Raw genomic sequence first — 57,671 nt, 5'->3', positions numbered from 1 at the left:
AAAAGAATATGTCACAGAAGGTGATTTACGTAGAGAAGTTTCATTAAACATCAAACGTTTAATGGAAGTTAAATGCTACCGTGGAATTAGACACCGTAAAGGTCTACCTGTTAGAGGCCAAAGCACCAAAAGTAATGCTAGAACTAGAAAAGGTCCTAGAAAGACTGTTGCTGGTAAGAAATCAACTAAATAGTTAATTTAGGAGAATAAATTATGGCTAATAAAGTTGTTAAGAAAACAAAAAAGAAAAACATTACTAAAGGTGTCGCACACATCCACTCAACTAACCAAAACACAATTGTGACATTTGCTGATGAATTAGGTAACGTTATAGCGTGAAGTAGCTCAGGTGCTATTGGCTATAAAGGAACCAAAAAGAAAACCCCTTATGCAGCTGGTTTAGCTGCCCAAGCAGCATCAGAAGCTGCTAAAGAGCATGGTATTAAAAGCGTAAGAGTTGAACTTAAAGGTATAGGTGCTGGTAAAGATGCTGCTAGAAAGCAAATTGAAGTATCAGGCATCACTGTTACTGAAATTAAAGACGTAACTCCAGTGCCACACAATGGTACTAGACCTCCAAAACGTATTCTTAAACGTGAAAAAATGAGAAAATAACAAAGGAGAGTAACACTTATGGAAAGAATGTCTAAATTAGATTACTTACAAGTAAGTAACTCTGCTATCAATAACAATTTAAATGAAGTTACATTTTCACTTAAACCACTTGAAAGAGGCTTTGCTAACACTGTTGCAGTTGCACTAAGAAGAGTTTTATTATCTAATATTACTTCTTTAGCATTATTTGCAATCAAGATCTCAGGCGTTAGCCACGAGTTTCAAACAATTCCAGGAATTGTTGAAGACGTTACAGCTATCATAATGAATTTAAGAAAAGTAAAGTTCAAATACAATCCTGAATTTGTTAAAGATGGTGAAATCATTAAAGCAACAATTAAAGCTGAACAACCTGGAGTTGTTACATCTAAGAGCATTGAAATTAGCAATCCTTCAGTTGAAATAATTAACAAAAGCCAAGAAATTGCTAATATCCAAAAAGGTTCATTAGTAATTGAGTTATTCTTAAGACCTGGCAGAGGTTTTATTTCAAATGAAAGCAACAAAAAGTTCATCCAAAACGATTCATTATTTGCTTCAAAAATTGAATCAAACATCAAAAAAGGCTTATTTATAGCTGTAGACAGCAATTTTAGTCCTGTTGAAAAATGCAGTTACACTGTTAAAGAACTAAATACATCAAGCAACAAAATTGAAGAAGAATTACTTTTTACAATCAAAACTGATGGTACAGTTGATGCTAAAAGCGCTATAAACCAAGCTTGCAAGATTTTAGTAGCACACTTTATGACTGTTGGCGATGTTGATGCAATGAAAATTGATGTATTTGAAGAAGAAAAAGTTAATAATGATGAACCAATTGAAAATGATGTTGATATTAACCAACTAGGTCTTTCAGTTCGTTCATTAAATGCTCTTAAGAGAATTGGTAAAACAAAGGCTTCTGAAGTAGCAGCTATGACCTGAGAAGAATTAGAACAAACTAAGAACTTAGGTAGAAAATCATTAGATGAAATTCAAGAATGTTTAAAACTAAATGGCTTCACTCTTAATAAAGGAGATGAATAATGGCTAATCCAACCCAAATTTACAGCCGTGATGCTAAATGAAGAAAAGGTGTTATGAGAACATTAGTTAGTGAATTATTTGCTAATGGTCGTATAACAACTACACTTACACGTGCAAAAGAATTACGTAGACATGCAGAAAAATTAATTACTAAAGCAAAAAACCCAACTCTTGCAAACCGTAGAATTTGTGCAAGTTTCTTGCGTCCAACATTAGTTGAAGAAGGCAAGAAAGATGTACTTAAACACTTATTTGACACAATCGCTCCATCATATGCAAAACGTAATGGTGGCTACACAAGAATTTACAAGTTAGTAAACCGTCAAGGTGACAATGCACCTATGGCTATTATTGAATTAGTTTAAAACTCTCCATCTTTCTTAAAATTATTAATATTCAAGTATTAAAAACGATTGCTAAATTCCTTTTATTTAATGACGTGAAACCACGTCATTTTATTTTTCCTTTTTGCCTTTAAAATAGTTTAAAAAGCTAAAGTAACAATTCTATTTTGGTAGTATAATAAACACATTATGATCAAAGTCACTGATTTAATGTTTAAATACCCTAGCGCACAAGCTAATGCTATTGAAAATCTTAATTTAGAAATAGAAAGCGGCAAATATGTTGCTATTTTAGGACACAATGGTTCTGGTAAGAGTACATTTTCTAAACTACTTGTAGCTCTTTATAAGCCTGCTGATGGCAAAATTGAATTAGACGGCACAACCATAAGTAAAGAAACACTTAGAGAAATAAGAGGCAAAATAGGAATTATTTTTCAAAATCCAGATAACCAATTCATTGGTGCATCAGTTGAAGATGATGTTGCTTTTGGACTGGAAAACAAATGCATTCCACGTAAGGAAATGAAGCCTATTATTGACGAATTAGCGCACAAAGTTGGAATGGGTAATTATTTAGAAAAAAGCCCACAGTCACTTTCTGGTGGCCAAAAACAACGTGTAGCTATTGCTTCAGTACTAGCGCTAGATCCTGATATTATCATCTTCGACGAAGTAACAAGCATGCTTGATCCATTAGGCAAGAGAAAAGTGCTTGATATTATCAGTACAGTGCAAAAAGAAAGAAAGAAAACTCTTATCTCAATCACTCACGATATGGACGAAGCGATCTTAGCTGATTATTGTTTAGTTTTTTCTGAAGGCAAAGTAATAGCTTCAGGCTCTCCTAGTGAAATTTTAAACAACAAAGAAATCCTAAGCTTAGCAAAAATTGACTCTCCTTTTATTTACAAGCTAAGTGAAAAAATTAATGGTATTAAGCCAACATATAATGAAAAGGAGTTATTAGATCAAATATGCAAATAACTGTTAAAGACTTAGTGCACACATTTTTAGCTAAAACTCCTTATGAGCTTAATGCAATTGACAATGTCAATGTTTCAATAAAGCAAGGCGAATTTGTGGGTATAATTGGACAAACTGGTAGCGGTAAAACTACTTTCATTGAGCATCTCAATGCATTATTATTACCTAGCGTAGGAAGCGTTGAATGAGTTTTTGAAAATGACAAAATAAACCATACAACAGGCGAAAAAGAAAAATTTATGGAAAGTTTTGTTATTAAACCAACCAGAAGAAAAAAAGTTAAAAAAGCTAAGGATCTTCGTAAAAGAGTTGGTGTTGTGTTTCAGTTTGCTGAATATCAGTTGTTTGAAGAAACAATTGAAAAAGATATAGCTTTTGGCCCAAGAAGCTTTGGAGTTAGCAAACAAGAAGCGCTTGAAAGAGCTGCAAAATATATTAAATTAGTTGGACTAGATGAATCATTTCTAAAACGTTCACCTTTTGAGCTTTCTGGTGGGCAAAAAAGAAGAGTAGCCTTAGCTGGAATATTAGCAATGGAACCTGATTTTATAATAGCTGATGAGCCTACAGCTGGGCTAGATCCTGTTGGTGTAATTGAAATACTAAATATTTTCAAAGAGCTCCATAAACAAGGCAAAACAGTTATTATTGTTACTCACGATCTAGATAATGTCTTAGAGTACACACAAAGAGTTTTAGCTTTCAAAGACGGCAAAATTGTCAAAGACGGCGACACTCATGATGTTTTAAGAGATACTGAATTTTTAAAAAATAATTATATGGAACCACCTAAACTTTTAGATTTTGTATCTAAATTAGAAGAAAAAGGAATAAGTGTTCCTAGAGTTACTTCAATTGATGAATTAGCAAGCTTTATTAACAAGTATATGAATAAAAAAAGTAAAAAAGGTGGGGTCAAAGATGAACAGTAATTATGGTCGTTATATGATGAATGACACTGTGGTTCATAAAATGGATCCTAGGTTCAAGATTATATTCATCATAATTTACATTGTTTTAACATTTGTGGCAAAAGATTTTCTTACACTTGGAATTATTCTTTTACCACTATGAATTTTATACTTAATCGAAACAAAAAGCCCTACAGCTTTCTTAAGACTATGAATAATGCCGCTGATTATAGGTTTCTTTCTTTTCTGAGTTAATATTTACACAATGGGCTTAAAGCCATATGATGCTTCTGGTGTATGGACTGAGAATTTTAGAAAATTGAAAGATTGATACCCACTTCCAATTCACTTAGGAAAAAGTTATTTTATTTCTTGAGAAGTTATTGCCAGAACCTTAGGTTTAGTTGTGCGTGTTTATATTATGATAATGGCAACCAGTTTAATGATTAATACAACTAAGCCAATGCTTTTATCAAAAGCAATTGATGACTTATTAATGCCACTTAAATTATTATTTATCCCAACACACGTGATTGTAATGATTATTTACATTGCTTTAAGATTTATTCCTACATTATTAGAAGAAGCCCAAAGAATTACTAAAGCGCAAGCTAGCAGGGGTGTTGACTTTAAAAACGGTAAGTTTAAAGACAAAGTTAAATCATTTACAACCTTAATAATTCCATTATTTGTTACAGCCTTTTCAAAAGCTGAAGATTTATCAAACGCAATGGAAACAAGAGGATATAATCCTTATGCAAAAAGAACTAAATATAGATTAATTATTCCTACATGAAGAGATATATTCTTAGTGCTTATTGCGGCCTGAGCAATTACTTATGTAGTATTAGTTGATAAGCAAATTATACCAACAAACAATGCTGCTTGATATGCCAACACGTTCTTTGCATTCTAATTAACTTAGCATTAAAAAAACATCAGCAAATAAAGTGCGGGTGTTTTTATTTTTAACTAACTTTAAGCAGGCAATATTTTATTTACAGTGCCACTATCTAACTTTAATGAATCAGCTATTCTTTTTAAAGCGATCCTAATGTCATTTAATAATTTAAATGCTTCTCTAGCTTTATCATAAAGCGGATTAAGTAATCTTAACTCTGAATTTTTTACCAATAAGTCTGTTTTACTAGTTAATTGGTCAAATATCTTTAGTAATTCAGGCTTGCTTTTTAATTCATTTTTAATCTTGCTAACACTTTGAGCATAATTTAATTTAGTAGCTATTTCATGAAAAGCATTTAAGTAGTTCATAAACTCTCAAATCATGCTATATGTAGCATGTGAATGATTATGGTTTGAATTAGCACCTGTGTTTGAATCATAGATTTTTATTAAGTCAGACTTAAATTGTGAAGGCTCAATTAAGGTTGATTTATCATAGTTTATTAATGAGCTATACACAAGTCTAAAATCATCTTGAATTCATTCACTTCATTCTTTGTTTGTTAAAAAGGCTGCTGACTGGCTAATTTGTGGATAAGCATAGTAAATAATTTTTGAATTATCCTTAGATTCTTTATTATTGAAGTCATCAAAAAACTTATTAGAGTTATTTAACACTTGCACATTTAAATCATTTACAATAGCTACAAGTGCTTTAGTGATCTTAGCTGATTGTGAATTTTGTTCATAGTCAAAAAAGCTGTCTTTGACTGTTTTATAGGCCTGTTCGTCTTTTTTTACCAAGTCATAGAACTCTTGCATTTTCTTGTCCATATTATAAGATGAATCAGCATCAGCCACATTATTAACTAAGTTCTCATATAAAGTTGTGTTGAAGAAATTTTTTGTTTCAGAATTATCCGAATGAAAGGAATTATTAACTCTTTTAGCTAAAAAATCACTTTCAACTTTATCAATTTTTTCTTTATATTGCTTAATTAGTTCACTTACAGACTTAGTATTATTCTCCCCTTGATTATTAGATTCTCCATTGCATTTAGCTGATAAAACTAATGGCACACTTAATAAAGGAGCACATAGCAAATATTTTTTTAATTTATTTTTCATAATATCTTTCTACATATTGAAGATTATTCAATAATATGTTTTAATATAATAATTATAAAGTAAAAAATGTGCCAAACTAATATGCTTTAATTCACAAATACATAGCATTTTGTTGAATAAGTTTCCTAAATTAAGGAGAAGTAATGAAACAATTTATAATAATTGGAAATTGAAAAATGTATAAAACATTTACTGAGACATTAAACTTTTTTGATGAATTTGCAATAGAGTACAAAAAATTTAGAAAAGCCAATCCACAATTAATTCCTTATATTGATAATAACGTTTTTGGTGTTGCGCCCTCGCAATGTAATCTAACTGCCTATTTTACAAACAAAGTTCCTGAATTAAAATTATGTAGCCAAAATATGTCAAAAAACGAAGAAGGTGCTTTTACTGGTGAAGTTAGTGCAAGAATGCTACAAGATATCAATGTCTCGTATGCTTTATGTGGGCACTCTGAAAGAAGAAGATATCATACAAATCATGAAAATGATGAATCTACTCACTTAAAAATTAAGCAATCAGTTAAATATGACATTACTCCAATTATATGTATTGGTGAATCTAAGGAAGACAGAGATGCTGGCAGAACTGAAGCAGCTATTCATAAGCAGTTACAAATTTTGCTAGACGAAGTTAATATTCATAAAGTTATTATTGCCTATGAACCAGTTTGATCAATAGGTACTGGCATTACTCCAACTCCTGAAGAAGTTGAAAATGTGAGTGCATTAATTCATAAATTAACTAGTCCAGAAGTGCCTGTTTTATATGGCGGAAGTGTTAATGAAAACAATATTAATGATTTTACCAATTTGCCTAATTTAAACGGATTTTTGGTTGGTTCAGCAAGCTTAAAAATTGATAAATTTTTAAAACTTATTTCTGTTAATTCTGATGGCATTATGCCTAAATAAAGAAAACAAAAAACCGAGTAGCAACAGCAGTTTGCTTACTCAGTTTTTTATTTTAGTGTATTTTAGTAGCCACCATGTGATTCATTGCCTTCAACTATAGCAACTGATCTACTTGTGCCAAATCTTGTTGCACCAGCTTCATGCATTTTTACCATATCATCTTTATTTGATATTCCACCAGCAGCTTTAATTAATAGCTTGTCACCGCAAATTGATTTCATGATTTTAACATCTTCTAAACTAGCACCACGGGTTGAGAAGCCAGTTGAGGTTTTGATAAATTCAGCTCCTGATTGCATAACTATTTCGGTAACTTTTTCTATTTCTTCTTTTGTTAAAAGTGCTGTTTCAATAATAACTTTTAGCACATGGTCACCACAAGCGTGTTTTACCACCATAATGTCTTTAAGCACATAGTCGTAATCTTTGTCTTTTAGCTTGCCAATGTTAATGACCATATCAATTTCATCAGCACCAGCTTTGATTGCTTCGGCTGCTTCATAAGCTTTGCAATTTGTAAGCATTGCACCTAGTGGAAAACCTATAACTGATGTTATACCAACATTAGAACCCATTAATTGTTCTTTAACATATGGAACATATGATGAATTAACACATACAGTCTTAAAGCCATATTGCTTAGCTTCAGCTATCAATTTATCAATATCAGCCTTTGTAGCTTCTGCTTTTAAAAATGTGTGGTCAATCATTTTATTGTAATCAATTTTCATTTTATTCCTTTGTTTTAGCTATTTTAACCTATCAATAATAATTTTATTTTCTACTTTTTCTGAGCCTATTTTGTATGCACTTGATAGTTCTTTTTCTAATTCAGGATTAATTTCTTTTGAAGAGTAAAGTGTAAATAGTTTATCACCTTTTTTGACTGTTTCATTGGTCTTTTTGTGTAATGTAATACCCGCTTCAAAATCAATTTTATCTTCTTTAGTAGCTCTGCCAGCACCTAGTTTCATAGCTACAATTCCAAATGCTAATGCATCAAAAATTTCTAAATAGCCATCTTTATCAGCATAAATATCATATGAAAATTTTGGACTTCAGAAAGATGGACTTTTTAGTGCTTCAACATCACCACCTTGTAAGGCGATAAATTCATAGAATTTCTCTAAAGCTTTGCCATTTTTAATAACTTCGTCAACAAGCTTTAAACCTTCTTCATGCGACTTAGCAATTTTAGATTGTTCCATAATTGTTGCACATGATGAGTAGACTAATTCATTAAAATCAGCTGGTCCATTACCTTGAAGAGTTTTAATAGCTTCTAAAACTTCATTTTTGTTTCCTATTTCTCTACCAATTGGTCTAGACATATTAGTTATTTCAGCTCTAACATCAACCCCTAGTTCTTTGCCAATTGAGATCATTGTTTTAGAAAGTTCTTTAGCTAGTTCAGGTGTTTTCATAAAAGCGCCATTGCCGCATTTAACATCTAGCAAAATTGCATCGCTTCCAGTTGCAAGTTTTTTAGACATAATGCTTGAAGCAATAAGCGGTATTGATTGAACACATGAAGTAACATCTCTTAATGCATAAATCTTTTTATCAGCAGGCACAAGCGAACTACTTTGCCCTATTACAGCAACTTTGTGTTCTTTGACTTGTTTTTTAAATTGTGCTTCAGTAAGCTCAACTGTAAAACCTGGAATTGATTCTAACTTATCAATAGTTCCACCAGTGTGTCCTAGTCCTCTACCTGACATTTTAGCAACAGGAGCACCTAGTGCTGCGCAAATAGGTGCAACTGCTAGAGTGGTTTTATCACCAACTCCACCGGTTGAGTGTTTGTCAACTTTTATTCCTGGGATATCCGAAAGATCAATAACATCGCCAGAGTGCATCATGAATTTAGTAAAGTAAGCTAGCTCAGCTGATTCCATACCTTGAAACATAACTGCCATTAAAAATGCAGCCATTTGATAATCAGGAGTTGAACCATTAACATATGAGCCTAATAAAAAGTCAATTTCTTCATTACTTAATGGCTTACCTAGTCTCTTTTTTTCAATTAAATCAACAATACGCATTTAAAATCCTATGGTTTAATTAAGCTAATTCTAAAGCGATTTTCATCATATTGTTAAATGATGTTTGACGCTCTTCAGGTGTTGTTTCTTCGTGAGTAATTAAGTTATCGCTAACTGTTAGTAAACATGCAGCTTGTTTACCTAGTTTTTCAGCATTAGTAAATAATGCATAGCTTTCCATTTCCACGCAAGCAGCACTTGATTCAGCTATTCTTTGGCTAAGAGGAACTGATGAATAAAATACGTCAGATGAGTGAGTTCTAACTGTCTTGAGCTCAATGTTTAAATTTTGTGCAGATTTTTTGATTTCTTCATTTAATGAAGCACTTGGATATGCAACATATGAGTGATCGTTTAAAACTAATTTTCTAAAAGCATTTGAATCAGCATATGCTGAATCAACTAACACTGTGTCATATAATTTTAAATCTTCTACATATGCACCTGTAGAACCAACTCTAATGATTTTGTCTACATCATAGAATTTAAATAATTCATAACTATATATACCAATTGATGGGCAACCCATTCCACTAGCAGCTATTGAAACTTTTTTACCTTTGTATGTGCCTGTGTACATAAAAACATTTCTAACTGTATTAACTAATTCATAGCCTTCATCTAAAAATGTTTCGGCAATATACTTAGCTCTTAATGGATCTCCAGGCATTAAAACTAGTTTAGCAATTGATCCTTTTGGCGCGTTTATGTGTGGTGTCATATCTTCTCCTTAATGCAATATTTAAATTTCCGAATCTAATAAAAATCTGATTATATGTGCGATTTGTATTTTATTAGAATGAGTTTGTAATAAGTCTTATTTTATTAATAAAACCATCATATATATTTTAACATATCAAAGGGTGAATTGGGCTACATATGATGCCAAAAGTGTCCTAAAAATGTCTGAAAATTTTGCTCATTTTTCTATCATTTTTTTCATATTTCTATATTATTTAATGACATTTATTAATATATATTTTTCACATTAATGATAAGGAGGGCATATGCTTAAAAAAGGCATTGTTTTTAGTGACGTCGATGGCACAATTTACTCACGTGATAACTACGTATCTAACTTCAATTTAGATATTATTAAGTCATATCAAATAAGCTTCAATATAGCAACAGGGAATCCTATTTGCCCTAGAATGCTAAAATTAGCAAAACTTACCGACGCTGACTATATTATAGGCTCATCGGGCGCACAAATTTATGATTACAAGAGTGCTAAATTTGTAAAGGAAGACTACATTGATGCTGATGTAGTTAAGCAAATTTTTAAATTTTTTTATGAACAAAACATTCCAGCAGCTGCTTGATCAAGTCATATTTTTTATGCTTTTAGAGAAAATGAAAAAGAGTTTTTAAACAAAATTTATTACAGATATGAAAGCTTTGATCAATTCACAATGTACAAAGGTGAAGAAGATATAAAACCTATTGCAAAAATGGAAGTGTACTTTGAGGATTTTGACAAAGTTGATGAACTAATGGCTGAGTTGTCTAAGTTTAAGTGCAAGCTAATTAAAACACATATGAATTTAGAAATATTGCCAGTAAAAGAATCTAAAGGAAATGCCATTGTCTGAATGCTTGAAAATGTATTAAAGGGATATAGCAAAGATGAAGTTATGGTAATAGGTGATAGTGAAAACGACTTTAGTATGTTTAAAAAATTCAACTATTCATATGTTATGGATAATGCAAATGATGAGGTTAAGAAAAGAGCAAACTTTATCACAAAAGATGTGCAAGAGCACGGCTTAGGGCATGCAATTTTAGACTATGTTGAAAAATTTCACGAAAGCTTAAGTAAAAAAGGCGAACAGTAAGATGCCATTTTTGCCTTATTTATAAAGCAAAATGGCTTTTTTATAATTTTCAAAATATTAATATCAATAATATTTTGCTAAAATTTTGAAAGTAATAAGGTGGTATTTATGGCTAAATTTATTGATGAAATTAAATTAACACTAGTAGCTGGCAAAGGAGGCGATGGTATTATTTCCTTCAGAAGAGAGGCTCATGTCGACAAAGGTGGGCCTGATGGCGGAGATGGCGGAAAAGGCGGAAACATCTATTTTGTAGGCGATAAAGGCAAAAATACTTTACTATCTTTATATGGAAATAAGCAAATTAGTGCCGAAGATGGCATCAATGGCGGCCCTAAAAATCTTTATGGAGCTACTGGCAAAAGTACTTATGTTAAAGTGCCTATTGGTACAATGGTGTTTAAAAATGATAAATTAGTTGCAGATATCATTGAAGAAAAAGAATACTTAGTAGCACAAGGTGGAATTGGTGGCAGGGGAAATGCTAAATTTAAAAGCAGTAGAAACACTGCACCTAGAATTTGCGAAAATGGTACTCCTGGCGAAAAATATTTAGCTCATATAGTGCTTAAAGTTATGTCTGATGTTGGAATTATTGGTAAGCCTAGTGCTGGAAAAAGCACTTTGCTAAGTGCAATTTCGAATGCTAAAGCTAAGATTGCTGAATATGAATTTACCACTTTAGTGCCACAATTAGGACTAGTAAAATACCACGATCACTCTTTTACAGTTGCTGACTTACCTGGATTAATTAAGGGAGCTTCAGAAGGAAAAGGGTTGGGAATTCAATTTTTAAGACACATTGAAAGATGTAGAGTTGTTGTTCAAATAATTGACTTTGGTTCTGATGAAAAAAATCCTATTGATGACTTTGAAATAATTAATAAAGAGCTTGAAGAATATAGCAAGAAATTAGCAAGCAAGCCTAAAGTTGTTGTTGCCAATAAGTCTGATTTACAGGGCTTTAAGGAAAGAGTAAATAATTTTAAAGCTAAATATCCTGATGTTGAAATTGTTGAAATAAGTGCAATTGAAAGACATAATTTAGACGAGCTAAAAGGTAAAATTTGAAAAATACTTGAAGAAGCTAAATCGCTTCCAGCCGAGAAAGAGGAAGAGGCAGAAGAAATTGTTGAAATTAAACTTGAAGATGATTACAAGATAAGTAATCCTTATGCAGGTTTTTTTGAAATAACTGGGCCAAAAATTGAGCAAATATATCACAAAATACCACTAGTAAGTTATGACAACTTGATTCGTTTTAACACAATGCTTAAAAAAATAGGTGTTTGAGATGATTTGCTTAAATATGACATAAAACCAGGTGATACAGTTAGAATATTAGAATACGAATTCGAATGGGACGGAGAGTTCTAATTGAGCAATATGCTTGTTTTATAGGCATAAAAGAAAAAAAGCAACAAGAGAAATCCTTGTTGCTTTTGTTTGCTAATTTTTAGCTTAATTTAGCAATTTTTTGACCTAAATTCATGTGTTCTAAGAATTTTTTAACTACTTCTAGCTGATTAGCTTTTTCTTTATCAAAAGCTTCTTGAGCACTTTTTTGAGAATCTTCTTTTTCTTTAATTTTAGCTTGTAATTCTTTTTTGCTTGCTTCATCTGAAGCCGATTCTAATTGTTTTTTAAGTTCAGCAATTTCAGTTTTTTGATCACTAATTTTTGTAACCAATGGTTTTAATCTATCATAATCAGTCACTTCTTCATAGTTAGAAATATCTTCAAGATTTTTAATTTCATCTACTCATTTATCAGATTGAGTTGGCAAGTATGATTCTTGTGGTCTAACTGTTACTTTTTTATCAGGGTTATCTAAGTCAAGATCCTTGATAATGTCATAAGTTTTATAACTTTCTTTTTTATTAGGTTCAGCCGGGTTTTCTAACACTTCTAAAAAGTATTTAAAATCATACTTTTTAGTTTGCTCATTTTTTACCAATCTAGCTGAAATATAGGCAGGAAAGCGTCAGCCGTTAATGAATAAGATGTCTTGAACTAGTTTAACAATTTGAATTGATGTAGTGCCATAATTTTTCATTGTGTTATAGTACTTTTCAAATCTTTCTTTGTCATTATCTAGTCTAAAGTCATCTTCATTCATTTCTGATAATAAATCTTGATTTTTTTCTAAAAATTCAGAAGTGTTAGCAATAAATTCTTTTCACTTTTCACTATCTTGCTTAATTTCGTGTTTAAATAAAGGCACAGGGGTTGATATTTTTTCATTATATGAAAGGTCATAGTTGCTTAAAAAATTAACAGGTGGAAGAGCTAAAAGGTAGCCATATTCATAGTTTTCTTTGTTAATTCTTATTTTATTATCTTTGTAGAATTGAAGCACATGTTGAATAACTTCAGCAGGTTTAGTTTTATTCTTTTCAGCTTCCTCTACATATGATAAGAATTTTTCAGAATAATAGTTTGATGTTTGCGAATAAGGCTTAACTCAAGAGTTGTATTCTGAAAGTGAGCTACCATAAGCATTAGCACTGTTTTTTCTAACTAATTTATCTTCCATTGCTAAGAATGTTGATAAATATGGCGTGCCATCAAAATAGCCTCTAAGAATAGCTTTTAAATCTTCATGGTGTACTTTAGAGCCAACAATAGAAGAGAGTTTTTTAAAGGTAATAGTTATAGCTTTAAGGTCATTAGCAAAATATAAATATTTAGTTTCTGTAATTTCTTTATGTAATTTGTCCTTAACACTTTCAATGTTGGCAGCTCTAGTTTGATATTCAGTCTTCTTGTTTGAATCGCTTTCTTTAGAAGCTAATTCTTTTAAGTGAGCAATGCGTAAGTCTATGTTCTTTTTATTATCGTCTTTAGATACAGGGTTATTTTTTAAAAACTCCTTAGCAAGCAGGATGCTAGGGCTTAGTTTATGAATGCAGCTAGCTGAAACAATAGGCAAGGCTAAGGCTGTAAATGAAGATGAAATTAGCAGCGTTTTTTTAATATTTTTTTTCATTATTCTCCTATAAAATAGCCTTGTAGTTTCAACTTTTGATGCCAGCATATGCAATAAAAATTCCAATTAAGAAAATGATTACTGAGATAGAAATGCCAGCGATTGAGTAAGCCATTTGGTATCTAGCTTGGCTTATAACGGTAGTATCTAAAGAGACAAAATCATTAATATCAATTATAAATAAAGCATTATGAATAATTATTGAGCAATAAATAATGAGCACCAAAGCAATTAATGCAAGAATTGATCATACAATTGTAAGGCTTTTAATCTTAACTTTTTTCATGACTGTATCCTTCCATTAACCCTTAATAGCACTACCTTGTCTAGAAATAGATGACATAATTCTCTTTCTAAAGATAAAGTAGAACACAAACATTGGCAGAATAACTAGGACAGCACCAGCCATTTTTACATTTTGGTGAATTCTAGTAACATTATCAATAGTTTCACGTCCAACTTCGAATAATCAAACTGACATAATTTCATAACCTTTGCCCGTGAAAAGCAATGCAGGTCATAAATATGAGTTCCATGAAGCAAGAGTTGTTAGAATAACAATTGTTAAAGTTGTAGGTTGAACCATTGGCATAGCTATTTTGAATAAATATTTAGCCCCAACAGCACCATCAACCATGGCAACTTCTTTAATTCTGCCAGGAATTGCTTCAAAAGCATTTCTAAACATTAACGCATTAAAGATTGAAGCCACAAATGGCAAGGCAATCATGGAAATAGCACCCATAAAGCTTTTAAGCACATCAAATTGGTTATCTAAAGAAATAACGACTTTATATTGACCAAATAATAAAGCCACTTCAGGGAGCACAAGCAGTGAGATGAAAAAGCCTCACATAATTTCCTTGCCTCTTCATTTTTTAAGTGAGAAGGCATATCCACAAAGCATCGTGACAAATATTTTTAAAACTATTGAGAAGATAACATTGGCAAATGTTAGTCAGAAAGCATATCAGTAACCTTTGCTGTCTTTGCTTCCTTGTGCAGCTTCAATATAGTTTTGTCACTCTCAAGACTTAGGTCAGAAACTAAAGTGACTTTGTAACTCTTCAGCTTGCGACTTAGGCATAACTGAGATAGTTAACATATAGAAAAATGGGAAGAGGACAATTGCAGCGAATAATACTAGAATAGCAATTTTAAGAAATGACCAAGTAGCTAAAGATACAATTGAGTTGTCTCTAACTTGATTGGCAGTAGTTTCTTTATTCTTTCTTAGCTTGATATTCGATCATCACTGGCGAATTTTTAATCTTGTTCCAAACATTAGATTCTCCTAAATTAATTGATGCGTGTATTACTGCATTAAATCCTCTTCTAATAATTAATGAGTATGTAAAACCAATTACAAAAAGCATAACAGCTGAAGCAGAAGCTAAAGCATCATTACCTTCTTTAGTCATGTGGTATACATAAAGCATTAGTGTTGAAGCACCATTAACAATAGCGTCATTAGGCCTGTTGTTAAACAATGCTAGTGGGAAAACTTTAATACCATTAATAATTCCAAGTGTAATTAAAAATGTTGTAGTTGACTTAATTGATGGAAGGGTGATTGTAAAGAATTGTTTAATGCCACCAATTCCGTCGATTGAAGCTGATTTATAGAGGTTTTTGTCAACAGAAAGCATTGCTGTTGTAAAGATTAAAACATTAAATGCAAGTCCTGATCATATACCATGAATTAATAATGGGAATAAAGCTTCAAAGGCAAAGATATCACCTTTTTCTAATCATGGAGTATTGATCTTGAAAATGGTGTTGAACATACCATTTGGTGCAAAGAATTGAATAAATGATAATGAGACAGCAACAGCATTAGTCATGTATGGTAAGAAGAAGATACTTTGTCATATTCCTCTTGCTCACTTACGATAAACGCTGGCTATACATGATGATATAAGCAGTGATATGGCCATAACAAATGGTAAGACTATAAGCCCATACATCAAGGCATTTCTTACACCGACAGCATATTTTTCATCAGATAATAAATCTGCAAAGTTTTTAAAAGTAAAGCGACTTACTCCATCATCATCTTTAATAAAGAAAGCTGATTCTAAGTTAATAATAAAAGGAACAATAGTAAAAGTCAATAATATTATGATTGTTGGAAGCAGCATTGAAAAAGGTTTTCAAGCAGGCGTTCTTTTATCAACTACAGATTCAGAAAGAGACTGTAGTTTTTTATTTGCTTGCTTATTCATAGCCACTTTGGACAAGGCAGGAGACTTGTGTGAGAGTTTAGCTCAAAAACTATTTTTTAACTTCATACTCTACTCTTTCGTCATTTGCCTTGTCAAATATGTGAAGGTGGTTAGCAGGGAGATTGAAGTAAATTTTATCGCCAATGTTGTAGTCAAAGTTGTTAGAAACTAAGAAGTTAACATCGCCAGCTTCGGCAACTTCGACAATTAGCTTGCTTTCTTTTCCAAAGTTTTCAACAGCTTTAACTAGTCCAGTGTAATTAGCTTCAGATTCTGAAGACTTAATATCAAAGTCCTCTGCTCTTACCCCTACATTACAGCTAAATTGGTCATAATTACTAAAAGTAATGCCTTTAACAGTTTTGCCTAAAACATTAAGCTTGCCATTTTCATATTGACCAGGGAATAGTCCCATTTCTGGCATACCTAAGAAACGAGCAACAAATTTATTTTTAGGCCTGTTATATAGCTCTAAAGGTGAACCTAGTTGTTGAACTTTTGAAGTTGACATACATACAACAATGTCACTGATTGACATAGCTTCTTCTTGGTCGTGAGTAACAAAGACTGTTGTGATGCCAAGGTTTCTTTGAATTTGGCGAATTCATTGTCTTGTTGAAATACGCAATTTAGCATCAAGGTTTGAAAGTGGCTCATCCATTAGTAAAATATCTGGTTTTTTAACAATAGCACGTGCTATAGCAACACGTTGTTGTTGACCACCAGAAAGCCTTGTTGGTTTTTTCTGCAAGATTGGTAATATTTCAACTCTTTTAGCAACTTCCATAACTTCATTAAAAATAGCTTTTTTAATTGAAATTATGTCTTTTGAAAGTTCATAAATTTCTTCTCTTTGCGCATCTGATAAATTAGCACTTTTGTGCTCATTATCATCTTTCATAACAGCTTCAAGGTTGTATTTAGCATAAATTTCGTCAGCATAAGTTTTAAAGACTTTGTAAGCGATAAAACGCATGTGCTTAAAGTTGTATTTTAGTTTTTTAAGCTCTGATTTGCTTGAAGTTTTTAATTCTTTATCAGCATTTTTAGCTTCTTTAAGCTTTGCTTTAGACTCAGCTACTGCTTTTTCGCCATTTTCAATAGCTTTAAGTGAGTTCATGCAGTATTTGTAGTATAAACTTGCCTTAAGTAGCTTATTTTCAGTATTTAAAAGCTCATATTGATCTTTTTCTGAATAATCTTTTCACTCGATGTTTGATATTTCTGAAATAACTTGTTGAAGTTCATTGTACTTCATTGTAGCTTCATCGATGTTTGAAACTTTTTTAAATGAAAGAAGTGACTTATCAAGATTATTTAAAAATTGGCAAGCTGGATATTCCGATTCATCTTTAAGTGCATTATTGAGTTTAAGAAGATTAAAGTGCTTTTTGATTTTATCTTTCTTAAGCTTGTATGACTTTTTCAAACTATTAAATGCTTTTAAAATTGTTTTTGAAATTGTAGCTAATTCGCCTTCATAATGAATTTTAGCTAGCTTATAATCAGTCTTAGCTTTTTCAATAATTTTATTGTTCTTAACCATAAAATTATTAAGTTCATAGTCAACTTCTTTTTCAATGTTTAAGTAAACATTTCATAAATTGTTGATTGTGCTAATTTCTTCATCTGAAGCACCAAGAGTTTTTAAATAAAGGTTTTTGATTTTGATAATTGCACTATTTTTCTTGTCAATAGCTTTATTTTGTCACTTAACGTCATTTTTAAGAGGGAAAGCAATGTTATCAAAAACACTCATGTGTGGATAAAGAGCATAGTTTTGGAAAACAAAACCAAGTTTTCTTTGTTGTGGTGATAAACTAGTAACATCTTTACCGTTAAAGTAAACATTACCACTAGTAATTGTTAATAGTCCACTTATTGCATTTAAAGTTGTTGTCTTACCACTACCTGATGGGCCCAAAAGAGTAACTAATTTACCATTAGGAATTTTGAAACTAACATCATCAACAGCTAGTGTTTCACCAAAGTCGATAATTACATTTTTTAATTCAATTGCAGGAACTTCTTCAGAATCTGTGTTTGAATTAAGAATTTTATCTGACAGTCTATTGTATTCAGCTAGATCACTCTCAGAGACTTTAGCTGTTGATAATTTAATATTATCAATAAGTTTTCGTAGTCAAATCATATGGTTCCTTATTTATTTTTGTATGAATCATTGATTAAGTTAATGCCTTCAATGTTAAATAAATTTCTTTCAGATTTTTTATCTAGTAAAGTTCATTTACCATTAGGCTTCATTCTATAAATATTTGATTGAATTCAGTATGGCAAAGCAAAAGTTTTGAAAAATCCTTTTTTGTTTGTTATAGCAAATTCAAATGCATTAGCTAGTTGTAAAAGTGCATAGTGTTCTCAGTAAAGAGGGTTTTTAGCAAAATTTAATGCTTGAGAAACTTCACTAAAGTAAGGTAGGGTTAAGCCTGAGCGTGTTATTTCAACTGAATATAAGTATTTGTAATTTTCGCCAAAGAACACGTCACCTACTCATCTTCCAAAAGCATCTTTTTGATCGGCATAAACTCTAACTTTTGAGCCTTTAGGTACTGTTTCTTCAGCGAATCTTGAAGATAATTTTGCATAATTGTGCTCAAAGTCTCTACTTTTGTTATTGCCAACAAACTTTTCAGGCGTATCTATTCCTGAAATTCTAATTTTTGTTTCTTCTCCGACTTTAACAGTTGTATTAGATGGATCAACAGCAGTAACTTTTACTTTAGGTGTATCGCCATCGCTTCATTCTACAATCTCAGCATCAAAATATTTAGCTTTTAGCTTATCTCAGTCAATATTTTTAAACTCAAAAGCATTAGCTTTGATGCTTTCAAAACTGTTGTAAACTGAATTAAGTGAATGAAGCACAAATTTGTCATTTTTTATGCTTAATTTTCTCTCTCAGCCATCAACTAATTCAACACTGTTTTCATTAGGATCTTTGTAAACTATTCTAAATACTAAATTAATTTCAGTACTTACTTCTATATCCTTATCTGCTGGAACAACTGTATTTTCATCAATTGCAGGAGGTGTTATTGAATATATTTTCAAAAAGAAATCTTTTTCATCTGGCAATTCAAAAGTAGTGTTTTTAGTATAGTCAATACTGTTTAAGTTTATAGAATCAGCTTTATTGAAAATTTTCTTTTTCTCAAAGTATCCTAGTTCCTTAATGTCGAAATTATCTGGTAGATATATATCAGCAACTTCCTTAGCTTTAACTGTGCCTTTATTACCGCATGATGCTGAAATAACTGGTGATATAACAGAAATTCCAGCAGAAATAATCAGCATATTTTTTAATTGTTTTTTCATTATTTAATTTGTCCATTTCATTAAATAAACCAGTTGAACTGGTTTATTTTGTGTAGCTAAAGTTTTAGTGCTATTTATTTGATAAATGAGCTACTTAAAGTAATAACTTGTCCTTTGATTTCTGTATCAAAGTCTTTAAGCGTTTCATTATTCTTAGCTTTTTGATATGCTGATCTAAATGCTGACCCTAAGTTTTCTCTAAATGATGATGAGTAGAAACCTGCAGGTTCTTCATAAATTACCACATCTTTATTTTTAACAGTTTCTTTTAATTCATTGTATGTGTGAACAATGTATTTGTTTGTATATTTAGATGTGTCAGTGTTTTCAAAGCCCTTAACAGGGAACACGTATGAAGCAGCATCACTAATAAAGAATGCAGGAGTAACACCAGTGTATTCCTTTATTTTTTTAGTTAATTGCCTGTCTTTATTATAGTTTCCAAAAGTAATGTTAATTTTGTCTGATGATGTAAGGAATTTAGTAAAGTTTTTAGCAGCTCTGTCAGGTTTTGCACCTCAACTTACACCAATAAGTGATGGACCTTGAACATAAACTGTTTTCCTCTTGCTAGTTTCATCTCATTTACCAGGCACAGGAAAGGCGATTAATTCATTTTCTTGCAATGTTCCAGTTGACGATAGTTCTTTCTTGTCTAATTGCGTTTCGTCCTTAAAGAAGAATACCTTATACTTAGCAGGATCCTTTGATTTAGTTTCTATTACTGTACCAATTTCAGTTCCCTTATTTTTTACAGTCTCAATATCTTGTTTGTTATCTTCTTTTATGAATAAAAGTCATTGATTTTTTGCATTCTTAGGACCATTACTTGTTATATCTTTAAGCACCGCATCTATTTTAGCATCTGTAGAAGCATCAAGAGATTGGTAGCTATATTTTAATGCCTTTTGTTTGTCGACAGTTAGCTTGCTTTTATCAGTTACTGATTTAAAAATGTAATTAGTGTGATCCCCCGAAAGAACAAGGAGATCCACGTTGTCTTTGCTTTTAGCAGTGTTTTTAAATTCTAAGTCTTTTTCACCTTTAAAGTCTGTGTCTTTAATAGTGATGATAGTTTTCTTTGAATCACCACTAAGGAAGTTATTTCTATAACCCGCTGTTGAACCTATACCAAAAGCATATTCATGTTTTGTTTGGTATGAAGAAGTATATTCACCTCCAGCTAGTAATGTTAATGACTTAGCTTGTAGTGATGACTTAAATTTATCATACACTTTTGAGAGGCTTTGAACACCTGGATTGTTTGAGTTCTTAAATGAAGAATAACTTACAGATGTCTTTCTATTCTTGCTACCAGTTTTAATAAAGAAGTCACTAGTTTTGTTAATTAAAGAATATGGTAATGTTTGAGCTATAGATGAAACATCATCGACACCAAGAATATGGAGCCTTGAGTTTTTAGCTGCTGAGTTTTTAAAGCTCTTTTGCGCAATATCAGCAAAAGTAAGCAACTCTTTAAAGTTTTCAAAAGTGCTTTGTTTTATGGTTAGACCCTTAACAGTAGCAGCTTGACTTTCTACAAATTCGCCCCATAACTCTTTAACTGATGACTCATCACCCTTACCATTTTCCATAATTTGTTTATATCTGTCAGATTTTTTAAAAGACTCATCAAATTTAGCGCCTTTTTCCTCAAAGGTTTTGAAAATATATTGCAATACTGGAGCATTAGCAGACATAACAGTAATTGACTTAAATATTGGAATTATGAATGAACCATTCTTAGGCAAGTTTTCTGTTGTTTTGTTGGCAGTAGTAAATTGTTCGCTTATATTATCAAGATTAACATTTATATCTTTGTCATCATCTTCAAAGTTTAATAATATGTCTCTCTTGTATATATCAGTTATTTTCTTTGAAGCTAATTTAGAAGCTAAAGAATTGTAGTTAAATGTTAAATTAGCAATTTCTTTTTTCTTAGCCTCTAAGTCTTTTATAATTGAGTTCTCACCTTCAGGGTATCCTGAGCCTAAGTGTTTTATGTCAACAGGCAAGAAGTGTTTGTCATTTTTGTGAGCTTCATTATAGTAATTAATCAATGAAGTTATTGCATTTCATTGTGGTTGGCCAGAAGAAAAAGTTACACCAACTCATATTTTTTTTGTGTCTTTTCCTAATTCTTCATAATCTTTATCTACACACTTTGCTGAAACTGCAGCAAAAATAGGGATAGTTGCAGAAGAAAGTCCAATCAATAATTTATTTTTCTTATTCATAATATGTCCTTAAATATTTTTATGTGCAATGCGCCTTATTGTAATAATTAATATTACAATTTCACATTGTATTTTAATTATAATATTTAAGCTTAGTATTATTTGAATAGCCTCTAAATGAGTGCAAAAATGAAAGCAAAATTAGCATTTTTATGGCAATTTATACTTCTTACAAAATTAATTTAATAATTAATTTATAATTAAATATTGCTTATAGGGATTTTTTAAAATATTTGCTATTTTAAGTAAATTAAAATTAAAGATTGAGCATCATAAAACATATGAATAAAATAAAACTTTTGCTTTTAACAGCTATTTCGCAAGCACCTTTGATAGTTTCTTCAACTGGATGTTTTGTATCTGATAAAGAGTACAAAACATACTTAAAAAATGTCAAAATAATTGATGATTTCGAGCGAACTAGACCAGTTGTTAATGAACAAAAATGAGCTGAATATAACAAAAGTTATAAAGCTTTTAAAAAGTGATTTAAAAAAAGAGTACAAAAAGTACCACAAAATCCTTATGCTACTCAAGCCTTTGCCACAATGAATGTTATTTTAACTAATGCTAATAAAACGTATAGCATGTGATATGATGCAGTTTTAAATAATAAAAATATAAGTGATGACAAAAAAATCAAAGCTGAATTTTGAGAAATAGATTTAAGTAAAAGAACAATAGGATAAGCGCTATTGTTCTTTTATTCATAGTTCTTGTTTTTAATGCTTTTAGCAATATTAATTGGCACAATTTTTGCTAATTCTTCAACTGAAGCATCATAAATATTAGCATAGCTTTTAAAATGATTTAAAAGCTTTTGCTCCATATTGTGCCCTAGGCCCTTAATGTTTCTTAGTTTGCCTTCAAGCGAGCTAATTTTTTGTCTGTTTCTAAAGTGTGATTTAGCAAATCTGTCTACTTCTATTTGAATTTGTGCTAAGTAATTATGAAGCTCTAAGTCATTAACATAAATTTCATTTAGGTCTAAATCAATTAATGCTCTTGTTTTATGATGTTCATTTTTTACTAGTCCGATTACAGGTATATTTATACCTAAGACTTTAAGTGTTTTTTTAGCTTCATTAACTTGTTGCAAGCCACCATCAGTGATAATTAAATCAAAGTCTTTTGTGTTTTTGTCACTGCTAAAAAACTTGGTAATTGATTGTCTAATATAATCAACATCAGCGCTGCGATAGCTTAGTGCTTCTAGATTAAATTTTCTATATAAGCTTTTGTTTTTAATGCCGTTAGTATAAACAATTGCTACACCCACTGGGTTTATGTTGTTAATGTTAGAGTTATCAAAAATAACAATGTTTTTTAATTTAGGTAAGTTTAAATATTTATTTAGTGAGCTGAGCATACTATCAGCTTTTTCTAGCTGATTTTGCATAATCAGATGTTCTTTTTCATAATAATCATTTAAATTAAGTAGGGCAAGATCTAGAACCTTTTTGTTTGTGCCTATTTTAGGGCTAATAAACTTATAGTCACTAGATAAGTTGAGATCATATTTTAAAATTTCATATTGCACAATAAAATTATCAGGAAGTATTTTATCTGCATAGAATTGTTCAAAAAATACTCTAATTGATTCATCGATGCTTATTCCTAGTGGAATTGTTAAATTGACCTTGTTTATTAAGATACCATAACGATAAAAAAGCACAGTAGCATAAATTAATTTTTCATCTGTTTTATAGGCAAATACGTCAATATTTTTATATTGACTAAGCTCAATAATTTGACTTTCTTTAAGTTTTTTTAAGTAAGTTAAGCCATCGCGTAAAAACAAGGCTAATTCAAATTGCATATTATTAGCAGCACTATGCATTTTGTTGGTTAATTCATTTAAATAATTATTGTTTTTAAAGCTTAGTATTTCCTTGATTTTTGTAAATTGATTTACTCAAAAGCTGCTGTCCTTGTTTTTGATTAATAAACCATTTTCATATAAAGCTTCATGTTGCAAAAGTTTTAAAATAGGCTTAGCACCATAACCAGAAGGAAATGGACCATAGTAGAATGTGTTTTTAGTATCTTTTGCATTAACTTTTCTTGACAAAGTTATAAGCAAAGAATCTTTTAAGAGTTGGACTTTTAAATAAGGATATTTTCTGTCATCTAAAAGTAAGATATTAAATTCAGGATTGAATCTATCAACCATAGCTTTTTCTAGTAATAAAGCCTCTTTATTTGTTTTACAAATATAAACTTCAAAATCAGCAACTAATTGCATTAGTTTGTTTGTTTTATATGAATTAATTGCACCATCAAAATATTGCAGCAATCTTTTGCGCAAATTTTTAGCTTTACCAACATACAAAACATTTTGCTTAGCATCTTTTCATAAATAAACACCAGGGCTAGTTGATGTATTTTTGAGTTTTAAAATAATTTCATTTTTGTCCATAATGCCTAATTTATAGCCTCTTGCAATCAATCAATAAGTATTTCTTTAGGATATAAATTATGACCCAAATTGTAAACGGTGTTGTTTTTTAATATGCAAAATGTTGGTGTTTCTAAAACTTGGAATCTAGTGTTTGGCACTTGATAAAGCCCTGATTCAATTGCATCTATTTCAATAAATTCTATGATAGTATGCTTGCTAAAATAATTCTCAACTTTTGAAACAATTTCTTTCATAAGCCTGCTATTTAAATCATTTTCCAAAACAAACAGTATAAAAAATATACTGTCAGCATTTTTAACGTTTTCATAAAGACTTCTAGCATCTTTTCAAAGCATTTTTTTCATATGTTTCCTTAGTTATTATTTATTGTCAGATAAAATCGGGCTTATTCATGAGTTGTCATTATCAAAATTTGAATAATTTTGATTTTTTCTATTGGTTTTATTAATTAATTTCTGATCATCATTTTCAAAATCAAATTCAAAAATTAAGCTTGAATTGTTAGATAATTCAGTATTTCTAAAATTGTCTAATTTGATTGTTTCATAGGACTTTTGGTCATTATTATCGATATATAATTCAGTTGTGTTTATAAAAAAGTAAGGTTCATTAGATTCGGGCAAATTGTCAGTAATAGATTGATCATTTACTAATTTAGCTTCATCATTAATAATGTTGTGTTGAGATGATTCTAACTTAGCATTATCTAACTCCAATTCAATGGTGTCAATATTAAAATTAGGCTGATTTATAGGGTTATTTGACTTATCTATGATAGGTTCTTTACTTAAAATAGATTCACTATCTAGACTGTTATTATCAAAATCATTAGTAACTGCATGTGTATCACTTTGGTATAAAAATTCTAAATCAGTGCTTTCATTAGTAAAACCTTGAATCTCGTCAGCATTAAATTCATTAGTATATGAGCTAAATTCTAGTTGTTTAGTGTCATATTCATTTATATTATTAGTATTATCAACTAAAAGAGATACAGGATTTACTGATGATATTAATAGATCGGGCTCAATATTAATTTTTTGAAATGCTTTTGCTTCAGATTTTGCCTCTTTTGGTTTTTTAGTGTCATTATCTGCACCATTATGTTTGTTTATAAACGCAATAAACTCTTCGTTTTGAACAATTTCATCAAAATTATTTTCAATTTCATCTAGTAAAACAGAATACTTAGTTTTATAAATCTCTATTTTCAAAATGCTAGCCATTAAAGCCAAGAGATTGAAAAGGTTTTTAGTTTGATTAGTTAAATAAAAACCAAGTTTATTTTTAAAAATATATTTTCTAACATCTGGAAGTGTGCTTTTGTTTATATTTAAGTTTTTTAAATATTCTCTTGGTTTAATTGTAACTAATTTAAGTCATGAAAATGAAAATATAAATAGTGCAATTAATCATGATAAATATGGCGAAAAGGTCAGTAAAACAGGCAAATTGAGCAAAGTATCAGCGTATACACCAATGTTAAAACTAGCATTAGGCAATTCCTTGCTAAAGTTTGTTTTTAAAATAGAATTTTCATTTGTGAATGAATAAATTCAGCCCTTTTTAAATACATTTAATATTTCATTTTTTGGAATAATACTTGTATGTAAGTCAACACGGTAAAAAAGTAAAACTGAATGGTAGATTATTGCAATAACTAATAAATTTAGTCATATGAAAATAATTGTTTGTTTTTTTAATGTTAAATAATTAACTTTTTGATGTTTAAAAAACCAGCGGAAGTATTTATTTTTTAAAAATGGGCTTAATCAATTAAGAATTAAAGTTAAATAAAAGCCAATTAAAAACAAAATCATTAAATCACCAAAAGCTAGGCCAAAAGTGTATAAATACACCAGTCTTAAAATGTCAATTTTATTGCTCTTAGCTATAAAATTGTTGTTATATTGAAGCAAAATGAAAAAGGCTGTAATAAACAAGAAAATTATTAATTTTAATAGCTCAATTCCAAAATTGAGCTTTATAAAATATAATGGCTTATCACTGTCGTTATTTTCAATATTGCTTATGCCAATTTTATTAATGATTTTATTGTAATTAGCTTTCATAGAATTAAATTATATTAGTTATTTACAAATATTATTTTGCTTTATGTTCAAGAAGCATTTTTATTTCTTGATCATAAATAGGTTTATCGCCAACTCAAGGCGTTTCTAGAATAATTGGAATGTTATCAAAATCAGGATCATGCACAAATTTAGCTAGTGTTTCAAGACCAATAGACCCTTTGTCTATATTTGCATGTCTGTCTTTGTGACTGCCAAGTGAGTTTTTCGAATCATTTAAATGAATAACTTTTATGTGCGGAAGCAAGTTGTATTTGTTAATTTCAGCCTTAAATTCTTCATACTTACGTATGTCATAGCCAGCGTCAAAAACATGGCAAGTGTCTAAGCAAACAGCAAATCTGTCATTTCTTATTTTGCGTATAAAATAGTTGATTTGGTCAAAATTAATACCTACTTCAGTGCCCTTACCTGCCATAGTTTCAACACAAATTACTACATCTTTTGTTCTGCTTAGTATTTGCTTTACTGAAGCAATAAAAGTATCTAAGGATTCCTGCACGGAAAATGTTGTATATGAACCTGGGTGTAATACTAAATATTTAGCGCCAATATAGTTCATTTTTTCAATTTCTTGAACTAAAAAGTCAATTGCAAACTTACTCTTGCTTACGCTTGAAGGATTAACAATGTATGGTGCATGCACTATTATGTCATCTGGAGTAATTAATTTTGAATACTTTTCTAAATACTCATTATATTTATATTTTTCAGTTGATATTCTTTTAGTTGTTTGCGGAGCACCTAAATATATCATCATACAATTAGCTTGGTTGCTTATTGATTCAGCTGCTGCTCCTAATAAGTAATTGGGAGATTTAAAAGAAATATGACTGCCTAATTTAATCATTTTATTCTCCTTTTATTTTCTTGCCACGGTCAATAAAATATTTGTAAATTCCGCCATTTTTGCTTTTAGGTGCTATTTCATCAGCTGCACTTTTTAACTTGCTAGTGCCGTTTTTCATAGCAACAAGATGACCAACAAAAGCTCTAGTGGTAGAGTCTGAATCTGAATCTCCGATATGAACTGCATCTTTAGGATTTATTTGTTTTTCTTGCATATATAATGAAACTGCTAAGCCCTTATTTGTTTTGGCTGAAGTTACTTCGATAATATAGTTGGCGCTAGCTAAATGCGAATTGCAGTATTGGTCAAAAAGTGAATTAAACTTAGTTAAAATTTTGTGCGCTTTAAATTTGTTTTTAACAACAAGTGCAATTTTAGTAATGTTGATATGATCCATAATATCAAGCTTTTTTAATGTGTTTATAATGTGAAACTTAGATGAAGCAAAAAACTTAAGGAAAAATTTTTCTATAGAGTTTTGTGTGTAAATTGATTCACCATTTTGGTCAAAAACAACTAGCATTAACTTATTGTTTATTGCAAAATTTATAATCCCTGGTAAGACGTTATTATCTATAAAAAAGGCATATTTGCGCACATTATTAATGTAAATTTCAGCGCCTGATGAGCAAATGGCATCATTAATTCCTAGTCTATGCATTGTATGCATTACATGCTTATCATTATAACTTCGCCCAGTGTTTATTACAATGTTAGCAAAGTTTTTGACTAATAGCATCGCTGTAAGATTTCTGTGGCTGATTCTATCGCCAATTTTTTTATCAAATAATGTGCCATCAAGATCAATAAAATATGTTTTATTGTTTTCAATATCCATATTACTATTATATAAAAAATATTTAGTATAAAGACTTTAGAATGCTTAAAGTTTGAACGCAAAAAGCTTATTAATTAGTCTAAAAAATAAACAAAATAGGCCTAGTGAATAAGCCTATTTTTAAGTTATTTAATAACTATTTTTGTTCCATTTTTTGTTCCATCATAGATGGTGATTTTTGTCATGGGAATGTTTTTGCATCATCACGAGGTTCTTTAAGTAGTGCAACACCACCAAGAGCGATTAACGTTGTCACAACAATAATTATTGTTTGAATTAATCCAACTGTTGGTTTTCCTAATGTGCCACTTAGTGGAACTACAGAAATAATAATGAATACTATTGTGTAGAAAATGTAACCGAATCCTCAAATTAAACTGAACATTCAACCAATTGTCTTAGGGTCTCTGTCTGCATATTCATGTGGTAAGTTAAGCATAACGCCTTGAATACCTCATGTACATAAACCTGTTAAGAAACCAAAAATGTATAGAAATACTAATGAAACATAGTACTTGCTACCAGCTGCTGCTTTACCATCTGATAATGCTGCAATTGCTGCATTTTCGCCACTACCGCCAGCAACACCGTATACAAAGACAACTGTAGATAAGATAAAGAATATAACTGCAAGAGTAATAATTGTGCCAACAAATCATCTTCTCTTTAAGTTAAATCTCGATCATAAACCAATTGAAATAGGTCCAACAAATACAGCTGCTAAGAAAATAAGTTGTCAAATTTTAGCAATTTTTGTGAATTGTGGCAATAAAGCAGCATCTGTAATACCAGCCATATTAGGTCAGATAACATGTGTTAATGCTGTAGGGAACACAGCAATTGCTAATCAACCACCATATAATAGAATTCATGCGTAAGTTGATTTTTTCTTCAAGTAGTCACCAAGAATTGCAAAACCACTTCTTTTAGCTACTTTAGGAGCATCTTGACCTTCTACCTTAGCAGGAACGTCAAATTTAGTACCAAATACTCCAATAACTACTAATGGAATAAGTGATAAAGCGCCTAAAAGAGTGAACACAAGTTGTCAGTTCTTTTGTAATGATTCAACGTTGCTTCCAAGAATAACAAATGGAATAATTGAAATAATTGTACCAAGTGGGTAGAATCAAATTCCAAATTGTGAAATTAGGGCCTTTTGTTTTGGACCAAAGAAGTTAGCAACTACTGGTTGAGTTAAAATAATTAACATTGTACCACCAATTGCCATTATGGTTCTTAAAACAACAAAACCAACATATCCACCACCAGTTCCTGGCATGAATTGAGCTGGAATACCTACTAAACACATTGCTATAGCAATGAATGTAGATCATTTGTGGAATAATCTAGCTAGTAGGAATGCAACTGCAACTGAACCTAAACCACGGCCAAAGGTAATAGCTCAGTTTGCTGCTGTATTTTTAAATTGGAAACTTTTATCAGCAACAATTCCGAAGTAGCCAAGGAATCCAGCATGTGTGGTGCCGTCCGCAACACCCTTACCACCTAAGCCAACTGTGAATCCTCAGTTAGCTATAAATAGCAAGTATGCAAATGAAATAAAACCTCAAATGATAAAGCCATATGCTACTTTATGCTTTTGAGATCATTCATGAATTTTTTGATTCATTGAATCCTTTCATATTAAATAAATTTATTTAATAGTAATTAAGGTTTTCAGTAAGTTAATATGTAGAGAAATAAATATTTTTACTAATCCTATGAACAATTACTGGCATATATACCAATCAAAGTTATATGCAAAATTATTATACCAATTTTGTCATAAAACAGGCTTATTTGCATATTGCTATCATATAAATTTGAATATTAATATTGGTTTCAGCTACTTTTTGTGGAATAAAAAAAGCCACACATTGTGCGGCTAAGTTTAATTATTTATTAAGTTCAAATAAGTCTTCTATACCAAAAGCAAATGTTCTTGAATCTCTTAATTTATAAACTAGGTTAGGATCGGCATAACCTTTAGTTTGCTCTCTGCTAAGCATTGAAATTGTGTCAACATAAGTAGGCAATTCATTCAATTTCTTACCTTTAATTATTTCACCAGTTGCTGGATTAACTTCATTAACTTGCTTAGGATTTAAAATGCCCTCAACACCAATATTTCCTACTTGTCTATAAGTAGTTTTTCTATCTTTTTCAGTTTTATACTCACTAACTCTTTTATCAATATTTGCTTGTTTTGATGGCTTACTAAAATGATTTGGTGAAAGTCAAGCATCTCTATTAGTGTATAGGTTTACATGGGCATGAGCCATTCAGCCACCATTAGTATCTGGTGTTCCCAAAAAGCCTATAATTTGGCCTTTTTTGACTTCTGTAGGAGTTTTTGCAGACACAGTAGGAGCAACTTTAATTGTTCTATCGCTTCCTAATGATACTGTTTCAGCTTGTCAACCTAAGGCAGAATTATTTAGTGTTTTACCAGCATCAAGGTGTAAGAATGACATATAAATATGTTTATCATTGCCATTTAAATATAGCTCTTTTTCTTTAGGGCTTCAATCCAAGTTACCAACTGGAATTTTAATTACAACCACAGTACCAACACCAGTAGCTACAACTTTAGTTGTTAATTCATAAGCTGCAACAATTTGACCATCGTATGGTGCAACGATTGGTTGAAAATCAGGGGCAAGATAGTCTTCACCAATGTGTAAGAATTTAGGAACAACTACATTGTCTGAATAAAATGCTCTTGCTGAAGCATAACCACCAGAAAATAGTTGTGAATTATAGTGACCAAAGAATGTTTTGTCAATACTTGGTAAGTTTTTAGTTGTTATTCCTTCAGTCGCAAAGGCTGGAGCATTAATGTTTTGTTTTGTAAATGGTTCCTCAAAAAGAAGTGAGTATCTACCAACACCAATGTGTTTTTCAACTTTAATTGGACTAGATTCATTTGCTACTTTAACATTAAGAATTACTGTAGCATTTCTAAAATCGTTTTCATTAGTTACAATTTTGTCTACTTCAACTTTTTCAATTTTTGAACTTTTTACATTAACAAATAAATTGTCTTTTGTTAAAGCAGATAAGTCACTATTGTGTTCAATGTTTCTAATTGTATGAACATTAACTAATTCACTTAGTTGTAAATCACTAAGCAATTTTTGTTCTTTAGGAATGCTGAATTTGCCAAGAACTGCTTTGCCTGCTTCTCAAACTGTAGTTTTCTTTTTAGTATCAAATAAAGAAACACCAATTCTTATTTTTGCACTTGCGCTGCCTAAATCAGCACTATTTAAATCAATATCTTCAATAAATTTACTGAATTTAAGTGTATATTTTTCAGATTTATTGCCGACTTTAACTTCAATTTCTTTATCATTTTCCTTGAAAATGTCAGCAAATTTAGAACTTGTTGCAGTTAGCAGTTTTTCATATTGTTTTGAACTTAGTTCATGAATACCATGCTTTTTAATAGCTTGCATTAATTCTTCATCAATATTTTGCAATTTAACTTCAAAATCTTGACTTGTTAGTGTTTGTATTTTGTCATAGTATGGTCTAAGAGCATCAGCAATTGGTTTTTCAATATCTTTTACTTTTACATTTTTAAGCTTAAAGTCAATAATTTGTTGGCTATATAAACCACTTGGGTATTTAGCTTTATCATTTGAAGCTAATGGAAGACCGACTTTAACTTTAAATAAAACATCATAATTATTGCCAGGATCTCTAGTTACATTGTTGTAATCATATGAAAATTTGAGTCTATTCAATAATTCATCACTGTACTTAAGTTTGTCTTTAACAATTGTTTTAAAGGCATTTGTGTCAAGTTTTATGTACTTGCTCATATAGTTATTTTGCATCATTAAACTATATTCAACTGTTTCGGGCTTACCTCCACCTTCAAATTTAATTAGCTCAGAGTGGTCGTTTTTATCAAAGTAATCTTTAATGTTAGCAAGTAAATTAACTTGATTGTATTTTTCAAACAATTCAGAAGGCTTACTTGAATCGTTATGATTGTGAATAATTACATCAGAATTATTTTTTGGATCATTACATTTTGCAGATAAAACAGGAAGCAAGGCCGTAAAAGCAGCAGCTTGCGAAATGAATATTGCTTTTAGTTTTTTAGATTTCATAATTATCCTTATAAACTTATAAAATAGTCAAAAAAGTATAAAAAAAGTGTCAAAAATATCATTTATTTATGACACTGAAATAATCACACCAGTCTTGCTCTTTATTGCAACTGCAATAAATGCAATTATTATTGGAATAATAATTGTTAAGCCTAAGACAATTAAAAATTTATATAAAGATTGTAAGTATGCTTTAGTATTTTCTTTTTTATTATCACTATTGCTTTCTACCAATAAGGCTGTTTTAATGACTAATTCGATCAATGGGAAAATTAAATGGAATGCGAAAAAGTCAAAATATGAGCTTATGAAAATAATAATGCCCACAATTAATATCTCAATCAATTTAATTTGAAAATGATTGAGTTGATAGTTGGTAGTATCTATCATTGCACTAAAAGGTAAAAGAGCTATAAGCATTGTGATAAATATTGCTTCTTTAAGACTATATTTGCCTAAAGTCATTTGATGTTCTTTAGCAAATAGGCCTGCTATTCCAAATGATTTTAGTCACTCATAGTCACTATTGCTTTTAAACATTAATTTAAATGAGTAAAATAAGCCTATAAATAAGGCAAATCCGACAAAACCACCTAAGATTTGAGCACCAAAAATATATGGCAATCCTTGTCATAATGGAGCTCCAATAAGGCCATTATTGCCAACCACTTGTCCTGTTTTACCAAAACCACGTAAAAAACTTTGGAAAATTACAACAAGGGGATTAAGCATTGGATAAACAGGTAATTTTGAACCTATGCTTGCAAAAGCTCAAGGCAAGAAGAAAGCTAAAGCAGTTGCTATTGTGTAACCAACTGATAAAAATATTTTATTTTTGTTCTTTTTAGATAAAAAAGACAAAAACATTCAAGTAAAAACAAAAAACACAAGAAAAAGGACTGTGATAAATTCAAATGCAAAAGCAGTTGGATTCCAGTACCTTCGTAAAGCCGATCCTGGTAAATTTGTCATTCTATTCCTTTAGTTATGTGAATTAACTAGTTCTTTAACGTATTTAGCAATTACAATTTCTTCATTAGTTCTCATTTTATAAATTGGAATTTCCGATTCTTTTGAAGAAATAAGCATATAGTCATCATAATTTGCTAAATTGCTTTTTTCATCTAAGCATAATTTGTATGATTTGACTTTGTCAATAATCATTTTTCTTAAAACTGAATCATTTTCACCCATACCAGCAGTAAAGACTATTGCATCAGGATAGTGTACTTTATTTAAGTACATTGCCATATAGTCAACTACTCTTTGAGCATATAATTCAATTGCAAATTTGGCATCTTCATTCTCACTAGAAAGCTTGTGTAAATCTCTAATATCACTAGAAATTCCTGAAACCCCTAATAAGCCTGAATTTTTAACCAGCATATCAAAAACTTCTTGTGGATCTTTATGTTCTATTCTGATTAAATAATCTACAATTCCAGGATCAATTGCACCAGATCTTGTGCCCATCATAAGTCCATCAGTTGAGCTAAAGCCTACTGAAATATCAAATGATTTGCCGTCTTTTATGGCACATAATGAGCTACCTGAGCCAAGGTGTGCAACAACAATGTTGATTTTTTCCTTACCTAAGATTTTCTTCATTCTGCTTGTTATATAGTCATGACTTAAACCATGATAGCCAAATTTTTCAATGTTGTATTTAGTTGCTCAGTCTTTACTAATTGAAAATTGTTTATTTATCTTTGGAATATCAGTGTGAAAAGCTGTATCAGGAGCGACAATTTTAGGTATATTTGGCAAGTATTCAATAAAGCCATCTAATGCTGCTAAAAATGGTGGAGTATGCAATGGAATAAATTTTTCTGCATAAGTTACTATACTATCTCTAACTTCAGGCGAATAGAAAACTGGAGATAAAAATTTAAAGCCCGCATAAGGAATTCTAAAACCAATTGCTTCAATTTCATCTAATTCAGCGATGAAATTGTGCTCTTTTCAATATTTAAGCAATTTTTCAATAGCAACTAAGTGGGTTGGTAAGTCTTCTTTATGCTCATATTTATTGACTTTATCTTTTAAAATCAAATTGCCATCTAAAGCAATTCTTTCACATATTCCAGTGCCTAATAGTTCTAAATCTTTATCAGCATATAAGGCTCACTTTAATGAACTACTGCCAGCATTAATAACTAATATTTTTTTAATTTTTTCTTTCATAATTCTCCGTTCAAGCCTTATTTAAAGGTATATCCGTTCAAAATAGTAATAGAAGTAACATCAATTACATCAGCCACAGTTGCCCCACGGCTAAAGTCATTAATAGCCCCATTGATTCCTTGTAAAATTGCACCAACAGCACCATATTTGCCCATTCTTTGCGCTATTTTGCAACCAATATTGCAACTTTCTAAATTAGGAAAAATAAATACTCCGGCTTCTTTTTGTGGCGCACTAGGAAACTTAGATTTTCTTACATCTAAATCATAAGCTGAATCAAATTGCATTTCGCCATTAATTACATTTAGCCCTTTTGAAGTAGCCATTTTGACAGCTTCTCTAACTAAGTCAGGATTTTCACCCTTGCCTGAGTTATTAGTTGAATAAGTTAAAAATGCTCCTAGACTATTCATATTCATCATATTAGCAAAATTAATAGCATTAGCAGCTATATCAACTAATTGCTCAGCACTTGGCTTTTGCACTGTTGATGGGTCAGTGAAAATAAGTTGCTCATCATCTTTATGCATAACTATAACACTAGAAATAGTTTTAATTCCAGGTTTTGCGCCAATGCATTTAAAAGCAGCACGCAAAATGTCAGCAGTTGAATAAATTAAGCCCCCAACAGCACTATCAACAGCTTTAAGCTTTATCATCATTGCGCCATAATATGGTCTAGTTTGCATATTTTTAAAACAAGTTTCATAATCATCTTTGCCAGCACGAAGTTTAACTAACTCTTGTGTATAGGCTTTAATTGATTCACTTTCCTTGCTTAAAATTATGTTCTCAAGTCCATCATCAACAGCTTGGCTTTCATTTTCCAATAACATAATAGGCTTAGCTAAATTGTTGTTTTGAAAATACAAAGCAGCTTCTCTAGCTCTTTTATCCTCGCCATCAATGAACAAAACTGATAGCATTTGTTTTTGGCTTTTTTCTTTTAATAAAGAGTTAATATAGCCACTAAATTTTGATGTACTGTGCATAATTTCCCTTCCTTAAGTAGTAAATTGTTAAAAAGTATATTAAAAAATAAAGACCCTAAAGCAATTATATTATTTTATATTTATGGATAAAAACAATGTATGGAAAAGTTTCCTTTTCTTTTAGTATTTTTATTTACAAAAATAGCTTTTTTTGTGACAATATTAGTGGTTTTAAATAGATAGAAAACATTATTGATTGTTTTATAAACCATTATAATTAGTAAACACAAATTAATTTATAATTAATTGTAGAAAATGGTTTATATAAACATTTATCATTTTGATATCAAAATTCAAAAATATTAAGGAGGAATTAATATGTTTAAAATGCAATTTACAGACGTTGGTGAAGGACTTCACGAAGGAACAGTTGTTGACGTCTTTGTTACTGAAGGCCAAGAAGTTAAAGAAGGTCAAGACTTATTCTCAGTTGAAACTGACAAAATGACAACAGAAATTCCTGCTCCAGTTTCAGGCAAAATTGTTAAGATTTTAATTTCTGCTGGTCAAGAAATTCATGTTGGTGAAGAAATCTTCCACATTGAAACAAACTAATTTTAGTTAAGAAATCATAAAAATTCAAGTGCATTTGCCCTTGAATTTTTTTATTTGCTTTATTAGCACAAGAAGAGAAAATTTACTTATGAAAATGTTTTATATTATGAATTTGTACTTTTATATTTAGTAAAATAATGTTAGTGTTAAAAGTCATTTTTTAGTGATTTTTATTTAACACTTATTAAATATATAAAGGACGAGTTTATGAAAAAAATTATTGTAGTTGGACTAGGTAATGTTGGATTTACATACATCAACACATCAGTAGCAAGAGGACTTGAAGCTGAATGAGTATTAGTTGATAAAAATGTTCAAATTGCTGAAGCACATGCACACGATTTTGAAGATATGGTTTCATTGATGCCAAGAAATGGTTCAACATTTAGACCAGGTACATTATTAGAAGATTCTAAGGATGCAGATGTTGTTGTTATTACAGCATCAATTCCAGCTGACAAGTCATTCTCAGACCGTATGGCTTTAGCTGGCGCTAATGCAAAATTAATGCAAAGCTTCGCTAAAGACTTAGATGCTGCTGGTTTTAAAGGTATCGTTGTAGTTGCTGCTAACCCATGTGACGTTATGGCTGCTGCTGTACACTATGGAAGCAAAATTCCAGCTAACAGAGTTATTTCTGCAGGTACAAACTTAGAAACTGGTAGATTGAAGAAAATGCTTGCCGCAAAATTCAACACATCACCTGATGCAATTAGAGCGTCAGTATTAGGCGAACATGGCGCAACCGCTATGATAGCTTGATCAACAGTTAAAGTTGGTGAAACAACTTTAGAAGGTTTAGTAGAATCTGGCAAGATTACTAAGGAAGACTACGAAGAAGTTCTTAAACAAGTTATTGCTGAAGCATTCTACATTTGATCACGTAAAGGTAATACACAATTTGGTATTGCAACATCATTATTTGAAATTACAAAAGCAATTTTAGATAATAGACGTACTGTGATGAATTTAGGTGTTAAGATTCCTGAAGGTTACAAACATGCAGGTATTTATGTATCAATTCCTGTAATTATTGGTGAAAATGGATACGAATACCTTCCATTTAAACCAAGTTTATCAAAAGAAGAATGAGCAAAATTCGAAGCTTCAACTGAAGCTGTTGCTAAAGTTCACACAGAAATTCTTAAGTCAATTGGTGTTGACGCTAAATTTGAATAATTAATTTTGTTCAAATAATTAATTAAATATTAAGTTACCCGCCTATTGTTTATATTACAAAAAATGGAGGGGTAACTTTCTATACCCTTTTGTTTGTTTAATTTAAAAAGTTCTTTTAAAAAAGTATTACCTTTATCAAAATTCAATTTTTAAATCGTCCCACACTGTTGTGGGGGGGGGTCTTAAAATGGACAATTTTATAAAAGTAATTACAACGCAGGGAATGTGGGGAGCTGTAATTTCTACCATTGTCTTCGTTGCTATTGGTTTCGCCGCGACAAGGGCAAAAATAGTGACTAAAGAAATGAACGGGAGAATGTCTAAATTGGTTCTCAACTTCTTTTTACCATTTATGGTTCTCACCGCATTTATGCAAGATGCTAGCAAAGAAGATGCCGCTGCTGTGGGCATCGTGCTAGTGTCAAGTTTAGTTTTCTACATTTTATTTACATTACTATCTTATTTATTAGTTAAATTTGCTCCACGCTTTGTTGCAAAAAGAATTAATGCTAAAGCGGAAGAAATTTATACACAAAATAATGCAAGTGCTACTGAAGGCCAAAGTACTAAGTCATTAGCGGTAATCAAAAATGAAGTGATTGATGATTATAAGATGAAACTTATGACTAGTCAATTTATGCTTATTTATGGTTCATTGCAATTCTTTGCGCTTCCATTAGTGCACTCTCTTTCGGATGGAATTATATTCCAACCCTTTACTAAAGCGCTTTTACAAGTATGGTGTGTGCCATATCTTATTGGTGCTTTCGGACATGTTCCAGTCTTTTTCTCAGGACAAAAAATAACTAAGAAAACAGCCGGTAAGGTTGTTAAGTCATTAGCACTTAACCCAACAATTATTGCCCTATTTTTATCTCTAACTTTATGAGCATTGCAATTTGTTCCTCATTTAGACACTAAATTTGTTAACGTTTATGAAGTGTCTAAAGATGGCAAGGGTTCAACTTTCTGGGGAGCATTCCCAACTGCCCTACCAGCTATACATAAAACACTGCAAATTGGTACAGGTTTAGTCTCGCCAATTTCATGATTAGTTATTGGTGGCTCACTTGCAACTGGAAGCATTAGAAAAGCTATTAAAGATAAAGATGTTTTAATTACATCAACACGTAGAATGGTTACAGTACCTTTAATTGTTTTATTAGCAAGTTATGCTGTATTTGCTGGATTTGTTCATGGCAAGATTCTTACAAAAGAATCAGCTGCAAGTATAGGGACATTATTTGTACTTTTAGCAGCTACACCGCCTGCTGGTGTTCTATCAATTTTTTCAGCTGCTAATGATCATAAATATACTGTCTATGTAGCGCAAGTTTCATCGCTAACAACGCTTTTAGCCTTAATATTCTTGCCACTTTGGTTAGTTATTTCATACTCAACATTTGGCCCAGTATTAGGCGCTATGTTAGGATAGTTTAGAATCGTTATAAAAAGGAAAATACTTATTTAGGCAAGTATTTTCCTTTTTTATTGCTTATGGAAAGCCAAAAAAGGCAAAATAATATAAAATTTAAAATACTATGAATAAGTTAGATCTAAAAGAAAAATTAGAAAGCAAACTTAAAGAAATTGCATCATCTTTAGGCATTACTAGAAGCGTTTTTTTAACTGAATCAAAAAAACATGGAGATCTTACAACCAATATGGCTTTAGGCAATATAAATACTAAGCCAATGGAGTTAGCTCAGCAAATAGTTAGCATGATAAAGCCTGAAGAATTTGGCATAAAAAATATTTCAGTGGCTAATCCTGGATTTATAAACTTTAGCATTGGTGATGATTATTTAGTTTCAGGTGTTAATCAAATTTTAAAATTAGGACAAAATTATGGCAAAGGGAATAAAGTAGGCAAAGTAAATGTTGAATTTATTTCAGCTAATCCAACAGGATTTTTACATGTTGGTCATGCGCGTAATGCAGCTGTTGGTAGCACAATTGCTAATATTTTAGAATTTGCTGGCTATAGTGTGGTAAGAGAGTATTACATTAATGATGCTGGAAATCAGATTAATGTTTTAGCTAATAGTTTATGATCTAGATACAAGCAAATTTTTTATCCCGATTATTCTATGCCGGAAGAATCATATAAAGGTGAAGATATAGTTTGAGGCGCGCAAAAGTTTTATGCTAAATATGGTGATAAATTTAAAAATAGCGAGCTAGATAATAAATTACTTGAGCTTGTTAAGAATGAAGCAATTAGTATTTTTATGGCTAAAATACAGGAAGATTTGGCAAATTTTGGTGTTTGATTTGACAACTATTTTAGTGAGAAATCATTGTATGAAAATAATGAAGTCAAAATTAAAGAAACAATCAAAAGCCTAAAAAATGCTTATGAAAATGATGGTGCTTTGTGACTAAAAACAACAATTCATGGCGATGATAAAGACAGAGTCTTAGTAAAAAGTGATGGTTCATATACATACTTTTTGCCTGATATTGTTTATCATCAAGACAAATACAAAAGAATGGGCTCTGATGCTAAGATTATTAATGTTTGAGGTGCTGATCACTCTGGCTATGTAAAACGAATGCAGTGTGCTGTCAAAGATTTAGGGCTTAATGAACAAAATTTAGTTGTTTTATGCATGCAACTAGTAAGATTAATCAAAAATGGTGAAGAGTTTAAGATGTCTAAGAGAAAGGGAACTAGCTTTTTCTTAAATGAATTTGTCAAAATGGTTGGCAAGGATTCTGCTAGATTTTTACTTTTAGATAGAACACTTAATTCAAAATTAGACTTTGATATAGACTTAGCTACTAGCCAAAGCAATGATAATCCAGCAATTTTAGTTCAGTATGCTAATGCTAGATGTCACTCTTTAATTAAAAAAGCTAATATAGAATCTAATAATTTATATGCAGCCTCTTTTGATAAACAAAGTGATAATAGTTTAATCACAACATTATTAGAATTTCCATCAGTGGTTGAAAAATCAGCTGATAAATATGCAACACACTTATTAACTCAGTATTTGGTTAAGCTAGCTAAAGAGTTTAACTCATGATACACAAATAGTCCTAAGCTTATTGGCAGTGACAATGAAATAAGTAAAATTGCCTTAGTAAAAGCTGTAAGCATCACAATTGAAAACGGGCTAAAACTTTTAGAAGTTTCAGCCCCTGAGTCAATGTAAAAAGTTTATAAATTTTATGATATATAAAAAATAAGTAAGCTGTCATTTAAGTGCTAAGTGTAACAGCTTACTTATTTTTGTTGTGCACCTGCTCTTGCCCTTTGCTTCTGTTTTGTAGCCCTTTTGGCAAGAGGAATATTTGAAAAAGTTATAACAATAGGGAAGAGTAAACAAGGAATTGAAACAATTAAAGTTGGCACAACTGTCCCTCATGAATAGTAAGTAGCAACTAAGACAGCTGCTCCAAATAAAAAGGGAATAATTGAGTGAAGAAGCATATATTTAAAAGGAATTTTCTTAGACTCTTTAGGAGTAACGATAAACTTAAGCTTTTTATTAAACAAACCATTAATAACTGCAAAAACTAAGGATAGATTCATTGCTGTATAAACAATTGTTGTAACCAAAAACACTGGTATTGCTAATAAAATGTTCCTGCTCTTTGATAAGTGCAATGCACTAAGCAATAATGTACCTATTAAAAATGAAATTCATATGATCACAAACACTAGCTCTCTAGGGCTTATTCTAAAACCTAAAAAGCCAATAATTAAAAAATTGATTAAGAAAATCACTGCAAAAACAGGAATTAGTGGCAATGAATAATGATTTAGAACTAAATCAATTCTTTCAAACCATCTATAGTTTGATTTTCTGTTTTTCTTAGCATATTTTTTAATATATTGAACATTACCAGCAGTTCATCTGCATTGTCTCTTTTTCAAAGCTATATAATCATTTGGAAAGTCTTCATAGCAAACAATATTAGGCGCATAAACAACTTCATAACCAAGTGCTTTTATTTCAGCACTCATAGATGTATCTTCAACTAAGATATGCGGAAAACCATTAGTTTGACGATAAACTTCCTTGCTTATTATCATACCATGGCCAAGCAATGAATTTTCGCCATAAAGCTGGCGCATATAGTGATTGTCTAAAGATGAAACATTAGATGAAACTGAGAGCAAGTATTGGAATAAGTTCCCCCCCCCATTTACTTTTGTTTTATTTATATGATAAGCTTGCAGAGCACCAATTTTATTATTAAATTGAAAGTATTTTAATGACTGAGTAATAAAATCATTTGGAATCACTTCATCACTATCTAAAACCACAAAGTAATCATAATCATCATTGTTTTTTAAATAATTATTTAAATTTCCAGCTTTGAAGCCTTCTTTATTTTCTCTTCTAACAACTCTTAGACCATGTTCTTTAGCAAATGTATCAACTATTTTAATGTATTCTTCACTCTTGCTATCGTCCAAAATGACTGTTTCATAGTTTAAATAGTCTTGTTTCATAGAACTTAATAACGACTCTTCATGAAAGTCATCGCATGTACAATAGAGCAGTACAACTCTTTTATTTTTAAACTCATCACTTAGGCTTGAGTTAATAATAGGTTCAAATTTTTTAGTAAGCTTTTTTCTTGAGAACAAAAAAGTAAGAGAAAACACCATGTCTTTTGTTGATTTTAGTCAGAAAAAACAAAATATAAGTGCATTTGCAATAAGCAGTATTACAATCACAATTTTAATAGCTAATGAATAGTTATTTGGAACAGTGAATAGATTTATGAACTTCAGAATTAGTGGCACTATTATCGCTGAACATAATATAAGTCAAATGATTATCACAAAGATAAACACATTTTGTTTCTTTTTCATTGCTTCCAAAATCTCCATTACTAAATAAGCAGTTTAGCAATTATATTAAAAATTATAAAAACAATATGTATATTGAGTAAATAGCATTAAACAAATAAAAAAAATAAAAGCTGAGCTTTTAAATTTACTTAGTTAAGAAAGATTCTAAGATCTTAATGAATTCATTTCAGTTTTCTTCAAACATCATATGTCCAGTTTTAGGAATATAAACTGTTTCAACATTTTTTACATGCTCTTTAAAGTATTCAATGCACTCTTCTCTTCTTATAACTCCATCTTTTTCACCTAGAATTAAGAGAGTTGGAACGTTAATTGAATCTAAGCCACGCTCAATTTGATTGTGCAATTCTAAAACAGGCAATGATTCGCCAAGTTTGACGATTGTTTCATTATTATAGTCATTTGGGTCAAAACTCTTTTTGGCTTTTTCCATTCATTCATTATTTGCTGTAAAAGTGCTTGTGTCATAATATAGTGATTTTAAAAATATTAAAAAGTCGTCAAATGTTTTAGGAAAATAATCATTTCTGTAATCATCTGCTAGAGCTAATGATGTTTTATTCATGGGAGCAATGTAAACCATTTTTTTAAATAATTCAGGCTTTAAGTTATAAGCTAGCGAAATTGTGCCCCCGCCCATTGAATGTCCTATTAACGTGACATTTTTTAAGTTATTTTTTTCTACAAACTCAACTACTAATTTAGCAAACTGCGGAACAGAAACTTCATGATTATTAATTGGAGCAACATTACTATTTCCTGGAAACTGTAATGCATAATAATTGCTCTTTGTTCAGTACTTTTCAAATGTCTTAAAAGTTTTTGGTGATGAGTTAAATCCATGACAAAAAATAATATTTTCATTTGGATTATTATTGTCTTTAAAGACTACTTCATAGTCATAAACAACATTTTTCATATACTTCCTTTGTAAATTAAATTACCATAAAAATAATAATAGCTATTTATGCAATAGCTATATTAGGAGTTTTATCTTATTGCTATTTTTGCAATTTTAAATCTCAAATATTTTCAATTAATTCAGTATCAAATGCATATCCTGAAGCAGATTTTACAGTTGCTTCTTGGTATGATCAGGCTTTTTTATCAGGAGAAATTTTCTCAAAGAACTCAACTAATGTTTTGTCATACTCAACAACATCTTGTTTAATTCTTTCATAATCATATTTATCTTCAAAAACTCTATTTAATTTAGGTCTTACAGTACCCTTTCCTTTTTCATAACCAACAGCAAGTCCAACGACTGGAAAAGCTTGCCCCTTAATGCCTAAGATATCAATAAGGAATTGAACCATTACTCTGGCTCCACCTATAAAACAGGTAGATAGGCCTAATTCAATCGCAGCATCTTGAGCCATTGTGGCTTGAATAAAAGCATCACCCACAGCTACAGTGTATGCTTCTGATGAATGATTATTGTAGTTATATTCAGGAAACGATTTTTGAGCTAAATTCATTCTATTAAAATCTGCAATGAAAACCATAAAAAACTGAGCATCTTTTAAATGTTTTGTAAAAGGTCTAAATTCTGAAATTTTTTCCAATAATTCTTTGTCTTTTATTATTACAACACTAGATGAGTGTCAGTTTGATGATGTTGGAGCAGAGTTAACTACATCAATTATTTTCTTATAGTCCTCTGCAGGAATTTTTTTATCTGGATCAAAGCTTCTTACTGAATATCTGTTTTTAATTTTTGTAATAAAATCCACACATACCCCCTCTTTATGTCAATTATATTAAATGCATTGCACAATGTAATACATTGGCAAAGGTTGTGGAATTAGACTAAAAGATACTTATTTGCCTGTTTTATAGTGCTTTTGTAAAAAAATATCAACATAATTTATATTGTTTAAAACATGCTTAATTAGCCATGTGAAGTCAAAATCAGGGTTATATGTTAAAGATCAGCTTATGCCATATAAACATACTATTGCTTTAGTAGCATAATAATCATCATAGTCAAAGTCAAATTTAGTGTGCTTTAAATATTCACTAATAAATATTTTTTCATCATCAGCTGAATAATCTAGATCGCTGCAGTGATATGCAATATCAAAATATTTTGAATTCTGTGATGAATATTCAAAGTCAATAAACATTATTTCATTATTGTTAGCCAGCAATATATTTTCACGATTTAGATCGTTGTGGCTTGGAATTTCATTTTTTAAGAATTTAGCAGCTTCTAAAATTTTCTTTTTTACCTCGGTGCTAAATGTTTTATTAAAAAGCTCATGGTCTTTATTTGCTTTATAGTAAAACTTAATTCTTTTAGCAATTTGATTTTTAATAAGCTTTATTTTTGAGCTATGAAGAGTAGCTAATTTTTGAGCAATTTTTAAGCGAATATCACCGTTTTGGAAGTCAATTGGCATTTTATTAATAAAGTGTCTAATAATAACTTCATCATCTTCGTATATAACATTTTCAGTGATGCCAAGATTGCTGAATTTTTCTAATTTATTTAAATGATTAAAGCCATTTTTTTGCTTTTTTTGAATAAATAAGTCATTTTTAACATAGGATAAATTTGTATATCCCTCATGTAATTGAGTTTTATTATCATCTAGCAAAAGATCTTTGTAAATATGTTCATAAGACATTTTAGAAAATTCATTACATACGTATAAGGCTTCTTTATACTTGTTTTGGGAAATTTTGAATTCTTTTTTTACTAAGTTTGAATCAAAGTTCATATGAATTAATGACATAGCATCAAAAAGCGGATTTGCTTTTCTAACTCACTCAAAATCAATTAATTCCACCTCATTTTTTTCATTTATTAATATGTTTTTTAAATTTAAATCACAGTGGCAAGTGACTAAAGGCACTTCATTATTGTACTTTTCTACATATGTTTGGTACTTTTTGCTTCCCTTTCCATAGTAAAAAAGATCAATTGCAGGCAAATCAATTTTAATTTTATGAAACCCTTTAATTTTATCTATAACAGCTTTTTGTACTTTTAATGTCAAATTAACATTTTCTAAAGTTTTGCCTTCAAATCATTTTCTGACTAATACGCCTTTTTTATAGTAATAAACACCAGGTAACTTATCCATAAATAATGATTCAACCTGATGATCTACTAAATTAGAAATAGGGACTCTTAATTGACAAGTTTTGCCCTCATAATCTACCTTAAAAGTGTAATTATGAAAGCCTTTATAATAAAACTTTATGTTAGAAAGCTTGTTAAGCAAGTCTTTTTCAATTCTAGATTCTAAAAACTCATGTTCATTCATAGCAACTTAATTATATATTTAATATTGCAATGAATAATTAATGAAGAGTTGAAGCTTAAAAAATAAAAACTGCAAAATTTGCAGTCTATTTATCAACATTAGTTTTTAAAATGTCTAAAAATGCTTCTTGTGGCACTTCTACTGAGCCTAGCATCTTCATTTTTTTCTTACCGGCTTTTTGCTTTTCTAAAAGCTTTTTGTATCTACTTATATCAGAGGCATGCAATTTGTGAGTAACATCTTTTCTAAATGCCTTAATTGTTTCACGTGCAATAATTTTTCCACCAATTGTAGCTTGTACTGGCACCTCAAAATTTTGTCTAGGGATAGCATCCTTTAATCTTTTTGTTAGATCTCTAGATTTTTCATATGCTGAATCTTTATGAGTGATAATCGAAAAAGCATCGATTTTGTCGCCATTTAACAGTATGTCTACTTTGACCAAATCACTTGTTTTATAGCCTATTAGGTCATATTCAAATGAAGCATATCCCTTGCTTAAGCTTTTCATTCTATCAAAGAAATCAAATACAATTTCACCTAAAGGCATTTCATAAATTAATCTGCTTCTAGATTCATCAATATAGTCTAGAGACTTATAAATTCCACGCTTATTTTGACACAAGTCCATAATGTTACCAATGTATTCATTAGGTAAGATTATTGTAGCTTCAATATAAGGTTCTTCAATATGATCTATGTATGTTCTATCAGGCATTAATGATGGGTTAGAAATCATTTCAAATGTGCCATTAGTTTTAACAACTTTATATTCAACACTAGGACTAGTTGCAATAATTCCTACTTTGTATTCTCTGCTTAGTCTTTCCTGAATAACGTCCATATGTAGCATGCCTAGAAAACCAACTCTAAAACCAAAACCTAATGCTTTAGAAGTTTCTTGTTCTCAAGTTAGCGAACTATCACTTAATGAAATTTTATCTAAGCTCTTTTTAAGTTCAGCATAGTCTCTAGTATCAATAGGATAAAATCCTGTAAAAAGCACAGGTTTTTTACGTTTATAACCTGGAAGCGGTTCTAGTGCTGGATTTTCAACTAATGTAATAGTGTCACCAACATGCACTTCCTTAGCATCTCTAATTGTAGCAGCTACATAACCTACTTCGCCAGCTTCCAAATACTCTTTTTTAGTTTCCTTAGGATTTCTTACACCTAGCTCAATGACATGATAGTTAGCATTATTTGACATAAATTTAAAATCATCACCAACTTTTAGTTTGCCTTGAAATACTCTAATTAGCATAATAACGCCACGATATTCATCAAAATACGAATCAAAAATCAAAGCTTTTAGTGGTTTAGTATCATCTGCATCTTTTGGTGCAGGAATATAATCAACTATTGCATCTAAAACTTTTTCACAGTTTAGTCCAGTTTTTGCACTCACGCACACTGCATTGTCAGCTGGAATACCAATAATGTTTTCAATTTCTTCTTTAGTTTTCTCAACATTAGCTGAAGGTAAGTCAATTTTGTTAATTATTGGAATAATTTCTAAATTATTTTCTAAGGCTAGATAAACATTGGCAAGAGTCTGAGCTTCAATTCCTTGAGTAGCATCAACTAGTAACAGAGCGCCTTCAGAAGCAGCTAGTGATCTAGAAACTTCATAGGTAAAGTCAACGTGCCCAGGAGTATCAATTAGATGGAAAGTGTAATCTTTGTACTTAATTTGCACTGCATTAAGCTTAATTGTGATTCCTCTTTCTCTTTCTAAGTCCATTTGGTCTAAAAACTGCTCTTCTAAATCTCTAGCAGCTACTGTGTTTGTTAATTCTAGAATCCTATCGGCAAGTGTACTTTTGCCATGATCTATGTGTGCTATTATTGAAAAATTTCTAATTTTGCTCTTGTCCATATTAATACCATCATTTTTTAAATTTAGAAAAATAAAATATTTTTAAATAAATTAATTATATAGTATAGTTATAAATTATGGATTATCAAGAAAGCTTTAAAGAAAAACAATTTATTACTAAAGGGCATACTAATATCTCATATTTGCTTAATGGAATTTTTGTACAAGAGAAAGTATATACAGGTTTTAATCACAAAATTGATTATAAAATATTAGCTAATTTTGACTTTGTGCCTAAATTATTAAGTGATAATAAGGAAAAAATTGAGTGAGAATTTATTAAGGGTACTGAACCTGAATTAACTGATGAAAATATAGTCAAAATTGCTAAAATTTTGCACACTATTCATAATTCAAAACTTAATTTTCCACCATCAAATCATGCTGCTAGAGTTAAGCATTACCGTAAGGTTTTAAAAGAAAAAAATGTAAATATTAAAGCTTTAAATGATTTTTATCGTAACATCAATAAAACCTTAAGTAATATGAACAAAAATGTTCCGTGCCATAATGATTTATGAACTTTTAACCTTGTTTTACAGGATCAAACGGAAAAAATGTTTATTTGTGACTGAGAGTATGCAACTATGGGCGATTCAAATTTTGAATTAGCTTACTTTATCGAAAGTGCTAACTTAAGCAAAGAGCAAGAAAAATTATTTTTAAACTCATATGGCGAGTATGATGAATTATTTTTGCTAAGACATAAAATGCTTGTGAATTATTTAGTTATTTTATGAGCTTATGCACAAGAAACAGTACCTTTTTCAACCAAAGTTTATGAAGAAAGACTTTATAAATATGACAAAGAATTAAGCCAACTTAGAGGATTTTAATTTTTTAAATTAATTTACGGACAAAAACACATTACTAGTATAATTGAGGTAATATGAGCAAGAAAAAAGAAGTTAGATTTAGAGTAAAAGGATTTATAGTACTTACTATATTTTTACTAATGGCAGCCTCTCCATTAATGGCTAATGTTTTTCTCACGCCAAATTCTTCTGAATCAACTGTATGAATTGTTAGATATATTAAACTAACAGCAACAAACATTAAGATGAATTTTGCAACAGCAGAGGATGGAACAGGTGGATTTTTTGTTCATTTTTATAAAGCATACTTCCAAGTTTTAGCTTCTAAATGAGCAAATCTTAGTATTCCTGACATTCTTTTGATAATATTGTCATTTGTTGGTTCTCAGCTTTTCTTGATTTTGTCAATAATTTGATTATTACATGTGCTTATTGCCTATGGAATTTTTAATTTATTTAAAGGAAAATCGTTTATTCTATACTCTTTATTCTCACTACTATTATTTGCAGGTGCAACAGCATTATATGCATTATTGTACTTTGAACCTTTCATGATTAAAAATGTAATAAAATCAGCAGCAAATAGTAACTTAGTTATTTTCGTAAACAAATGATTAATTTGAATATTATCTGGCATTATTATTGCACAACTAATTCTAGTTTGCATTGAATTAGCTACTGTTAGAAGAGTTAATAGCAACATTAGAGCACAAACTTTAGAAATGCAATAGTTTTAAATTTATAGCAAGTTAAAAGCAGCCTAAAATAATGAAACAAAACCAAGGTTTTGTTTTTATTTTCCTATAAAACAGGCATTTTAGTAAATTTTACATACCATTAACTCATTAATTCAGCAGTCAAATAATCTTTTAAAAATTCAATTAATATTAGCAAAATTGAATAATTGCTTTTTTAGAAATATATAATATTACTATTAACAAATTATTAAGGACAAGCTATGGAAAATAAAAATAATAAAACTAAACAATACCAAAGCATTTTGAACAATCTTTTAGATGTTAATCCATCTGATCAAGCCATTTTTACCAAGGTAAATAATAAGTATTGTTTCGATTTTTATTCCCTTTTTGGTCCGGAAGCTTTTGATTTAATTTACTCAAATAAAAATTTTGATATTCCTATTTTGGAAGTTAATTTAATCAGAGTATGCCAGCTTTTAGAAAAAAGCGATGATTATGACGAGACTATAGCAATATTAGAAGAAAATAACTATGAATTAAGTACACAAAGACTTAACCAACTAAAAAAAGATTTTCATTTTACAAAAAACAAAATAATCAATGAAATTAGAGCTAATTTCCAACGTCAGTCTCTAAAATGAAAACTATTTTTAAATAAAGCTAATGAAATAAATGCTGAGACAAATATTTGACCTATGCACCTAGGATTTTTGTTTGTGCAAGTTTCTATTGATGGCAAAAGCGTTTATGCCCCTTTGTTTTTTAAAGAAGTGTACTTAGAAATTAGAAATGCTAGACCATTTTTAATTTCTAATGGAGATATTAAGCCTAATGAAAAGCTTTTATTTTTACTTAACAATGCCGGTTTTGACCTAGAAGTAACTGACAATTATGGTGACTGAAGCATAAAAGAATTAATAAAAAATTTACATGAGCTCTGAGGGCAAATTTATGAGCTTAAAGTGAATTTAAATTCATCATTTATTTCTCTAAGTGCTGAAGAAATTATTAATGAATCACTACAATTTGCAGGTGGCGTAGTTCTAGGCCTTTTTCAGCCTTCTGGTGGCTATATTAGAAACAGAATGCTTGAAATAATCAATAACAATGAGCTTAACAAAATTTTGCAAGTTGAATTTAACAAAAACATCTATAAGAAAAGGATAAACAACATTTTGTTTAATCCTAAAACAAGCATTTTTAAAATAGCAGCTACTAATTATTCGCAAGATAGAGCTATTGCAAGTGCACTTAATCAAAATACAATTATTTGAGGACCTCCAGGAACTGGTAAAAGTCAGACAATAGTTAACATACTAACTAATGTTTTGGTATATTCTAAAACTGCAATAGTTTGTTCACAAAAAAAGGCTGCTTTGGAAGTTATTAGAAACAGAATGGGTACACTAAAAATCTTTTGCTTGTTTATGCTTAATTCAAAAAACATGAACAAAAAATCATTTTACGAGCCAATCAAAGAATATCTAGATTATTTAGAAAATTATGAAGAAGTTGATAATCTAAAACCTTTAAGAATCATTACAAATGATGAAATAAATTTTGTTAATAACATCCAAATGATCTCTAATGATAAAAGATTTAATCATGCACTTAGTTTAATTAACCCAATTAATAAAGCGGGCTCGAGTCTTACTAATGAGCTATGAGAGAAAATTATTAATTTGCCTGAAACTATCAAATATCCAATGAAATTTAAATTTTCAAGTGCCTGAGAGCTAAGAAAATTTATGCTTAAGGAGAATAACTTAAGTTTTAAAATATACAAGAAAAATTATTGACTAATTAGTAAATTATCAAGACAATTATTTGACGAATTTAACAATTTTACAGGTAATTTGGATGAAATTGTAAGACTTAAGAAGAATTTAACACCATCTGATTTTGATTATATAAAAAGTCTTGCAAACATTTTGCCTAATTATGATAATGAGCAAACTAGCGATCAAAATGAACTTAAACGTTTTATAACTAAAAATATCATTAATTCAATTATGCAATTTAATGATGACGAAAAAGCTGAATATACTGAATTTGCTGCCACTGCAAGACTTGCTATTATTGAGCCATATAAGTTTATGAAGCGCTTTTCGAATATGATCAAAAAGCTTTTCCCAATAATAATTGTCACACCTGAAGCAGACTTATCTGCCTGAAATAAAGGTGAATTGGACTATGGAATACTTGATGAATCTAGCCAAATTTTTATTGAAAAAGGCTTGCCAGTATTATATTTATCAGAAATAAAAGTTCTAGCAGGCGATGATCAGCAAATGAAACCAAGCAACTGATTTGGTGTTAGAGTAACTGACGAAGAAACTATTTTTGGTAAAGTTGATTCAATGCTTGATTTTGCTAAAGGAGTTGGAGTTTACAATATCTTACTAGATAAAAACTACCGGTCAAACTATGCTTCTTTAATGACTTTTAGTAGTAAATACTTTTATAACAGCTCGCTTGATGTAATTGATACTAATTTAAATAAGAAAAATTACCAATCAATTGAAGTTATTGATGCTAATGGTGTATGAGAAGATAATAAAAATGAAATTGAAGCTAATTTAGCAATTAAAATTGCTAATGAAAACTTAGATAAATATGACAAGATCATTTTATTATGTTTTAATGCTAAACAACAAGATTATATAACTACTAAAATTTTTAGACAAGAGTCAAATTTGGAAAATGCAATAATTGAAGGCAAGTTACTTTTAAGAAATATTGAAAATATTCAAGGTGATGAAGCCGGCTTAGTCATAGCTTCTATAGCGTATGATAGCAGTGTTTTATTCCACTCAACATATGTTGGACGTCCTGGCGGCAAAAATGCATTAAATGTTGCAATATCTAGAGCTAAAGACAAAATGATAGTGCTTAAAAGCCTTAATTCAAGCGATGTCAGCGTGCTAACTGGCAATGAAGATGTTTATGTTTTTAAAAAATGATTAGAGTTTTTAGAGCTAGATTCTAAAGAAAAACAAGAGTTTGTCTCTAATGATAATTTTGCCCAAAGTGAGCTAAATACAGAGGCAGAAGCTAAAAAGCCTGAGTTTCAAATTGAGCTAGAAGAATCAATTAATGACTTAATTAAAGACTATGATAGTATGACACTTGCAAGCAATGAAGCTATTGGTACACTAAAAATTGATTATATTTTAAAGCACAATAATAAAAATATAATGTGCTTTATAATTGATAATTATGAGTATCAAGGTGATATAGAAAAGTACATATTGCAAAAAGACTTATATAAGTTTATAAAGAGTAAAAAATATAATATTTATTTAGTTAATAGTCTAAGTTGAGCTGTAGCTAAAAACAAAATTTATGATGAAATAATTCATTATATTGAAAACAGCGTGGTTAATAATAATGAATTTACAGATAGTTATGATAATGAATTATCTGACGATAAAGCCTATAAAACAGGCCAATTTGACAGTTTTAATAACCTAAATAACCATGTTAGTCAAACTTATGCATTAGAAACAGAATTGCAATACCAAAACAATAATACAAGCAATATAAGCTCAGAATCATCAGAACTTACAAATGGCGATATAGATAATACAGACAATTTACCAATCGAGGAATCGTTTGAGGAAAATGTTAAAAAATGAGAGCAAATTTTAAGTAGAGAAACAATAATTGATACTGCAGTTATTGATCAAAAAGAGTAACAAAAGCAAGAAACAAAAAGGCTTGCTTTTGTTTTTTTTGTTGCTTAAATAAAAAAGCAGATAGCAATCTATCCACTTTTTAAATTATTCAGAATCTCTTGCAATAGCAATTAGTTGTGAAAACACTTGAGGTTCATTAATAGCTAGTTCTGATAACATTTTACGGTTAATAGTAATGTTTGATTTCTTAAGACCATTAATAAATTTTGAATAAGATAAGCCTTCTAATCTAACAGCAGCACTTATACGAGAAATTCATAGTTTTCTATAGTCTCTTTTAACTTGTTTACGGTCTCTAAAAGCGTATGTTCAAGACTTAACAACAGCTTGTTTAGCAACTTTATATCCGATTGACTTGTGTCCAAAATAACCTTTAGCTAGTTTTATTCATTTCTTTCTTCTAGCTCTTGTAACTGTTCCACCTTTTACTCTCATAATATTACCTTCTTAATAAAAAATTATTAAATTAATGCCTTGAATCTCTTTAGGTCAGAACTGTGCATTTGCGCAGATTTACGAGATTGACGTTTTTGTTTTGTGGTTTTATTTTGGGCTAAATGTGAACGATAAGCTTGCTCACGGATAACTTTGCCAGTTGCTGTTACTTTAATTCTTTTCTTAAGAGCGCTTTTAGTCTTCATCTTTGGCATCTTTTGCTCCTTTATCATCATCAGAATCTCTTGAACTTGAATCAGATGATTTATTTTCAACTATATTATGTTCTCTTTTGTATTTATTAACTTTGACCTTATTAGGTTGGAGATACATATCAAGAAAACGCTCGCCAATTATTTCAGGTTCTTTTGTTTTTTCAGCTACAGCTTCTACTAATTCATAAAATTTATTCATTATAGTGTAGCCTAATTCAGGTCTAGTTATTTCACGACCTCTAAATTTCAAACTAACCTTGATTCTGTCGCCATCTAATAAGAACTCAAATGCTTTTCTAGCTTTAGTTTTTAAATCATGATCACCAGTCATTGCTGTTAATCTAATTTGACGATTTTGAATTATTGTTTGTTTTTCCTTAGCAGCCTTTTGCTTCTTTTTACGCTCATATTTAAACTTACCATAGTCTAAAATTCTTGCAATTGGCTTTGGCTCAACAGCAATTAGAACTAAATCCATTTTGCTGTCTTTAGCTATTTCAATGGCTTCAAAGGTATTTTTAACACCTATTTTTTCGCCATCAGCACCAATCAAGAACACTTTTTGAAAAGGTATGTTTTCATTAATCATGTGTTCTTGTTCAGGCTTCTTTATTTTCTTGAAATTTTGTATAATAACTCCTTAGTTTTTTTGATAAAAATTAAACATAAAAATAAAGTGATTCTCATCACTTCTATCTACAAAAAACATCATTGATATTTTTAATTGTAGCTAGAACCCAAGGCTATGGCCATCAGGTGAGAATTTAATCTACTTCTGCAATTAAATATTGCTATAGTATTTTAACATAAACATCATAATTTAATATCGCAAAATAATAGATTTTTTCTTCAATAAATTATCATAACAAAACTGCATAGTCAGCTTAAATAAATTAGTGCATAATAAGGTGCTTAAAACTAACATGCAAATAAATTTTGTAATAAAATATAGTAATTGTAGAATTTGTTATATGATACTTAATCATAGGAAAAAAAGGAGCTTTTATGAATAGAAAATTAATCAATTCATTTATAGCTGGTGGTTTATCAATTTCATTGGTTTTTGCTTCTGCACAATGTGGAAAATTAAAGGAATTTAAAAGTCCTGAAGCTGAAAAATTTAATAAAGAATTCAGATATAAGGCTATTGCTGGAATTAAGAATATTTTTGTTGAAAAAAAGCATGCTTACTCACTTAGTCAAGCGCTTAAATTTGAAGATAGTACCAACAAATGAATTTTTGGAAATGACAAGACAGATTTTGAAATTAAATCACAGATATCAAATGTTTTTATTTTAAATTCAACAGCATTTAATGACTTTAAGAAAAAAAATATTAAAGAACCTAAAAATATTGATAAAAAGCAGCTTGCTAAATTAGAAAAAAAGGCTCAAGAGGCGCACAAAAAAGAAGTTAAAGACTTTGACAAAGAATTTAGCAAAGCAAAGTTAGTTATTCTTGAAAACATATTCAAAATCTTTGAAGAAAAATTCAATGAAATTTCAAAAAATGAAACCAAACAAAAAGCACATACTAAGCAAATTAAAAAAATAGACGACGCTGTTAAGGAATTAAAAGCAAGTCTTAAAGGTGAAGGTGATAAAGCCTCAGCATATGAAAAGATTTTAACAAGCGAAAACTGAGAAGCACTTTTAAAATTAATAAAAGCTTAAATAATCTAAAAACCAATAGCACTATAAAACAAAGCTATTGGTTTTTATAATTCATGCAATACTCAAGCAATAATTCTTTTGATTCTGGATGATGTATAGCGCTTTGAGGTACATTTTTCAACAAAAGAATTATAGTCAGGTTGCTCAATGTTTTTTATTATTAAGTTTTCTAATCCTTCAGAAACAACCGGACAATCTTTTATTTTCTCTTTGTTATTTAACACCTTTTTTTGGAATGTTTTGTATAAGAATGCAACCGATTTAGGGGTTCTTTTAAACACCATTGGCGAAAAATTTGATATGTCTTTTTTTTCATAAATCATTTTTCTTAATAATGATGCTGATGCATAAATGTCATTAGGTTCATCAGAATGAAAGCCAACATTTCTTTCTATTGAGTATGGAATAATAGGTAAATTATTGTTAACAATTGTCTTGATATATTCAAAAGCCAAAATATCATTTGGCATAATAAAATTATGACTAAACAATATGCTTATTGCCATTGAAGAAGCTTTTGGGAAGCTAATTTTTTCCTTTTTTTGTAATGTTTTAACTAGCTGATAAAACTCTTTTTCCTTTTCTTTTAGTCCTTTGGCAATCGAAATCATTAATTCGACATTATTTGACTCTGAGCCAAAAACTAACTTATCAATTTTTCCTTTTTTATATAGCTTCATAACTGCATTATGAGCAAATACATGTGCAGCTTGTACTGTTTCTTCAAAACTTAGTTTTAGTACTTTACTAACGCCATATTTTTTAGCAACTCTAGCGCGCTTTGAAAATGAAGCCACTGATAGCTCCCCTCTTTGGGTAAATTTATCGCTCATAACCACAACAATTTTTTCATTTGGGAATTTGCTTTTTATTCATTCAATTTGCCTAATATGGCCATTGTGAAAAGGATTATATTCAACAACAATGCCAACAGCCATTTTTTTCCTTTCGTGCTATAAATAAGCCATTTTAGTTAAAGACAATAATGTCTTGATAATATGTAAAACCAGCATCATTGAGTGGTTTTGTGTAAAAGTATTGAACAATTATCTTTTCATAGTCATTTATAAAAAGATAATTTGTTTCATTTTGTCTTACAATTAAAAGATCATCAACTGATCTAAGCAGAGCAAACTGTTCAGTTTTATTAAATTGGGAATTTATTTTGTTAATAAATTCTGATTTAAATGTCTTTATGTCTTTAGAGTAAGTATTTAATAGTGATTTTAGATTAAGTGCTTTATTACTGCTTAATATGCTATTTATTCAATCTTCACTTATCAATTCATTTAAAATTTTTTTAATTTTTAATATTTCATCATAAAAAGGAGGTTTATCTGTCCTTTTATCATAATAGTGCTGTAAAACAGCAATATTAGTCAAAATTGATGCATTTTCTAGCTCTAGTAAAGCAAGTAAATTTTCTGCATAAGAATTATTTACTAATGAATATGAATTATATGAATAAATGTAGTTTGATTCTTCTAAGCCAACATATTCATATGATGGATTTAGTCTGTCATCTAATGCTTTTATAAACAAAATCAACTTTTGATAATAGTTGTCTATTCTCAGCGATTTTTGATTAAAAACAGGTATAACTCATTCAATTTTCTGACTTTTCAATGCATTATTTTCATCATAGAATTTATCTAGCAGTTTTTTCATCAAATCTTTAAACAAGTTTCAATTGTTAGTTTTAAGTTGTTTATTAACATCTAATATTTTGTTTCCATCATATGAATCGTTTTTGAGATCTAAATTATTGTTTAAAAAGTCAGAAAACTCAATTGTTTTTGTTTTGAATTCACTGCCATTATGGTAGTTGAATCTTATTCTATTTATGTCATTAATTAAATTAAACAAGTAATCACCACTGTTAGCTTCAGTGTCAAAATATAGCGACTGAGGCATAAATGAGTTTCAATATGCACTATTTCCAAGCAACATAGTTGCTGTATATTGATTCATTAAATTATTAATGATATTCAAAAATGTCAGTGATCTAGGAGAGTAAAGATTTATAAAACTATTTCTGTTTAAGTCTTTTTTATAGGTATTAAAGACAAGTTTAGCAAAAGCATCATTTGCCTCAAAATCTTTATTTAAGTTTTGATTATAGAAGTATTTGTTGACATTTTCATTGCTTTTTTTAGTAAAGGCAAATGAAAGCCCATAAATTTTAGGATTATTTTCAATATCCTCTTTTTGAGCATCATTAAATAAATTATAACTAGCTTCTGAAATAAGGTTTTGCCTATAGGCATTATAAGTTTGTAATCTAAAAGTTGGTTCATCAATTGGAACAGGATTGAACTTTAGTATAACTTTTTTTAAAGTTTTATCATCATTTACAAATGATTGCTTAGCATAAAAATTATTTTTTATATAAACAGCTTTATCTATTCCAAAGCTATTTAGTATATAAGGGCTAGCAAATAAGGCATTATTATCGGTTGCTTTAGTTGAAAATAATGGCATAAAAATCATATTGTTAGCCAATACTTTTGTCACAAAATGATCCATCTTGCTTTTGTTACTATTAGAATTTACAAATGTAAGTGGCGATTCAGATTTAAGTTGTTCAATTTCATATTCATTTGTAATATTTTGCAACTCGCCAAAATTGTTTTTGTAATTATAAGAGTTTCAAAAATGTTCATTTTTGACTAATGTGCCTGTTTTATTGCCGTTTTTGTCAACAAAATGTATGCCATCTTTAAGAATAAAATCTACTTTTTTAGCATTTTTTAGATGCTTAATAAACAATGGATTGTTAATATTTCCTTCTTCATCAGTTGTTACATTAACAATGCCTGTATCGCTAAGCTTTGAATATGGCTTAACTGAATCTTTAGAATATTCAATAACTTTGCCATCAAAAAGTGTTATGTTTATTTTTTGAGCTAATTCAAACTCCAAATATTTGTTAGTTACACTGAAAAACTTTTTGTTAAGATTGTCAAATTTTGCTTTTCCTGAAGTTTTTCATCTAATTAAAGGAGCGCTAAGCAATGATTCGTGATCAGTTTCTACTGGTTTATTACTGTTAGTTATAACGCTTTTGATGTAATTAGGTTCATTTATTGACTTTATATATTCAAATCTACTTCTATCATTTCTTATGTTACAACTAACAGCTATTGCAGGAAGGGTAAAAATTGGTAAAAGCGACAATATTTTTTTACTCATATGTTACTCCCTTACTCTTGAATTTCTATACATTACAATGCCAAAAATTTTGTTAATAATTATAAAAAGACTAGTGATTATAATCACAAACAAAGTGTAACCGATGTTTGATAAGTCGGCAATTAAATCCTTAAATACGTTGCCAATATTTAATGACTCTTCAACATTTTTAATATTAAAAAATGATAGAGCTGCTAAAACAAGCATATTTAGTGATA

The 57,671-nt window shown here is 29.9% G+C and carries 51 protein-coding genes (2 of these 51 running past the window's edge); 19 read left to right on the top strand and 32 right to left on the bottom strand.

The annotated features are described in order from the left end of the window. From rpsM to MAGB_RS00770, 7 genes are all read left to right on the top strand, one after another. Positions 1-193, top strand: partial view of a 30S ribosomal protein S13 gene (gene rpsM / locus MAGB_RS00800; protein WP_004023934.1) — the 3' portion only. Its footprint begins 179 nt before the window's first position; the window shows 193 of its 372 coding nt (coding positions 180-372); its start codon lies beyond the left edge, outside the window; it ends in the stop codon at positions 191-193. A gap of 20 nt (positions 194-213) precedes the next feature. Further along, complete coding sequence (rpsK, locus tag MAGB_RS00795) at positions 214-615, top strand: 30S ribosomal protein S11 (RefSeq protein WP_004023933.1); 402 nt, start codon at positions 214-216, stop codon at positions 613-615. A gap of 18 nt (positions 616-633) precedes the next feature. Beyond that, positions 634-1,644 carry a DNA-directed RNA polymerase subunit alpha gene (locus tag MAGB_RS00790; protein ID WP_004023932.1) on the top strand — a complete coding sequence of 337 codons (1,011 nt, stop codon included), beginning with the start codon at positions 634-636 and terminating at the stop codon, positions 1,642-1,644. Next, positions 1,644-2,009: a 50S ribosomal protein L17 gene (gene rplQ, locus MAGB_RS00785; RefSeq protein WP_004023931.1), complete on the top strand. Its 366-nt coding sequence runs from the start codon at positions 1,644-1,646 to the stop codon at positions 2,007-2,009. The genes MAGB_RS00790 and rplQ overlap by 1 nt, the downstream gene beginning before the upstream one ends. 168 nt (positions 2,010-2,177) lie before the next feature. Beyond that, entirely contained in the window at positions 2,178-2,975 is a 798-nt protein-coding gene (locus tag MAGB_RS00780; RefSeq protein WP_004023930.1) for an energy-coupling factor transporter ATPase, read from the top strand. Beyond that, entirely contained in the window at positions 2,966-3,907 is a 942-nt protein-coding gene (locus MAGB_RS00775; RefSeq protein WP_004023929.1) for an energy-coupling factor transporter ATPase, read from the top strand. Before MAGB_RS00780 ends, MAGB_RS00775 begins: the two co-directional genes overlap by 10 nt. Then, complete coding sequence (locus tag MAGB_RS00770; protein ID WP_004023928.1) at positions 3,897-4,802, top strand: energy-coupling factor transporter transmembrane component T family protein; 906 nt, start codon at positions 3,897-3,899, stop codon at positions 4,800-4,802. Before MAGB_RS00775 ends, MAGB_RS00770 begins: the two co-directional genes overlap by 11 nt. Positions 4,803-4,864: 62 nt before the next feature. Here the strand turns inward: MAGB_RS00770 and MAGB_RS00765 are convergent, their stop codons facing one another. Further along, complete coding sequence (locus MAGB_RS00765; protein WP_004023927.1) at positions 4,865-5,917, bottom strand: MAG5150 family histidine triad lipoprotein; 1,053 nt, start codon at positions 5,915-5,917, stop codon at positions 4,865-4,867. A gap of 143 nt (positions 5,918-6,060) precedes the next feature. Between MAGB_RS00765 and tpiA the strand changes: the two genes are divergently transcribed. Then, positions 6,061-6,837, top strand: coding sequence for a triose-phosphate isomerase (gene tpiA, locus MAGB_RS00760; RefSeq protein ID WP_004023926.1), 777 nt, complete (start codon positions 6,061-6,063; stop codon positions 6,835-6,837). 62 nt (positions 6,838-6,899) lie between these two features. Here tpiA and deoC read toward each other — a convergent pair whose 3' ends face one another. Genes deoC through deoD form a run of 3 tightly spaced genes read right to left on the bottom strand, consistent with a single transcriptional unit; the run spans position 6,900 to position 9,603 of the window. Continuing rightward, a complete protein-coding gene (gene deoC, locus MAGB_RS00755; protein ID WP_004023925.1) occupies positions 6,900-7,568 on the bottom strand; it encodes a deoxyribose-phosphate aldolase in 669 nt (222 codons plus the stop codon). A gap of 18 nt (positions 7,569-7,586) precedes the next feature. Continuing rightward, a complete protein-coding gene (locus MAGB_RS00750; protein ID WP_004023924.1) occupies positions 7,587-8,882 on the bottom strand; it encodes a pyrimidine-nucleoside phosphorylase in 1,296 nt (431 codons plus the stop codon). 19 nt (positions 8,883-8,901) lie between these two features. Beyond that, positions 8,902-9,603 (bottom strand): purine-nucleoside phosphorylase, encoded by a 702-nt coding sequence (gene deoD / locus MAGB_RS00745; protein ID WP_004023923.1) that lies wholly within the window; start codon positions 9,601-9,603, stop codon positions 8,902-8,904. 286 nt (positions 9,604-9,889) lie between these two features. On the opposite strand from deoD, the gene MAGB_RS00740 reads away from it, so the two are divergent. Then, positions 9,890-10,717, top strand: a complete 828-nt coding sequence (locus MAGB_RS00740; RefSeq protein ID WP_004023922.1) for a Cof-type HAD-IIB family hydrolase — start codon at positions 9,890-9,892, stop codon at positions 10,715-10,717. A gap of 108 nt (positions 10,718-10,825) precedes the next feature. Then, the gene (gene obgE / locus MAGB_RS00735; RefSeq protein WP_004023921.1) at positions 10,826-12,094 is read left to right on the top strand and encodes a GTPase ObgE; all 1,269 of its coding nucleotides are present in this window, start codon (positions 10,826-10,828) and stop codon (positions 12,092-12,094) included. Positions 12,095-12,173: 79 nt separating this feature from the next. Here obgE and MAGB_RS00730 read toward each other — a convergent pair whose 3' ends face one another. The 7 genes from MAGB_RS00730 to MAGB_RS00700 form a co-directional block, all read right to left on the bottom strand. Beyond that, positions 12,174-13,706: an MAG5080 family lipoprotein gene (locus tag MAGB_RS00730; protein WP_004023920.1), complete on the bottom strand. Its 1,533-nt coding sequence runs from the start codon at positions 13,704-13,706 to the stop codon at positions 12,174-12,176. Between the two features lie 7 nt (positions 13,707-13,713). Further along, positions 13,714-13,992 carry a hypothetical protein gene (locus MAGB_RS00725; RefSeq protein WP_004023919.1) on the bottom strand — a complete coding sequence of 93 codons (279 nt, stop codon included), beginning with the start codon at positions 13,990-13,992 and terminating at the stop codon, positions 13,714-13,716. Positions 13,993-14,007: 15 nt separating this feature from the next. Next, positions 14,008-14,991: a carbohydrate ABC transporter permease gene (locus tag MAGB_RS00720; RefSeq protein ID WP_004023918.1), complete on the bottom strand. Its 984-nt coding sequence runs from the start codon at positions 14,989-14,991 to the stop codon at positions 14,008-14,010. Continuing rightward, positions 14,930-15,997 (bottom strand): carbohydrate ABC transporter permease, encoded by a 1,068-nt coding sequence (locus tag MAGB_RS00715; protein ID WP_004023917.1) that lies wholly within the window; start codon positions 15,995-15,997, stop codon positions 14,930-14,932. Before MAGB_RS00715 ends, MAGB_RS00720 begins: the two co-directional genes overlap by 62 nt. Then, on the bottom strand, positions 15,981-18,083 hold the full coding sequence (locus MAGB_RS00710; RefSeq protein WP_004023916.1) for an ATP-binding cassette domain-containing protein: 2,103 nt from the start codon (positions 18,081-18,083) through the stop codon (positions 15,981-15,983). Before MAGB_RS00710 ends, MAGB_RS00715 begins: the two co-directional genes overlap by 17 nt. Positions 18,084-18,091: 8 nt before the next feature. Next, positions 18,092-19,267, bottom strand: a complete 1,176-nt coding sequence (locus MAGB_RS00705) for a thermonuclease family protein (RefSeq protein WP_004023915.1) — start codon at positions 19,265-19,267, stop codon at positions 18,092-18,094. Between the two features lie 74 nt (positions 19,268-19,341). After that, positions 19,342-21,504 (bottom strand): P68 family surface lipoprotein, encoded by a 2,163-nt coding sequence (locus MAGB_RS00700; protein WP_004023914.1) that lies wholly within the window; start codon positions 21,502-21,504, stop codon positions 19,342-19,344. A gap of 281 nt (positions 21,505-21,785) precedes the next feature. Between MAGB_RS00700 and MAGB_RS00695 the strand changes: the two genes are divergently transcribed. After that, entirely contained in the window at positions 21,786-22,193 is a 408-nt protein-coding gene (locus tag MAGB_RS00695) for an MAGa5490 family lipoprotein (protein ID WP_004023913.1), read from the top strand. Between the two features lie 14 nt (positions 22,194-22,207). Here MAGB_RS00695 and MAGB_RS00690 read toward each other — a convergent pair whose 3' ends face one another. The 10 genes from MAGB_RS00690 to MAGB_RS00645 all read right to left on the bottom strand — a co-directional run bounded on the left by MAGB_RS00690 (position 22,208) and on the right by MAGB_RS00645 (position 35,004). After that, positions 22,208-23,923 carry a GIY-YIG nuclease family protein gene (locus MAGB_RS00690; protein ID WP_004023912.1) on the bottom strand — a complete coding sequence of 572 codons (1,716 nt, stop codon included), beginning with the start codon at positions 23,921-23,923 and terminating at the stop codon, positions 22,208-22,210. A 5-nt stretch (positions 23,924-23,928) separates the two neighbouring features. Next, on the bottom strand, positions 23,929-24,270 hold the full coding sequence (locus MAGB_RS00685; protein ID WP_004023911.1) for a hypothetical protein: 342 nt from the start codon (positions 24,268-24,270) through the stop codon (positions 23,929-23,931). 15 nt (positions 24,271-24,285) lie between these two features. Further along, complete coding sequence (locus tag MAGB_RS00680; RefSeq protein WP_004023910.1) at positions 24,286-25,998, bottom strand: hypothetical protein; 1,713 nt, start codon at positions 25,996-25,998, stop codon at positions 24,286-24,288. A 31-nt stretch (positions 25,999-26,029) separates the two neighbouring features. Continuing rightward, positions 26,030-26,866, bottom strand: coding sequence for a deoxyribonuclease IV (locus MAGB_RS00675; RefSeq protein WP_004023909.1), 837 nt, complete (start codon positions 26,864-26,866; stop codon positions 26,030-26,032). Between the two features lies 1 nt (position 26,867). Continuing rightward, entirely contained in the window at positions 26,868-27,704 is an 837-nt protein-coding gene (locus tag MAGB_RS00670) for an HAD hydrolase family protein (protein WP_004023908.1), read from the bottom strand. A 136-nt stretch (positions 27,705-27,840) separates the two neighbouring features. After that, a complete protein-coding gene (locus tag MAGB_RS00665) occupies positions 27,841-29,337 on the bottom strand; it encodes a hexose phosphate transporter (protein WP_004023907.1) in 1,497 nt (498 codons plus the stop codon). A gap of 265 nt (positions 29,338-29,602) precedes the next feature. After that, a complete protein-coding gene (locus MAGB_RS00660; RefSeq protein WP_004023906.1) occupies positions 29,603-31,828 on the bottom strand; it encodes an MSC_0775 family lipoprotein in 2,226 nt (741 codons plus the stop codon). A 66-nt stretch (positions 31,829-31,894) separates the two neighbouring features. After that, a complete protein-coding gene (locus MAGB_RS00655; protein ID WP_004023905.1) occupies positions 31,895-32,800 on the bottom strand; it encodes an MAG4940 family membrane protein in 906 nt (301 codons plus the stop codon). Positions 32,801-32,809: 9 nt separating this feature from the next. Next, the gene (locus MAGB_RS00650) at positions 32,810-34,012 is read right to left on the bottom strand and encodes an acetate/propionate family kinase (protein ID WP_004023904.1); all 1,203 of its coding nucleotides are present in this window, start codon (positions 34,010-34,012) and stop codon (positions 32,810-32,812) included. A 17-nt stretch (positions 34,013-34,029) separates the two neighbouring features. Beyond that, positions 34,030-35,004 carry a phosphate acyltransferase gene (locus MAGB_RS00645; RefSeq protein WP_004023903.1) on the bottom strand — a complete coding sequence of 325 codons (975 nt, stop codon included), beginning with the start codon at positions 35,002-35,004 and terminating at the stop codon, positions 34,030-34,032. 318 nt (positions 35,005-35,322) lie between these two features. On the opposite strand from MAGB_RS00645, the gene MAGB_RS00640 reads away from it, so the two are divergent. The 4 genes from MAGB_RS00640 (at position 35,323) to argS (ending at position 39,899) form a co-directional block, all read left to right on the top strand. Further along, positions 35,323-35,559, top strand: coding sequence for a biotin/lipoyl-containing protein (locus tag MAGB_RS00640; protein ID WP_004023902.1), 237 nt, complete (start codon positions 35,323-35,325; stop codon positions 35,557-35,559). A 207-nt stretch (positions 35,560-35,766) separates the two neighbouring features. Then, on the top strand, positions 35,767-36,738 hold the full coding sequence (locus MAGB_RS00635; protein ID WP_004023901.1) for a lactate/malate family dehydrogenase: 972 nt from the start codon (positions 35,767-35,769) through the stop codon (positions 36,736-36,738). 187 nt (positions 36,739-36,925) lie between these two features. Further along, on the top strand, positions 36,926-38,173 hold the full coding sequence (locus tag MAGB_RS04430; RefSeq protein ID WP_004023900.1) for an AEC family transporter: 1,248 nt from the start codon (positions 36,926-36,928) through the stop codon (positions 38,171-38,173). Positions 38,174-38,279: 106 nt separating this feature from the next. Beyond that, complete coding sequence (gene argS, locus MAGB_RS00625) at positions 38,280-39,899, top strand: arginine--tRNA ligase (protein WP_004023899.1); 1,620 nt, start codon at positions 38,280-38,282, stop codon at positions 39,897-39,899. A 71-nt stretch (positions 39,900-39,970) separates the two neighbouring features. Here argS and MAGB_RS00620 read toward each other — a convergent pair whose 3' ends face one another. The 5 genes from MAGB_RS00620 to lepA form a co-directional block, all read right to left on the bottom strand. Next, entirely contained in the window at positions 39,971-41,572 is a 1,602-nt protein-coding gene (locus MAGB_RS00620) for a glycosyltransferase (protein ID WP_004023898.1), read from the bottom strand. Positions 41,573-41,696: 124 nt separating this feature from the next. Next, entirely contained in the window at positions 41,697-42,491 is a 795-nt protein-coding gene (locus MAGB_RS00615) for an alpha/beta fold hydrolase (protein WP_004023897.1), read from the bottom strand. An 82-nt stretch (positions 42,492-42,573) separates the two neighbouring features. Next, on the bottom strand, positions 42,574-43,305 hold the full coding sequence (locus MAGB_RS00610; protein WP_004023896.1) for a nitroreductase: 732 nt from the start codon (positions 43,303-43,305) through the stop codon (positions 42,574-42,576). Between the two features lie 87 nt (positions 43,306-43,392). Then, positions 43,393-44,844 carry a phosphotransferase gene (locus MAGB_RS00605; RefSeq protein WP_004023895.1) on the bottom strand — a complete coding sequence of 484 codons (1,452 nt, stop codon included), beginning with the start codon at positions 44,842-44,844 and terminating at the stop codon, positions 43,393-43,395. Between the two features lie 85 nt (positions 44,845-44,929). Further along, positions 44,930-46,723 carry a translation elongation factor 4 gene (gene lepA, locus MAGB_RS00600; protein ID WP_004023894.1) on the bottom strand — a complete coding sequence of 598 codons (1,794 nt, stop codon included), beginning with the start codon at positions 46,721-46,723 and terminating at the stop codon, positions 44,930-44,932. A gap of 77 nt (positions 46,724-46,800) precedes the next feature. Between lepA and MAGB_RS00595 the strand changes: the two genes are divergently transcribed. From MAGB_RS00595 to MAGB_RS00585, 3 genes are all read left to right on the top strand, one after another. Then, positions 46,801-47,559: a phosphotransferase gene (locus MAGB_RS00595; RefSeq protein WP_004023893.1), complete on the top strand. Its 759-nt coding sequence runs from the start codon at positions 46,801-46,803 to the stop codon at positions 47,557-47,559. 53 nt (positions 47,560-47,612) lie between these two features. Further along, the gene (locus MAGB_RS00590; RefSeq protein WP_004023892.1) at positions 47,613-48,269 is read left to right on the top strand and encodes a hypothetical protein; all 657 of its coding nucleotides are present in this window, start codon (positions 47,613-47,615) and stop codon (positions 48,267-48,269) included. Between the two features lie 227 nt (positions 48,270-48,496). Beyond that, positions 48,497-51,937 carry a DEAD/DEAH box helicase gene (locus MAGB_RS00585; RefSeq protein WP_004023891.1) on the top strand — a complete coding sequence of 1,147 codons (3,441 nt, stop codon included), beginning with the start codon at positions 48,497-48,499 and terminating at the stop codon, positions 51,935-51,937. A gap of 84 nt (positions 51,938-52,021) precedes the next feature. On the opposite strand, the gene rplT is transcribed toward MAGB_RS00585, so the two are convergent. From rplT to infC, 3 genes are read right to left on the bottom strand one after another with little or no spacing between them, the layout of a single operon-like run. Next, entirely contained in the window at positions 52,022-52,372 is a 351-nt protein-coding gene (gene rplT / locus MAGB_RS00580; protein WP_004023890.1) for a 50S ribosomal protein L20, read from the bottom strand. A gap of 26 nt (positions 52,373-52,398) precedes the next feature. After that, on the bottom strand, positions 52,399-52,587 hold the full coding sequence (gene rpmI / locus MAGB_RS00575) for a 50S ribosomal protein L35 (RefSeq protein WP_004023889.1): 189 nt from the start codon (positions 52,585-52,587) through the stop codon (positions 52,399-52,401). Further along, positions 52,568-53,176, bottom strand: a complete 609-nt coding sequence (gene infC / locus MAGB_RS00570) for a translation initiation factor IF-3 (protein ID WP_004023888.1) — start codon at positions 53,174-53,176, stop codon at positions 52,568-52,570. Before infC ends, rpmI begins: the two co-directional genes overlap by 20 nt. Positions 53,177-53,592: 416 nt before the next feature. Here infC and MAGB_RS00565 point away from each other — a divergent pair, with 416 nt between their 5' ends. Continuing rightward, complete coding sequence (locus MAGB_RS00565) at positions 53,593-54,261, top strand: MAG4740 family lipoprotein (protein ID WP_004023887.1); 669 nt, start codon at positions 53,593-53,595, stop codon at positions 54,259-54,261. A 44-nt stretch (positions 54,262-54,305) separates the two neighbouring features. Here MAGB_RS00565 and MAGB_RS00560 read toward each other — a convergent pair whose 3' ends face one another. The 3 genes in view from MAGB_RS00560 to MAGB_RS00550 are tightly spaced (at most 31 nt apart) and all read right to left on the bottom strand, a layout consistent with a single transcriptional unit that may run on beyond the window. Beyond that, positions 54,306-55,199, bottom strand: coding sequence for a nucleotidyltransferase (locus MAGB_RS00560; protein ID WP_004023886.1), 894 nt, complete (start codon positions 55,197-55,199; stop codon positions 54,306-54,308). A gap of 31 nt (positions 55,200-55,230) precedes the next feature. Beyond that, positions 55,231-57,453: an OppA family ABC transporter substrate-binding lipoprotein gene (locus MAGB_RS00555; protein WP_004023885.1), complete on the bottom strand. Its 2,223-nt coding sequence runs from the start codon at positions 57,451-57,453 to the stop codon at positions 55,231-55,233. 3 nt (positions 57,454-57,456) lie between these two features. After that, on the bottom strand, positions 57,457-57,671 hold the end of the coding sequence (locus tag MAGB_RS00550; protein ID WP_004023884.1) for an ABC transporter permease subunit. It continues 904 nt past the right edge of the window; 215 of the gene's 1,119 nt are visible here — the last part of the coding sequence; its start codon lies off the right edge, out of view; its stop codon occupies positions 57,457-57,459.

Origin of the sequence: Mycoplasmopsis agalactiae 14628 (assembly GCF_000266865.1) — a bacterium.
GTDB lineage: Bacteria > Bacillota_I > Bacilli_A > Mycoplasmatales > Metamycoplasmataceae > Mycoplasmopsis > Mycoplasmopsis agalactiae_A.
Note: the sequence above shows the minus strand (reverse complement) of the source record. Positions and strands in the feature narration are given on the sequence as shown.